The following is a 57671-nucleotide window of genomic DNA, read 5'->3' on the forward strand; positions in this document are numbered from 1 at the left end:
TCGGCCTGTTTGAGGATGGCGATGATCTGACTGTCGGTAAAGCGTGATTTTTTCATAGCGAATCTCCTGCGTTCAGATTACGAGAAAATTCTACTTATGAACACTCCGCTTTTTCGGGGGGATTACCAGAGGTTATCGGCTGTAACCATTGACCAAACAATGAGACTGAACGCCCCTCCAGCGTTGGGTCGATCGTCTGGAACCTCAGCGGCGTTTTATTAGTAAAAGATAAATCGTTGTCAGTTTTATCGGCATAGGCGCCAACCAGCCACTTTGCCCCCTTATGCTCGCCTGATAACCTCAGCTCCTGGGATAAATTGCTAAGATGAAAATCCCGTTGCATAAAAAAACGCTCGGCGGGCATAAAGTCGGTGTCTTGCCTGAGTTTGTCATAATAGTCGGTTTTGGCCGTGATTGAACGGAGCGATACGCCGGAATCAAACTGGTGTGCGACATCCAAAGAGAAGGTCTCTCCCTCTGAATGATTCCAACTCGAAGTTCCAGAACGAACCTCATAGCGCGGTGCGGTCACGCTCCCCCATAATGATCCGCCATCACGATAGTTCAGATGGCTATAACGTAATGAGATGTCGCTGTTTTCATCAGGCGTCCAGCGAATAACGGCCCGCCCATCGTAGCTTTTACGATCATCGGCCCAGTCACCGCTGTAACGATTGTGGATAAATCCATCCTGTTCGCGAAGCTGACCGGCGATACCGACATAAAGCGTATCCTCAATAAGGGGATGCGCAATATCCAACCGTAAAACATGCTTATCACGGCTGCCCAACTCGCCGTCGACTCGGGCATAGGGGGTATCATCAGGCTGACGCGTATAAATATTCAATACCCCGCCTTCCGCATTTTTACCGTACAACGCAGATTGCGGACCGCGTAGAACCTCAACCCGCTCAACGCCCACTAAACTATTTTCAAACCCCTGATTGGCGATGGTGGGTACCCCATCCACCATCATTAACATTGAAGAAGAAAATGTGGTTGCATAGGAGGTCAGACCGCGAACCACCGGAGGATTAAAACCGGACTGACCCGTGCTCTGAAAGCTAAAGCTGGGCGTTTTACGCGCCAGCGTTTCTAAATCTTCTATCCCCTGACGATGCAGAACATCGTCAAAAAAAGTAGAAAGGCTGATGGGTACCTCCTCTGCCTGCTGTTCCGTTTTATCGGCAGTAACCATAATAACGGACTCCTCACCATAACTGAGTGAACACGCCGCCCCGGAAAAACCAATACAGATCGCTTGATAAAAGAGATGTTTTTTTATTTTAAGTTTATTCATAGCATTATTCTCTGGCACTAAAAATTCATAGAGTTAACAACGTCAAGTAAATAAGTTATTTCATGAGCTAACGACTGATGTACGAAAGCAGAGCCCCCTGATTTTATTTGATAAAAATTATCAATACAGTTTTGATTACTATGAGATAAGATCTATTCCGTATGGATTATTTTTTATTTCGATAAAATAAAGCATCTGCCAGCGACGACCCATTGACAGCAGGTGATGATTATCATATTCACCGCGCCGCGGCTCATCACCAGCTTTGTACGTTTCTTGCGCGTCAAAAACAGTTATGTTATAAAACCTAAATGACATCCATTATCATTTGACTCGATATTCGTATGAAAAATCCGGCATTGCGTCTGCGCCAGGAAAATGGAAGGTAATCAGTATGCTATTAAAAAAGGAATATCAGCTTAGCCATGAACATTTCCTCCTGCGCAACGATGAAAAGTCCGGCGCCACTCGTTTTCAACCAGTTGAAAATTATGGAAAATGCTATTCAGACCACTTTGAACTTGCCCCTGATTTAACATTAGTCCATTTACACTACAGCCCAATATGCGATCTGGTCATCAAAGCATCAGATAATCCACATAAAAATCATGTTTTAGTCATTACCTTCGGGCTACATGGAAAGTCTTGTTACCAGGCAACACAATCCGTTCCGACGGTTAATTTCACTGCGGGATACACTACGATTAATGCATTTCACCACTGTACCGGCCAGCGTCGCTATAAATCCGGTGAAACAACATCACAATTACGTCTGGTTATTGGGGGGAATTTATTGCGCCAATATATTGGCAAAGAACGCGCCGACTTATTATTAGGAAATGGAAAATTAAGCCAATTATCTTATCATAAAACACCACTCACCAGTCTCTCTCATGCTTCGATACTCACGCGCCACATTAATCATGATTCAGTCAGCGAAAATAAGTTAATATTACATACTCACAGTCTCTGTTTATTGTCTGAACAACTCGAACGTTTACTGCCACAAACTAAAGAAAGTAGAAAAAAATTCTCTCCCGATGAAATTCAAAAGTTAGAACAGGCGCAGAATATTATGCAACAGCGAATGGGAGAGTCCATAACCGAGGAGTACCTGTGTGCGACTCTCGGTATGAGCAAGTGTAAGCTCAGGGAAGGTTTTCGTTATCTGTTTAATTCCACGCCCTATAAAATGCTATTAGAAATGCGCATGCGCAAAGCCTATCTATTGTTGGAGTCAGGGTATCAAGTCGCTCAAACCGCCTGGAGCGTAGGGTATAGCCACCCTAATAATTTTAGCGTGGCATTTAATAAGTTTTTCGGTTATCCGCCCAAACTTGTTTTTCATAAACAATAACCGCACGAAAAACATTGGCGAGGGAAACGATTGAACCAGTCCGCGCGTGTTCAATACGCGCCTGCAACACAGGCGCATGAAGGATAAGCGTCACGACGGATTCACCGCGTCATTCGCCTTGCGATAATGCCGGACGAACGTGGCGATAATACCCGGCAGGCACATCCCCAGCAGGATCAGGCCGCCGCCCAGCAGCACATTGCCCGACAGGGTTTCGTGCAGTAGCCAGACGGCGAACAGCGCAGAGAATACCGGTTCAAGATTGTAAATCAGGATGGCGCGGGTCGGCGTGGTGTAACGCTGATAGCGGGTCTGAACCCAGAAGGCGATCACCGTGGAGAAGATCGCCGTCACCAGCAGAGCCAGCACCAGCCCGCTGTCCCATACCGTCGGTAACACCGCTTCTCCTCTGAAATGCTGAATCAGCATGATCGCCGCCGCCATTGAGACGATCTGTAAAAACGTCAGCGTCATATTGTCGTGACGGGCGCTAAGTCTGTCGAGCGCCATAATATGTAGGGCGGTGAACAACGAGCCAATGACCACCAGCGTATCGCCCCACTGTAGCTGCCAGCCGCGAATATCCGACATCAGATACAGGCCGGCGACGCCAAACAGCGTCGCCAGCGCCGCTTCAAATGACGGCAACTTGCCCGACAGCGGCCCGGAGAGCAGCAGCACCCAGATAACGCTGAGCCCGGCAAGGAATCCGGTGTTTGACGCTGTAGTCATTTGCAGGCCGAAGATAAGAAAGACGAACCCCGCCCCAAGCAGCAGGCCCAACAGGAGACCCGCCGACAGCGTTTTCAACGACATCGCTCGCAGCCCCCCGGCGCTGAACGGCAACAACAACAGCGCGGATAACATAAAGCGCAATCCCAACACCATCAACACCGGATGTGCGTTAACCGCCTGCTTCATCACTGGAAAACCGATGCCCCACCCTGCCGCCACGCACGCCAGCAACAGCTCGGCGACCCAGCGTTTGGGCGTAATTCCGCTCATGCTATTCCTCTCAGCCTCTGTGCTGCGAAAACCAATAGATCCAGAGCGGAGTCCAGTTCCTCAATCTCAGTGGCATAGCCGAAACTTAATCGAATAGCACTCTGGATAACGGCGTCATCCAGCCCCATCGCACTCAGCACATGGCTCGGTTTTTGCTCGGCGGAGTGGCAGGCCGAAGCGCTGCTCAATGCCACCTTCATTTTTAACTTCTTCAATAAAGTGCCGGCCTTAACTCCCGGCACAGAAAAGTTCACCGTATTCGGCAGACTTTGCCGGCGGCAACCGTTAATCACGGCATCAGGAATATGCGACAGCAGACGATCGATAAAATGCTGCTTCATCTTTTGCTGGCGACTTACGCGCTGCTGATGCGATGCAATAAACAGTTCCGCGGCCTTGGCCATGCCTGCCGCCCCGGGAAGGTTGACCGTACCGCTGCGCAGCCCCGACTCCTGGCCGCCGCCGTGGATCAGCGGCGAGTTAAGCAGAACCTCCGGTCGTGAACAATAGAGTGCGCCGATGCCCTTGGGACCATAAAATTTATGCGCCGACAGGCTGACAAAATCCGGCCTGAACTGCGCCACCGAAAACGGCAGTTTCCCCACCCACTGCGCCGCATCGGTGTGAAACAGGATATTGTGCCGGCGAGCGATGGCGCCAATCTCGTCCAGCGGCTGCAAAACGCCGGTTTCATTATTGGCCGCCATAATGGAGATCAGGCGGGTATCGGGACGTATCGCGGCCTGTAGCGAGGTCAGGCACACCCTTCCCTGGCTATCGACCGGCAGATAAGTGACCTCGACGCCGTAGCGATCGAGATGCTGGCAAATATTCAGCAGGCACTTATGCTCAATGGCGCTGGTGATGATATGCACCCTGCCATGAGGCAGGTAATAATCGGCGACCGCTCTGATCACGGTATTGTTAGCTTCGGAAGCGCCGGAATTGAAAGAGAGATGTCTCGGTTCGGCATCGATCAACTGTGCGACGATAGCGCGACACTCCTCCAGATAGCAGTTGGCTCTTATGCCTTCATAATGGCTGATGGAAGCAGTATTGGCGTAATATTCATCAACGCAATAGATAACGGCCTCACGGACTTCCGGCGCCATAACCGTGGTTGCATTATTGTCCAGATAAATCATGTTCGTTAACCCCGTGTCCCTGCGGTTATATCGCTATCCCGGCAAATTTCTGCGCGGGTATGATTCAGCGCTATACTGTGTTTGACCTCGGCAATTCTCCCTTCTTCATCGCCAAAGAAAATATTCACAATCGCGGCATTAAGGCAATCCTCATCCTGAAGAATGGAAAACGCGGATTTACCCTGAATCACTTTGATGCGGTCTGACATTTCGCACCAGTCAATGATCATAAACTTGTTCACGCCAAAGAACTGCTGTTTTAATTTCATCAATACATCGTCGTAATGCTGTGCGATAATAGCCGGACATTTCGCCGTATATACACTACCTTGACGCCGAGCGAGCAGGAAAGGCGTCTCCCCGGCCGGCGCTATTTTAATTTCGCTGTATTCTCCATCCTCAGTAATCACCAATCCTTCGGCGCCCTGCTTAATTTTTTTCTTAATATTTCTAATCGCACGGTTTTTGCAGGTGCGTTCAGAGAAAATCATTAATTTATCGCGTTTGATATGCGGACTGGCGGCAATGAACGCTTCCAGTTCATCGGGTAATCCCACTGAGTCCAGTCTGTCAGGCTCGGGAGGCGGGGTTAATGTACAGCTTTCTTCAGAACAGGCCATCCCCAAATCATCAACCAGAATGCCATAAACCAGCTTGACGTTTTTCTGGTAGGCTTTGATCAGCCGAGAACCAAAATCAACCGCATCTTTAAGCGAATTTAACGCGAAGTCGTCTACGCCGAATCGACTGTTAAAATGACCTGCTTCCAGATAGATCACCTGTTTATCGTCACTGCATTGATAGCAAGAATCAACAGAGGACATCAATGAATCGAAATAAAACTGAGGAGAGTTAATTCCATGTGATAGAGACATAATACCACCTTAACCTGAAAAGAGTGACAACTGACTATATTGGTAGCAACGAAATAATAGAAAACATAAAGAAAAAATATTCACTTCTCACAAGTGAAACAACAGTGCATTAATATAAATTGAATATAGAAAATTAACTTCAATACGCCATAAAGTTGATTACTCCCATCCCTGAAAATCAGGCCAGAGTAAAACATGGATATAGTTCCTCTGCAACCCGAAAATCCCATTTTCATTCATAAAAAAACAGATTTCCGGCTCGATTAATTTATCCAATGGAAAATTTCATTTAAAATCACTCAGATATATAAACGCATAAAAAAACAGAATAATTACCTAATAAAATAATTATTAATAATTGAATGATAAGCCTAGTTAATAAATAATCCCGCTAATCGGCGACAACATTGCCATAAACGCAAGCGAGTTTTAGAACGACAGCCGCGCAGGAGAAACCCGCATCAAATCTTGATTGCCACGTCAGAACATCAGGTTTTAAATGAATTCAGCTCAAGCAATACACATGCGTCGTCAAACCTGCGCAGTATGCACTGCCTCCCATGATACGGCGCCATTACTCTGATAAGGCACTGGATACAATTATCACTCGCGTGATTAAATGATAATCAACTAATCGTGGATAATTAATTGTAAAAAACATTTACATTCTTCCGCCAATGGATGTTTGATATATAGCGTCCTTATAAAAAGTAAAGGATCATACCGTTGCCCTTTATTAAGATTTATAAAACTAAAAAAACCTTATCACGCCAATATAAATATCACTGTCGGTAAATAGGTTGACTAGCATTTGAAAATGGTTTTCTGATGTAATAGTATTTACTTGTCATCGTATATTTTCATGCATATAGTAATGTCACTTTCTCGTTTTACTATAAAATATATTGTATGCTATCTATATCTTCTTAACCATCAGGACGGAAACAAATGAGTGAAGCCCTCAAAATATTAAATAACATTCGTATACTGCGTGCGCAGGCGCGTGAAATCGATCTGGAAACACTGGAAGAGATGCTGGAAAAGTTGACCGCCATTGTTGAAGATCGCCGTGAAGAAGAATCTGCAATCCAAAAAGAACAGGCTGAACGTCAAGCCAAAATCGAAGCCTTACGCGCCAAACTGCTGGAAGATGGCATTGATCCTACCGAACTCCTTGCCGGGATACCGCCAAAAGCAGCCAAGGCTAAACGTGCGCCTCGTCCAGCCAAATACAAATATATTGATGAAAATGGCGATGAGCAAACCTGGACCGGTCAGGGCCGGACGCCTAAAGCCATCAAAACGGCGCTGGATAACGGTAAGAAATTGGACGATTTCCAGATTTAACTAATTAACGCCTGTTTTTCATGTTGCTGTATGAAATGTCTCTTATTTGTACGAGTAGTCATTAAAATACAGCAACATTTTCATAAAAATACAATCTCGCGGCTTTGCTTTTGACAAAAACTCATCTTCATTCCTGCCTGTAATATTATAGGACTGAGCATGAAACCGACTATCGCGCTCATCTGGACTGGCTCGACATTAAAAATAGATTTTAAACCGTTCGCCGTTTGGATGTAAAAATCTCAGACTTGGGCTGATACATTTGAGGCTTATCACTGTCGGCGTCGCTGGGTCTGGGCAACGCCAGTATCCCGGGCCACGGGCAATTTCAATAAACGTTTTAGGTTTCCGCTGGCGATGTTGCGGCGCGCATCGTCATCCAGACCCAGACTATCGAATACCCGGTTCAACGGCTCGCGGATCGCTCCCCGGTTGATGATTGGCCAGTCGCTGCCGGTAATAACATGATCGCTGCCTAGCAAATCGATGGCATGGGCAATGGTTTGCGGGCTAAACCCCATGGTGTCGATATAGATATGCTGGCGTAATTCTGCCGGGGTTCCCGCCAGAAAGCGCGCGGTATGATCAAAAGCGGCGCTTAGGGTCAGACCGGCAATGCCGATAGTGGCGATAACGATCTGTAAGCCCGGCAACGTCGCCAGCAAGTCGTTATGCAATAACGAGATGAGCGCGGCCGCATTGATGGTTCCCCGCGCCAATAGAATGCCTTGATGGTCATAATCGGCCAGGCGTTCGGTCAATACCGGCGGATTCACCGGATGGATAAAAACAGGTATTTTCAGCTCGGAGGCCAATTGTAAAGTAGGCCGAGCCTCCGCCGCATCCAGTAAAAGATCCCCGCTGGCGCTCTCAATGAATAATCCCGATAACCCCAGTTCCCGGATCGCCCGTTCAGCTTCGCGCGCGCCCGCTTCGCCATTAAAGGCGTCGACGCTGGCCAAGGCGTAAAGTTTACCGTGGTGGCGTAGGGTCAGTTCGGCGAGATAATCGTTAATGTCCTGAATGATTTTCGTCGGAACACGCCGTTCCTCGCCGCCCACGAACGCCAGAGGCGTATTAATCACCCTCGCCTCCAGATCGCCCTTATCCACCTGTTCCAACAAGGCGTCGATACTATGCAGATAGCGATAATTCTCTTCCCAGCGCGCCTGCTGGGACGCAGCAAAATTCGGGCGCAGGGCGGACCATTGCGCACCGACATGGTGGCAGTGAAAATCAATAATACCCGGTGTGGACATAAACGATTGCCTTATGATTTTCGCTCGTCGCCGACCAAAGCCAATGAGCCCGGCAATAGGAAGACATCTACTACAGCAGCTCGGTCGACAACGGTCAAATGACTATAATTTATTCTCTTATTAGTTATTTATCTTTGGCGTCGAATAATATGCCGACTCCAGAAGAGGTTATCCTCATCAGAACTTATCGCAATCGCGCGTTTATTGACTTAACCACGTTATTCTCACCCGTCAGGCATGAGGAACCATCAGCCTCACATTCTTGATTAAGAAATCAATAAATACTCTGGCTTTAGGCGGGGTAAGATAATTGGCCGGCGATATGATATAAGCGACATCTTGTTGTGGCGGTATCATTTCATATTCAGGCAGAACGACGACCAGTTCGCCGGACTCAATCAGTTTCTGCGCCACAAAGTTGGGCAAGATACCGATACCGCGGCCTTGCAGCAAAGCGTCCAGCATCGCATCGCCGTTATTGGTGAGCAACCGGGGCTGTATTAAAAGCGGGTATTCCTGATCGCCCCTGGCGAAGCGACAGATTGATCCAAACCCTCGGTCTTTAGGCATAAAGACAGCATGCTGTTTAAGCTCATCCAGCGTGTCCGGTCGTTCCCGGTCATATTTTTGGGCGCAGACCAGAACATAATTCACCGGAATCAGCACCCTGGCGACCCAATCTTCGGGCGGGCGATGGGTAATTCTAATCGCAAGGTCATAACGCTCCCGGAGCAGGTCAGCAAGATTGTCCGACAGATCCATATCCACCCGTATATCCGGATACTGCGCCAGAAAGTGCGGCAGCAGCGGTGAAAGAACCATTTTGCCGAGCGTAACGGGCGCCGTAATGCGAAGTAATCCCTGCGGGACTTCACTGTAAGTTTGCGCTCTTGCCAGCAATTCATTCGCCTGCTCAATAATCGCACAGGCCATCTGGTAAATTTCCCGCCCGGCTTCCGTCACCTGCAAATATCTTGTCGACCTTTGCAACAGCACAACATTCAGATCTTTCTCCAGACGATCGATCTGTCTGGCGACGGACGAAGGGCTCAACGACATTGCTCTTCCCGCCGCAGAAAAACTGCCGCCCGCCACTACCTGGGTAAAGGTCACCAGATTCGGCAGGAGTCCCTCGATGTTATTTATGCGCACGGTGCAAAACTCCTGTTCGAATATGTCTATTCACAGATGCCGAAATATCTTCAACACTACACCTGACAGCTCAATCCGGCTCCTTCTTATCACAGATAAATATCCAAGAGGGAGAAGAGGCGATGATTAAAGACAATACGAAAGCGACGATTTTCCAGGCAAGGTTAGCCTGGGATACGCAAGCCATGCTAAGGAAATATTCTCGTGAACACGACAGAAAAACAATCCGGTACAATTCAGTTGACCATCGCCATGGTTCTATCCGGCACCATCGGGTATTTCGTCATCGAGTCCGGTCAGTCCCCTATTAACGTGGTCTTCGCCCGATGTCTGGTAGGTAGTCTGTGTCTGGTTATTTATTGCCTTTATGCCAGGTTATTTACTACGACCTATCTTACTATCAGGAATATAGGGTTGATGATTATCGTGGGATTATCGGTCGTCCTTAACTGGCTCGCGCTATTCAGTTCATATCAATATGCGTCTATAGGCGTCACGACGACCCTATACCATATGGCTCCATTCATTGTTTTTTTCGCCGGCGCGTTTCTTTTCAAAGAAGGCGTGAGTAAATCCAGGCTCGTATGGCTGCTCATCGCTTTTCTGGGCGTCGTGCTGATTGGCGCCCCGGACAATCAAACTATCGCCGTCGGCAATTCATACCTTCTTGGCTGCGGGCTGGCTCTTGTTGCCGCGGCATTATATGCAATAGCCACTCTCGCCAGTAAATTTATCAATAACATACCGCCGCATATTATCGCGCTATCTCAGATGTTGATTGGCGTCGCGCTCTTATTGCCATTAACGGATTTCAGCCAATTGCCTGACACGTTATGGCGCTGGAATTGCCTTATTATACTCGGCATCGTCCATAGCGCTTTCATGTACATCCTGATTTATGCTGCGTATAGAAAATTACAGACAGCCGCCATCGCCATTCTCTCCTATATCTACCCCGTCGCCGCAGTCATTATTGATTACGTCGCTTTTGATCACGTTTTCTCAGCCTTACAAATCGCGGGAGGGGTGATAATCCTCGTCGCCGGACTCTGCGGGACGCTGAATCTGAATCCTTTCATTTTAAAGAAAGCGCAATAATTTAATCCTCCACAGATAAACAATGCCCCCAGGGATAGACCCAGTCACGATACTGAAAAAAGTCGGCCCGGCACTGAGGTTTGGTCTTCTCTTACTCGTTCATGAATTATCAGCCAGAAAATACGGAGCGATAGAGTCCCTATGGCTGACGGAAATAAACGTATAGAGAACGGTTAGCCGTTCAACCAACCATTTGAGGAAAACGCGTGACGACACGGCTTGCAGCACCACCGGAACCTAAAAAGGATGATGAATATTATGACGATGTCGACATTCCGGCCACAACGTTTGTGCTGGACAATGGCCTTACCGTTATTGTCCATGAAAATCATGACGTCCCTCTGGTTTCACTAAATCTGATTTATCAAGTGGGCTCGAAAGATGAACCCGCCGGGAAAACCGGCTTTGCGCATTTATTTGAACACCTGATGTTTGAAGGTAGCGAAAATGCGCCAGGCTCGTTTCTGGAAAACCTACTGAAAGCCGGCGCCTCAAACCTCAACGCCTTCACCGGGCAGGACCGTACCACTTACCATGAAACCGTGCCTGTCGGCTCGTTGGATTACGCGCTGTTTATCGAGTCTGATCGGATGGGGCATTTTTATTCGACTATCAATCAAGCCTCGCTGGATCAGCAGCGTCGCGTGGTGCTGAATGAAAAGCTGGAAACGGAAAGCGGTCCTTACGGCAAACTTCATGAACTGAAATTAAAAGGGTGCTTTCCCGCTTCACATCCTTATGCCCACACAGTCATTGGCGAAGTGAAAGATTTGCGGGAGGCAACGCTGGAAGATGTCCAGCGCTGGTTTCGTACCTATTACACACCGTCAAATGCCGTATTGGCTTTAGCCGGTGATATTGATGTGGAAACCGCTCGGGAAAAAGTCACGGCCTGGTTCGACCATATTCCCCCTGGCCCGCCGTTATCCCGACCAACGGTATGGGTGCCCGCTATTCCTGAAAACCGACGCGATGTCTATCAGACCAGAGTGCCGAATAGCAGCTTAATGCTAACCTGGAACATCCCGCCTTATGGCGACAGGGCTACCACCTTACTGTCGATGGCGGCGGATATGCTTGCATCGGATATTTCCTCGTTACTCATCAAGCGATTGGTATATCAGGAAAAAATTGCCAGCCAGGCAATGGCGAACATTCATTATGCATCGTTGGTGAGTCAGTTTGTGATTAGCGTGACGGCAGTACCGGGCGTCGATCTGGCCCGCATTGAACAATCTGTACATGAAACGCTGCAACATTTTCTGACGCACGGCATTGATGACGATACGCTGGAACTGGTTAAAATAACGGCGTTATCCGCCTTCGCCAACGCCTGCAAAACTTCTGCGCCTATCGCGGAATTACTCTCCAGCGCTCATGTGATGTTAGGTGAGGCGAACCGCTATCGGCAGATTATCGACACCCTCAAACAGGCCGATGTGGAAAGCGTCCGGCAAGTTGCACAGCGCTGGTTGGGATGCGCTTGCCATACGATGCACATCGTTCCATTTACCTCAGAAACGACAGCGGTACAGCCCGTCGATCGCTCAACGCCGCCCGCGATTTTACCGCCTATGCCTTTTCAACTTCCCCCAATACAATACGGGCAATTAGACAATGGGTTATCGCTGGTTCTGATAGAACGCCACAGTCACCCCACCGTCAACATTGATGTCGTCTTACCCCGTGCTGAAGAACAAACTCCGGGTGAAGCGGCGTTACTATTTGATTTGCTTAATCAGGCAGGCGCCGGCGAGCGTGACGCTTTTGAATTCGCGACCGCGACCCGTCGTTTAAGCGCATCGATTAACGTTTGGCGCCGCGTACAGACAACGACATTATCGCTGTCATGCCGTCAATCACAGTTGGCCGATTCACTTGATCTCTTCCTGGACCGCTTTCAGCGCTCCGCGATAGCGCCAAGTGACTTTGAACGCCAGCGTGACTTGCTGAGGGATACCCTCAGCGGATTAAGACACGACGTGAGTGAGATGGTGAGCCGTCTGCTGCCGGCGGTGATGTATCCTCAGGGACATCCTTACCGTAAACCCCCAGGCATTGAAGGGACGCGATCTAGTCTGGAAAGTATCACGTTCGAACAACTTCAACAGTATCAGGCTCGCGCGCTCCGCCCAGTGGGAGGAAGGTTACTCATTGTGGGCGATACCACGCTGGATCAGATCGTCCCGATCCTGAATAACTCGCTCGGCAAGATCCCCTGGCGCCGGGAAAATGAGCGAGTCGGCGCTCACCAGGTGATGACAGCGCGGCAAAACCCGCTCTTTGTCTTTGATGTTCCCGGAGCGGAACAGTCGGCTATCGCAGCGGCAACCATGATCCCCGGTCTGGAATGGCCGCATGAAGCCAGTTTCAACATGCTGAATGAGATACTTGTCAGCGGCTTCGCCTCACGAATCAACCTGAATCTGCGTGAAGACAAAAACTGGACTTATGGCGTACACGGTCAGTTGTTGAACGATTTGGGCGCACGGGTTCATACGGTACAAACCGCGGTTCAGACCGATCGCACCGCGGAGGCTATGCAGGAAATCATTGCCGAATATAGCGCGCTTATCGCTGAACGCCCTATCACCGCCAGCGAATTGCAGGAAGTGAAAACGGCGGCGTCGTTGAGTCTGCACAGCGCCATCGAAGGGCTGGACGGCCTGAACAATATGCTGTCTTACCTCGTACGTTATCAACTGCCGGACGATTACTGGCGGCGTTATCAGGAGCGTATTGGCAAAACCACCGTGGATGATGTCAATACGCTGGCAAAAACGCTTTTTCATCCAGAAACGTTGACATGGATTGTGGCCGGAGATTGGTCGGTTATTCGGGCGTCGGTTCAGGCACTGGCGTTGAACGACATACAGGTGATTGCGGGCGACGGCGATCATTTGTATGACGCAAACACCGCATGAAAGCCTGCCAGACGGCATTCACGTATTCCGTTGTATTACCCTTTCTTTCATATTTGGAGTGGCTATGTCTGATGTAATCGTTACGGTGACGGATTCCTCACTGAACAGTTTGTTGCAAGAGTCCGAGGCGCCGGTTCTTGTGGATTTATGGGCGACCTGGTGCCAGCCGTGCCTGATGTTAGCGCCGCTGCTGGAAAAGATCGCCGCTGCCACAGCCGGCAATTTGGTTATTGCAAAACTGGACGTAGATCAATATCCCGCAGTGGCTCAGCAACTGCGAGTAAGGGGCATCCCAACCCTGCTTCTGTACAGCCATGGCAAAGAAGTATCCCGAAAAATTGGTGTTGATTCGCTTTCCGATTTGAATAACTGGCTACGTGATAACGGGGTTGCGGTTGAGTCTGACGAAGAAAAAATATCATGGCAGGCTGGGCAATCGAGCGCCTTTTATGGTGACGACGAGCTGGCCGCTTTTTTTTCTGCACGTCTGCGACGAGAAGCGGCCGCTCAGCATATCGCATCTTATTGGCAAGTGCCCCTGGAAGAAGGAAAGCAGGCACTGCCTGCCGCACTGGTAAAGCAAGATAAGCCAGGCGTTTTTGAAAAACTGACCGGCATACCCGCCGCCGTGGGAGAATGGATACATTTTCTGGATTATTCGACGCCTGAATTCGCCGACGAATTGGCTGCGTCGTTAAAAGCGGGGAAAGATCTGAGTTTACTGCCGATACAATTGATCACGACCTGGTTACAGGATACGCGTACTCAATGGGACCCGTGGCTGGCAGATGAAGTCAATCAATTCCGCCAACGCTGGTTAACGCTGGTACGCCCCTACTTGAATGGCGAAGAAACGTTACGCAGGGCGTGGATAGCGTTACGTGAAGATGCTCAGAACTACCTGATCCCACGCAGCGAGGAGTATACCTTCGAGCGCTATGTGGCGACGGTGATTTACGAACTTTCTCCGCCAGGAGGTATTAATGACGCGGAGACCTGGGGCGCCCTGCTTTACGCGCTTAGCGAAGCACAAACTCGAATCGAACAGATCCTTGCCGGCTGGACGGAAGATGATTTTCAGCGACCGAAGCAACGCGACTTATGGCTTCATGAACATATGGATCCTAACCTACCGGAGAAAGACGCGCAGCAGGCTTATGAGCAATTGCTGTCCCGCTGGTCTCAGGCCCATGAAGCATTTATAGCCAAAGAGAATGATTTTTACCAACAGCAAACGGCATTGTTAAAAAAGGCATTTTCGCCGTTACGGGCGCAATGTTCCCGCTTGTTGCGCGAGGCTCCCGCGGCCGACGATACAGTTTAAGCGCGATAAAGCGTATTCGTTTGATCTGACGGACAAAAGACAGGCCGTTGACACATAACCCCCTTGTCGAACGGCGATAATGGAATACAAGAGTAAAGCGTCCGCGCCAGGGACAACACTTGTTGGGAACGCCTTTCAACGTCGCTTGCGACGGTCTCCTAAATGATAAGGCGTTCCCAGCTTATTCCGGGTAGATGCTGTTTCATTAACTGGTTTGGCGAATAAAAAACTCGATTGGAACCACCAGTTCCAAACGGTCGCCTTTCATGACATTCATAGGAGGCGGAGGCAGCGGCGAGGCGCGCTTGATTAACGCCAGCGATTCACGATCCAACAGGTCGTACCCATTGCTTTTCACAATGGTTGAGCTTAATACATTTCCACGTCCATCAATCACAAAACGAATCAATACCGTATCCTGCTGTTTTGAGCGAAGAGCATAAGCCGGGTAGCGTTTTTCCTTTTGTAATTTAGCGAGAATATCCGATTCCCAACTGCGCTTCGCCTGTTGAGATTGCAAAGTGCTGGCCGCCCCCACTTGGGCCGCACGGTTCTGATCGGCCTTTTGTTCCATATTATTGTCCCGTCGCGCAACGGAAGACTGTACCGGCAATCGGTCGAGGGGGCGCTCCTGTTTTTCCGGTTTCGACAGCCGTTTTTTAGGCTCCGGTTTTTTCTTTGGCGGCGTCTTTTTTTCCCGTACGGCGACGTTAACCGGCGCCGGAATCTCTTTTACCGGCGTCTCAGGAATTATCAGTTTTTCCGCAATAATCTCTTTGACTGGTTCCAGCGCAGGAGCCGTTGGCGTTTGGTCTATACTCACGATCCGGGTGGATGTCGGTAACGCGAGCTCCACCACAATCGGCGCCGCCGCCGGCATTTGCGGAGGAAGCGCAGGTGCGAATTTCGGGGATGATAAAAACGTCGCTGCGATACCTATATGCCCGCCAATCACCAGCAACGGGCAGACGAACCAGCGAAGTCCATCACGCCATCTTTTCGGTCGCAATGAGACTTCTGAAATCATGATTGATTATCTCCGCGCGACGCGCCCAGCCCCACCAGCGCGACCTTCGTGTAGCCCGCATCGCGCAGAAGATCCATCAACCCCATCAGCGCGGCATAGTCGACCTCTTTATCCGCACGCAGGAAAACGCGGGTTTCCTTATCGCCATGCGTAATCAACGCCAACTTAGCAGAGAACTGTTCACTTGAAACTTCAGCATCGCGAATATAAATAGCGCCATGTGTTTTAAGGCTAATGGTCAATGGCTCTTTTTCGCTGGGCGGCGATGAACTGGTGGTCGATGGCAAATCAATCGGCACGCTAACCGTAGAAAGCGGCGCCGCAACCATAAAAATGATCAGCAAAACCAGCATGACATCAATAAAAGGCGTGACGTTGATCTCATGCAAAGCATTCAGATCGTCATGCCCGCCTGACTGAGTAGGGGATGAAAAGGCCATATTTACGCTGCGCTCACTAAGGAATCTTTATGGGACGAGCCAACCTGCGCTTCGCTGTTTTGTCGATCCAGCTCCAGACTCAGCAAACACATTGTCAGCGTTGAAGCATCGGAAAGCGCCAAACGGTAACCGCTGATTTGCCGAGAAACCATGTTATAAAAAATGACCGCAGGCACGGCGACGATAAGACCCAGCGCGGTCGCAAATAGCGCTTCCGCAATACCGGGGGCTACCACGCTGAGGTTGGTTGAATGTGACTGTGCAATGGATATAAAGCTGTGCATGATGCCCCACACCGTACCAAACAGACCGACGAAAGGCGCGACGGCGCTGGTGGTGGCCAGAATGCTGGCGCCACGCGTCAGCACGCGCACCTCCGCCGCCTCCGTTCGCTGTATTCGTGCATGAACACGTTCTTTTATATGCGCTGGAGGATAGTGTTTCCCGGTATTGGCGTTTAGCTCTGTTTTAGCCAGCGTCAGCATATCAATGCACGCGGCGGAAGGATGTAGAGAGGAACTGTGCAATGAGGTTGCCTGAGCAAGCAATTGCACGCTTGCTTTCACGCGGCGTCGGTGGAGCGACACCTCCCAGGTTTTAGCCAGCCATAGTGTCCAACTCAGCAACGAACCAAAGATCAGTGTCAGAATAACGCTCTTACCGACGATATCCGCCTGTTGGTAAAGTCTGACTGGCGAAAAACCGCCATTTTGAGCCGCTGGAAAAGGAGGCGTCGGTTCTATCCGAGACGATGCCGAACCCATCGCGCGCGACACGGCGGGTACGTTGCCCGTATTATCTGCCGGCATCACGGTGGTTGATATACTTTCCGGCGTTATCTCGGCCGGGCTGGAGACGGTGACGTCGGCATAGGCATTGATGTCGCTCAAACAAAAAAATAACACGCTGAGCCGTAAAGCCCGCTTCACTCCTGACAGGTTTGGCATACGCGCCAGTCTTTCAGACGATATGATATTCACATTCACTCCTCATCCAACGACAAAAAAACTTGCCGCATGCAATAGCGGCGACTGTCTCTAATGGGGAAACGTTTATCCGGGCAGAAATTCACAAGAAAAAATGAAAAATTTTTATAAGACAAATGGAGGCCGGCCAAATAGCGCCGGAATTCTATTAATAGACGGTTGTTGATCACCGTCCCCGACCGTATTCCACGCCGCCATGCGCCAGACAAGTTGGATGTGCTTCTGGCTGGATAGATGTATTGCTATTACAGGGAGCGCCAACGAAAAACAGCGATAAAGCGCGAGTTTGAACGGCCGGTTCAGATACCATTTTCAGATGCGATTTTTACTCATCATCACCCGAGCAGAAAGGTATCGCAGGAACAAAAGTAGACAATATATCTCAAACTCGCTTTTCAAAAATTAAAATGATATCGATAAATTATAAAACTTAATATATTAAAGGTAATTAAGTTATTTTATCCTGGATTAGTCCGGTGCTTTCATCATCAGTTCACGGCAATGTAGTAATGCTCTCACAATATATTTCTCCACCAGACTCCTTGAGACTCCCATACGCGCTGCAATCTCTGCATGCGTCAACCCCTCAATACGACTCAGATATAACATTTCACGGCATTTTTCAGGCAACTCGGATAATGCCTGATCAATCACTGATAGTTGTTCTTTATGATATAGACGGTCTTCTTCAGAAGGGGAATAATTTTCAAACAGATGAATCGCGCCGTCCAGAAGCTGTGTCCTGCGTCGTTCAACGCGAAGATAATCCGTCGCGGCATTAAGGGCGACACGAATTAAATAATTACGCGCATCGTTATAGGTTGGAAATTCATTGGCGATGGACAGGACACGAAAATACATTTCCTGCGTCAAATCTTGTGCAATATGCCGGGAGCCAGTTCGATGATAAATAATTCGTTGTAGTGTGGACTGGATATCAATAAAAACATCCACAATATTGATACTGTTCGCCAACACCATAAACATCCTCTATCCTGGTAAAAACAGCAAAAAAATGATAATAAATGGCAGATTATTACGCCATCTTTGCGAAGGTAAAATAAATTAAACATGAAAGCTAATACATTTTTTGCATATCAAATGCATTGATCTTCCAGTGCAAAAAATCTTTCTTTTTTCAGGTTCATTATACCCATATAACCCATCCACCCTGGTTCGGTATTGCCATAAAATATTTAGCAAATTACGAAACACCATCAGCCTGGCTGTTTAAACTCATCACGTACTGGCGGGCGCTAATGAAGTCGAGCGCGCCTTCAGCCAGATAACCGGACCAACTTGTTTGACCTCGATAGGCAAGACGCGTTGCAGCCCATCCAGCCACTCATTGATGTTATGAACATTGACCACCGTGTTGATCTTCATATGCTTTGCCAGCGAGGCGTCGTAGAACCAATAACGTTTATCGTAGCGTTTCAACGCCTGCAACACGTCATCCAACGATGTATTATCAAACTGTAAGCGCCCGCTACGCCAGGATAAAGCCTGTTCAGCATTAAGACGAGTGATAGCTGGCTGATTATCGTCTGACGTAAAACGCACCTGTTCATTCGCCGTCAAATAGAGATTCCGATCAAGAGAACCGCCGCTCACCTGAACCCGGCCGCGTGTTACCGTTACCCATATGGCGTTATCGTCACGCCTGATAGAAAATGCCGTACCCAGCACCCGCACTTTGCCAAATCCGGCATCAATGACAAACGCTTTATCAGGGTCATGCGCGACATCAAAATACGCTTCTCCCTGCGCCAACTGCACCTGACGCAGCGTTGGACGATAGTCCACGTTCAGCGCGGTATTGGTGTCCAGTTGAACCTTGCTGCCATCCGACATGGCGACCAAACGCTGCTCTCCCGTCTGTGTACTGTAATCATAACGATGCAAGTGGCTGTATACGCCAACCGCCAGCGCCACAACCACGCTTGCCGCCACAGCCAGATTGCGCCTGCGTCGCCCAGAAGAAGGGGCGGCTGGTACGGATAGCGGCACCACGTTATCATTATCGGTTGATAAAGACGCGGGCAGCGCTTCGCCTACGGTAACCCACAGTTTACGGGCTTCATCCATTGCTTTGGCATGCTCAGGGCTCTGACTATGCCACTCTCTGAAAGCAGCCAACATGGATGGAGAAGATTCGCCTGACGTCAATCGCACCAGCCAGGTAATGGCCTCTTCTCCTAATGCGGAGGAATTTTTATTACGCGGTTCAGTAGAAATGGGCTGCTCCTTCACAGGTTCATCTCGTTATATGCCATTATGCAAAAAACATTCATCGCCTTCGACTGACGCGGGACACTCAGCGGGCGAACAGGGAAAAAAGGCGATGTCGTCTTCCTGGCGATAAGTATTGCTCGCACTTTCAATATTTGTATCCGTAGGTGTCGAAAAAATCTACGTTTCATTGCGTAAACTTCGTGTAAAACAACCGCGCGTCGAACTCTCAATCAGCATTTATTCTGTTAACTTATGCGCCTTGAACCCGGATTAAAGCTGCACTTCCGCGGCACTCATCCGCACCTGCGAGACAGGTAAAAGCTGCCACCGTCCCTCATCCAACAGTCGTAATGCATTCTTATGATAACGCAGCAAACTCTCGCGATGTCCGATGCTGATATAGCTAAACCTGGAATCTTCCAGTAAGCGATATAATTGACTTTCCGTCTCGTTATCCAATGCGCTGGTGGCTTCATCTAAAAAAATATAACGGGGTTCCAACAACATCACCCGAACAAAAGAAATACGCTGTTGCTCACCCAGCGACAAGACTTTAGACCAGTCTTTTACCGTATCCAGATTACCGTGCTTGTGCAGCAAATCACCCAACATCACCTGCTGCAACAATGCCGCCAACGCCTCATCGCTAACCGAGGGTTCGGTAAGGGGGTAACACAGTTGGCTGCGCAGGTCCCCCCGGAAGGTATAAGGGCGCTGCGGTAAAAACAAACAATCACGCTCCCCTTGAGGCAACGCAATCTCGCCCTCCCCGCGATTCCATAATCCGGCCATTGCTCTGAGCAGCGAGCTTTTGCCAACGCCGGTTCGTCCTACCACCACCAATCGGGTATCGCTAGCCAATTCAAGATTCAATGCGCGCACCAGAGCCTGCTCACCGCCAGGCGTCTGCAAAGTGACGTTTTTGAGACGAATGGTGTGACTATCGGTTAGCGTCAAACGAGATACATCGCCGTCTTGTCGCCCCCGTTCCAATGCCAGAAATTTTTCATGGATTTCCGCTAAACGAATGACCCCCGGCACCGCCTGGCTCAATTGGGGAATAAAATTCATGACCAGCGATAAACTGCTCAACAGCATGGAGGCCGACACGGTCGCCTGACCGATAGTGCCGTAATCAATCTCTCCGGAAAAATAGAGGGGAACCAAAATTACCAGCGGCATAAAGGTCCATACCAGCCCCGTACCTTCATTCACTATCTGAATATAAATGTTATAAATAATTGACCGCATCTGTTTTACGACGGCGTTGCCCATACGCGCCATGATGTGCCGTTTCTCCACCGGCTCTCCCTGATAAAACGCGATATTTTCCGCATTATTGCGCACATGCGTTAGGCCATAACGTAAATCGGCCTCCGCGACGGTAATATCGAAGTTCTGCTTGATGGTCGGCTTGTAAAGAAAGTACATCAGGATAGTTTGCAATACCGCATAACAGACCACACTAACGAACATAACCGGGGAAATACTCATTAAAATGCCAGCCTGTACGCCAATATCTAGCGTGGTCCCCAGAAGTTGACGAGGCAACATGGATAACGTCGTGCAAAATGGTTCAACTTCCGTCTGAATGCGTTGATCGGGATTATCGATCTTCTCATCCATCAGAATCTCATAATAGGTCCGCTTGGACAGGTAATTATCCATCAGGTGCGTGGTTAGCCATTGCCACCAGTGCTGATTAAGCAACGAATCAACAAACTGCTGAACCAGATTTGCGCCAAAACGCAATCCGCCAAACAACGTGAGCCACAGAAACAGGCTCCAGTAGAGTTCCTGTTTTTTGTCCACCAACGCATTCGTGACGTCTGCCGTCAATGAGGAAAGGTACGCGCCGGACAGGCTGAACAACGCGATCATTCCCAGCAGAAAAGACGCCGTCAGCCAGGATTTCCATGCCCCCGGCCTCACCCAGTAGGGAAGACCAAGTTGATACACCCGTCGGAAAAACACGCGATCGATGCGATATTTCCGCGGGTCATTTAATAAATCAGACAGCATGACCGTCATAGTTCCACTCCCGACAAACGGCATAAAGCGTAATAACTGAATGTCATAACGATAACCGAATACACTATACGGCCCGTTGAACAGGTTCTGCTTCGACTGCCCGACTGGCGTTCATCTGTTGATGGATCCGCCACTTCCCTTCCGGCAGCAATTGCAGCGTTTGTTGATGAAACGCCAAAATGGTCTCACGATGGCCGATGCTAATGAACGTCGTCCCTGAGGCAAGAAGACAGCGGTATGCGCACCTTTCCGTTTCGATATCCATCGCGCTGGTCGCCTCGTCCAGAAAGACATAACGTGGCGGACTCAGCAGGATACGGGCGAAGGCCACTAGCTGCTGTTCTCCCAGCGAAAGGACTTTGCGCCAATCCTTCACGCTATCCAGTCCATTATGTTTATCAATAAAATCCGCACGCCCCAATTGCTGAAACACGGCGTACATCCGTTCATCGCCGACCGTGTTTTCTGGCTGCGGATAGAGCAGTTGCGAACGTAAATCGGTTAATACCATATAAGGACGTTGCGGAATAAACATCAATTCTTCCCGACGCGGCATAGCGACTTCGCCTTGTCCCCGCGTCCATAGACCCGCCATAACACGCAGTAACGAACTTTTCCCCACCCCGGTACGGCCAATAATGACCGTATGCCGTCCCGGCGCTATCTCAAGCGACAACCCTTTAACCAGGCATTGCTCCCCGCCCGGCGTATACATATCCACTTGGTGAAGCGATACGGTCCGACTTTCACGGTGCCGGATATGCGCCTCTTGCTCATCCGACGCCCCCCGCGACAACCGCTGCGATTTCTCATGGATTTCGGCCAGACGTACAACCGTCGGCACCGTTTGCGTCACGGTAGGAATAAAATTGGAAATCACAGAAAGCCCGGCGACAATCATCCCCGCGGCAGCCACGGCTTGATCAATCGTGCCGTAGGCGATATTTCCTTGAAAATAGAGCGGTACGATAAAAATAATCGGCAAAATGGTAAAAACCAACGACATCACCTGATTGACCGTCGCTAACGTCAGACCGTAATAAATGATCTTCATTTTCACTCGCGCCAACGCCGTCAACCGCGCCATCAGCCTGATTCTCTCATTGCGCTCTCCACGATAAAAAGCGATCGTTTCTGCGTTATCGCGCAGATGCATTAATGCCGAGCGTAAGCGGGCATTGGCGACGGTTTTATCCCAGTTTTGTTTGATGGTGGGCTGATATAGCCATAGCGTCACCAGCGTGTTGACCGCCGCGTAGATGACGACGGCCCAGAACATGGACGCAGACACATGGGTCAAAATATTGGCCTGTATGCTGACGGTCATCAATGAACCCAATAAAAATTGCGGGATCCCCACTAGCGTCGCGCAAAAAGGGGCGACTTCCTCCTGAATACGCTGGTCTGGGTTATCAATAAATTCATCTTTCTGAATTTCGTAGTACGTCCGTTTATCAAGGTAATCGTTCACCAGATGCTCCGTCAGCCAGTTGCGCCAGTCGAGCATAAGTTTGGAACTGATATAGCCAAGAAACAGACTGGCTCCTGTCTGCATCACGCCGAGAAACGACATCCAGATCATCAAACGCCAGTAAATCTGTTTTTTTTCCACTAACGCATTCGTGGTTTCCGCCACCAGATAAGAAAGGTAACCGCCGGCAACGCTGAACGCGCTGGCGGAAAACAGCAAGGTAAGCAGCACCAGCCAGGCTTTCCAGGCGCCTTTTCGCTTCCAGCGCCAATAGGGATAAGTCAAACGGTATACCCGCTGAAAAAAAAGGCGATCGATTCGGTAAGCGCGCCCGTTGTCGTCGCGAGAATTAAGTGGTTCGGATGACATGGAGAATTCCCAAACGAAACTAAATTACTATGAGAACGAGTCACCACCGGGTTATCCGCAATCAGCAAGGTAAATTGCAGCCATAACTTAAAAATACCGCGTCTGATGATGCGCCATATCTTCTTTTCTCAAGAATAGAAAACCATTTGCTAAAAAAGCATAGCCCTGTTTAAAACGGTCTCTCCCTCTCTTCCATCGCCATGCGATTTATTTTATAACGATGCAATCAATTGATTTTAATGTGATTTACCACCTAATGATTTTAACCTTCCATGCGCCGCCGGATGCTCAATCGTATAAAAAAATGATGTCATAAGGTTGTGGTGATACAGAGGATGGAACGTTCCATATAAAGAAAATCAACATCACAAAGGGAACCACATCATGGGCATTTTTACCCATCCTCTTATTATATCAGGACGTTTTTTTTCACTTTCAGCGTTGGCGCTCGCCGTAACGACGAGCGCCACGAGTTGGGCCGCAGGGGAAAGCCCGATCTTTTTATCCGGGGAACCGCAGCAACAATCCGGCGACGACGCTCAAGAATTCTATGTTTACAACATTCCCGCCGGTAGTCTGAACGGCGCGCTGTTGCAATTCAGCCAACAAAGCGGGGGGTTACAATTCGTTGCCTCTTCAACACTGACGGAAGGAAAAATCACAAAAGGTCTTAGCGGCCGTTATAAAATACATGATGCGCTTTCCCGCCTGCTGGCAGGCAGCGGAATGAATTACTACTTCTACAGCCCGACCAGTTTTACCCTAATTCCGCAGAGCGGCGCTGCGTCGCATACCGATGAAAATGTGTTAGGCGCAGTAAGGGTGGACGGCGACGCCAGTTTGGTTGCGGGTGGAGGAAACGGCAGCACCGATGTGACGGCGACAGAAGGCTCGGGCAGTTACCGCGCCGCCACATTGTCCATCGGCACGAAAACCGCACAGTCCGTTCGCGAAACCCCCTTGTCCGTCAGCGCCCTGTCAAACGAACAGATGAAAGATCAGCGGGTGACCGACATGGCGGACGCGCTGGATAAAATCGCCGGGGTGTCTCTGGTCCAGGGCGATCACTCCGATCAGGTCAAGTTTTTTTCTCGTTCGAAAGAGATCAACCGCATACAGATCGACGGCGGTGCGCCGTTATCCGTCAACAGTACGAATAGCCGATTTTCGCCGTCATTTGATATGTCGCTGTACGACCATGTGGAACTGTTGCGTGGAGCCGACGGGCTGTTTAACGGTAACGGCGAAGCGGGCGGCGTTGTCAATCTGGTGCGCAAACGCCCCCTCGATCACAACCAAATTTTGCTGGAGTCTTCCGCGGCATCCTGGGATAAGTATCGTAATGTGGTGGATCTCACCGGCCCGCTGACGTTGAATGGCGCAGTGAGAGGCCGCGCCGTGGCAACCTGGGAAAAGCGGCGTTTTTTTTATGACGGCGCAAACAGCGACAAGAAAATCGCGTTCGCCAGCGTGGAAACCGATATCACTCCGGATACGCAATGGCGTGTGGGCGGCAGCTATACCGATATAAAATCCAATCCCTGGTTTTCCGGCTTGCCGCGCTATGCAGACGGACGGGATTTGAACCTGCCCCGGAATTTTAGCACCGTGTTGCCATGGACTCACGTCAACACCAAAACCACGGAGTTCTTTAGCCAAATCGACCACCGTTTTTCAGATAACTGGTCTGCCTCCCTCAACTTTACTCGTCTGGAGCAGCGGGACGACACCCTTGGCGGGATCTTTTCTGGACTGATCGACAACAATGGCGACGGCATGTCATTTACCAGCACCGCCTACCATAACAAGAGTCAACAAACCTTGTTCGATGGTTCGTTGAACGGTCAGTTTGACTGGTGGGGATTACCTCAGAAACTGACGCTGGGAGGGAACTATAAACGCCTGACGTCGTCATCCCTTCAGCCATTCAGCTACGAACAGAATTCAACCATCGGCAATATCTTTCGCTTTCGGCGTTCGGATTGGCCAGCGCCTACCTTCACGGATATCACCACGTCACGCTACCATGAAGAACAGGCCGGGGGCTATATGGCCTTTACCTTCACGCCATGGGAACCGCTGCATTTCATGGCTGGCGCACGCTATAACTACTACATGTGGGAAGAGACCAATGCGATCAAACCGACGAAGTATCAGGAGAGTCAGTTGCAAGGGCCCTCTTACGCTGTCTCGTATGATATTTCACCGAATCTGACAGCCTATGCCAGCTATACCGATATCAATATGTCGCAAGCGAATATGAGAACGAAAGCCGGACAACCGTTGGATCCAATTACCGGATCGAATAAAGAAATCGGTATTAAATATGGTGATGATGACAGAAGCGTAACGCTGTCGGTCTATCAGCTCAAGCAGCGCAATATGTCCACCATCACCGAATTCGATCTCGATGCCTTTTTAAGCACGGGCGCCATAACGTGCTGCTATATAAATAACAGCGCAACACAAATAAGCGAAGGCATCGATCTGGAGATTACCGGGCAACTACAGGAAGGATGGCAGGTGTCCGCCGGCTACACCTATAACCGCAGCAAGTATAAAGGGGAAGATGCGGGCGGGCCGGAAGGAAAGCCGCTGAATACCCAGATACCGAGCCAAATAATAAAACTGTGGAGCAGTTATCAATTATCCGGTAATTCCTATCTGGATCGTTTGAAAGTCGGCGGAGGATTAAAAGCGCAAACAAAATCTTATACCGAAGGATCGGCATACGGTGATGATGGCGTAACATCGGTGCCTTTTGAATTTACCCAGGGATTCTATGCCGACTTTTCCGCCTTTGCCAATTACCAGATTGATAAAAATTGGTCGGTTGCCCTGAACGTCAATAATATTTTCGATCGTCACTATTACCAAACGGTAGGCAGTTCGCTCAGTGGAAACTGGTATGCCGAACCGCGTAACGTCGCACTCACCTTATACGGCCAGTTTTAAATATCGGATACCGCGTTTCATAAGCGATAGGATTCTAGCCGATGTCAGGCGCGCAACGTTCACCTGACATCGGCAAGGTGCGTTTAAAGCAGTCGGCCAGAATGCTCTCGATTTTATCCCATAGTTCATCCCGATGTGGATAGGCCGAAAACACTGCGCCATCATAGCCTATATGATAAGTCAACCGCCCCGCCGCATTGATTCTCGCATGATATTGACTATAATTGTTTCCTGATGATTTTTTCATATCCTGAAATCTCATAAACCAGAATGCCATACCGATACCTTCCCCCAATAACCGACGATAAAGAAAACCTTTTATCTTTAATCACTTCTCATGCTTGTTATTTCACAGATTAACCAATTGGCAAAAATAAAAAACGGCGCAAGATAGCGCAAGGGATAATTAAAAGCGGCCTGATCGCCCCTTACGATTACATTAATCGTAAAATTTTTGTACAGACGGATAATTTAATCTCGTTTTACAAAAAAATATCTTGTATGCTATCCCCGTCTTCTTAACCATTAGGATGGAAACAAATGAGTGAAGCCCTCAAAGTATTAAATAACATTCGTACACTACGCGCTCAGGCGCGTGAAATCGATCTGGAAACTCTGGAAGAGATGCTGGAAAAGCTGACCGCCATTGTTGAAGATCGCCGTGAAGAAGAAGCCACAATCCAAAAAGAGCAGGCTGAACGTCAGGCAAAAATCGAAGCCTTACGCGCCAAACTACTGGAAGATGGCATCGATCCTGCCGAACTTCTTGCCGGGATATCACCAAAATCCGCCAAAGCGAAACGTGAACCTCGTCCGGCCAAATACAAATATATTGATGAAAATGGCGATGAGAAAACCTGGACCGGCCAGGGCCGGACGCCTAAAGCCATAACAGCCGCCCTTGAAAGCGGTAAGACGCTGGAAGATTTTGAAATCTAATCTTCGTAATAGCGCGAGAGAAAACCAAAATATAAGGGCCAATTATCGGCCCTTATACATAAGTTCATCATCAGGAAATAAAGTTCTTTCCCTGTTCTAATACCAGATCACAGGCCTTGGTTTTAACCTTTTCAGCCAATGGCGTATTGCCGATATTATTCAGGTTCAGCTGTTTCCCGTCGCTGGTGTTCAGAAGGCCGGCCAACCCTTGCGTATAGTCGGTCTGTTGTTGTTGCTCCTGCTGGGAAGCAAGACCAAGTTTGTCCAGTAGTTGGTTTTTGACGTTTTCTGTGTTGGTGGCTGAAACCAGCTTTTGTTTCACACAGTATTGCAGAATCCCGGCGGCGTTGTTCATATTGCCGGCGCTCAGCGTCTGATTGCCGCTATTGAGCAAGCCCGTTAACCCACCCGCGCCTTCGGATGAGGAACGATTCTGACCTAATTGACTAACCGCGCTGGAAAGCGAATCCTGCAAGCTTGCCGCATTAACATAGCCGGCCGCCATAAACATGGCCAAGCCAACGGCGCTCACTTCGCTTCTGATTGATTTCATCACACTCTTACTCTCTATTTGACCGATATACGGGAAAAAATACAGCGTAGTATCAGACTTAAAAAGCAGAAAGCTCTGCATTTGCCATTAATGCATTCACGCTCTCACCCGCAAGAACCTGCTGGCACTTCAGCGGATTAAAAATTTTTAAACAGACTCCTTGACATAAAAACAATAGCTAACACGGAACGGACGATAATATGACAAATTGTACGGCTATATTAAACTTCCGTTATTGCATTATTCGCCCACAAAGAAAGCGCGTCCAATACCGGTTTAAACGATTGTCCAAAATCCGAAAGCGCATAAACAACTTTAAGGGGTGGCTTTTCGCCAAAAACCTCCCGCGTGATGAGGCCGTCCTTTTCAAGTTTCTTTAGCTGAAGGCTTAGCGTCATTTCAGTAATGAGCGGCATATCTTTGCGTAACTCACTGAATCGCTTACTTCCATCCTTCAGATAATAGAGAATAACCCCCTTCCATTTTCCCCCGATTAGATCCATCGCCAAACTGATCGGGCAAGGGTACGCCTTATTGTTCAAGGAAACCTGACACGCTGCATTTTTGGTGATAACCCTTTTCATTTTGCCTCCACTATCGTTCTGGATAGTTATTGTCAGGCAATAAGAATACGATAAAATCGCCATACCAACTATCATTTTTATAGTATGATTTTCATCATCATTGAGGAAATACTTATGGCATTAATCATATTGGCACATCCCAATATAGAACGCTCCATAGCCAATAAAGCCATCGTGCATGAATTACGACAGGGCTGCCCTGACTTAGAAATACGTAATATTTTTCAATTAAATCCCGACTACAAGATTAATGTAAAAGAAGAACAGGCTGCTTTATTACGCCATGAGCTGATTATTCTGCAATATCCTATGTATTGGTACAATGTGCCGGCCATTTTGAAAATCTGGTTTGACCAGGTTTTTACCTATCAATTCGCCTATGGTTCGACAGGAGACAAGCTCAAAAATAAACAATTACTGCTAAGCCTTACTGTTGGTCAACCTGAGCATAACTTTAAACATCAAGGCGGCATTCCATTGATAGACAGCTTATTGATGCCGATAAAAAAATCAGCGGAATATGCGAAAATGAACTATCTCGATCCCGTTATTTTATATGATATCTCTACCGTGACCGGTCATAGCGAATCAGAAATCAGAGATAAAGCCCAAATTCATAGTCGCCAATTGAAGAGATTGATTGCTGCGCAATAGCAAGCGAATCCCCATCGTGCGCCTTTGAAAAAAAACCGCCCTCGCCGGCTCTGCGCAGGCTAAACGGCCCGCGACTGTCTCGTGAGCGGCGTTTTGCCCAGACCGGCTCGCTGAGCGGCCGCCGCATGCTCAAAGGTATGGCGATTTACCTCCCTCCCAGCGGTTCTCCCAATCTAAAACACGATTTCAACGGCATCCGAAACATCGGTTTACATACGTAAAGTTAATACGTATATTTCTCATTTTCACTTGCAAACGCAATTATAAGCCAGATAACCAAATCTCATCATTTCAGTACCGGCATCGCATCGACACTGAAATCTCCTCAAGCTTTTGATAAAGGGTAAATGATGTCTTCCACCAAACGTCTTAAGGTCAGGCAACGCCAGCCTGCCGCTGCGCCGTCATTGCTGGCCTCCTGCATTCTTCTGGCACTGCTGCCTTCCGCCGGCTTCGCCGCAACCAATAACGCCGATGACACCCTGATTGTTGAAGGGACGACGGATGATGCCGTTGATAGTCCGGAGCAGGATTACAGCGTTAAAACCACATCCGCCGGCGCCAAGATGACGTTGGTTCAGCGCGATATTCCCCAGTCGGTCAGCATCATCAGCCAGCAGCGCATAGACGATCAGCAACTCCAGACGCTGGGAGAGGTGATGGAATACACCACCGGGGTTAGCAAAAACACCTCTGACTCCGAACGCAGTCTCTATTATTCGCGTGGTTTTCAAATTGATAACTACATGATTGATGGCATTCCTACCTATTTTGAATCGCGCTGGAATCTGGGCGACGCCCTCTCGGATACCGCATTGTATGATCGGGTAGAAGTGGTGCGAGGCGCTAATGGCTTGATGACGGGAACCGGCAACCCCTCCGCAGCCATCAACATGGTGCGGAAACATGCCACCAGTCGTGAGTTTAAAGGCGATCTCACCGCGGAATACGGTCGCTGGAACAAACAGCGCTATGTGGCCGATCTGCAAAGTCCGCTCACGGAAGACGGCAATGTCCGCGCCCGTATCGTGGCCGGGTATCAGGATAACGACTCCTGGCTTGACCGCTACAACAGCAACAAAACCTTCTTCTCCGGCATTATTGATGCCGACCTGGGCGACGCCACCAGTCTCTCGGCGGGATACGAATATCAGCGTATTGATGTGAATAGCCCGACCTGGGGCGGTCTGCCGCGCTGGAATACCGATGGCAGCCTGCGACATTATGACCGGGCGCGCAGCACTGCGCCGGATTGGGCTTACAACGATAAAGAATTCAATAAAGTCTTCGTCACCCTGAAACATCAATTTGCCGATAACTGGCAAACAACCCTGAACGCCACCCACTCTGAAGCCAAATTCGACAGCAAGATGATGTATCTGGATGCGATAGTCGACCAGGATACCGGAGCATTGGTGGGGCCGTATGCCAGTTATGGCGCCGGCTATGATTATGTCGGCGGTACGGGGTGGAATAGCGGCAAGCGTAAGGTGGATGCGATAGATCTTTTCACTGACGGAAATTACGCGCTGTTCGGCCGCCAGCACACCCTGATGCTGGGAGGCAGTTACAGTCGGCAAACCAACCGTTACCTGAGCAACTGGGCGAACATTTACCCTGACGAATTGGCGAATTTCCCCGACTACAACGGTAATTTCCCGGAAACAGACTGGGGTCAACAGACCGTCGCCCAGGATGATAAAACGGTCATGAAATCGCTCTACGCAGCGACCCGCATTTCACTGGCCGATCCTCTGAACCTGATTATCGGCGCCCGGTACACTAACTGGCGTACCGATACCATGACGTACAGCATGGAGAAAAACCACACTACGCCATACGCCGGCCTGGTGTACGACATTGATGAAAACTGGTCGGCATACGCCAGCTATACCTCTATCTTCCAGCCGCAGAATTACCGCGATATCTCGGGCAAATACCTCGCGCCGATCACCGGCAACAACTATGAGGCGGGAGTGAAGTCCGACTGGATGAACAGCCGTCTGACCACCACGTTTAGCGTATTCCGCATTGAACAGGATAACGTTGCGCAGAGCACCGGCATCCCCATCCCCGGCAGCACCGATACCGCCTACCGGGGCGTCGACGGCACCGTGAGCAAAGGCGTGGAATTCGAGGTCAACGGCGCATTGACGGATAATTGGCAAATGACTTTCGGCGCCACCCGTTATGTCGCCAGGGATAGCGACGACAAAGCCGTAAACCCGCAACTGCCGCGCACAACGGTGAAATTGTTCACCAGCTATCGTCTGCCGGTGATACCGGAATTGACCGTCGGCGGCGGAGTAAGCTGGCAAAATCGCGTATATACGGATGTCACTACCGCCAATGGCACTTGGCGTGCGGAACAGGGCAGTTATGCCGTGGTTGACCTGTTCAGCCGCTACCAGGTAACCAAAAACCTGTCGGTACAGGCGAACATTCACAATCTGTTCGACAAGACCTACGATGACAGCCTTTCCAGTACCTATGTTTACGGCGAACCACGCAATTTCTCGCTAAGCGCGTCTTATAAATTCTGAGTTAACGATAACATCCCCAGGGAGGCCGCCGGCCTCCCTACTCCCCGCGCCGATCTGAAACCACGCCACGCTGCTATCGCCCCACCCTGCGGCTTTCCGCCGACTACATGCACGGACATTGCAAACCCAAAGCACCCGGTAAATTACGCAAGCGGCGGAATCAGCGCCCAAATAGACGGTCATGATTATGTCACAAACGACTGTTATAACATCACACAAATGGCTAAGGAATAGCCGTGGGATGGCGCCAACCATTTATCTGGTCGGCTGGAAAACGGCACAAGCCATAGTCTGGGAATTAGCGATAATATAAGGTTAACTCTTATGGAAAATAGGCATAAATCAGCAAACGCCTTACCAAAGGCATTTATCTTTGCAATATTATTGAGCGGGATAAACGTCAATATAGCTCAGGCCGCCGACGCGTCAGGCGATGTGGTGAAAAATACGCTGGTAGAAAATACCGTCTTGCACAGAACAGACGCCATACAGAAGGTGGAATCCGACAACGGCAATATTACCAAACCTAAAGTAGCTGAAATCAAAAAAAACAATCAGCCCAACCGCATTACATCGACATTAAAAAATAATACGCAAACCGGCAGAGCGTTTCACTGGTTCACTTCAGATCCCGTGGATAATCCGCTGGTTCTGGTATCAACAAAGGCCGACATGAGCCAGCCGCTGACGTTTCAGGCCACCGCGCGTGAGGTCAACAGCCATTATCTGCAAAGAGACGCGGAAGGCTATTTTATTTATAAGAAAACAAAAAAGATAAATAATAACAATGCAGTCATCGGTTACTTCACCGATAAAAACAAAACGGACGTAAAATGGGAGCCGGAAGACGAAGCAAAAAACCCGGATGAAAGCGTAGGCATCGATATTACCGCGGTAAAGGAAACGATTTATGACGCCGATGCCGCCGGTTTACAACCCGGTACGCTTTATTATTATCAGGTCGGGGCGAAAAATGGCGCATTAAGCGATATCGGAAAATTTAAAACCGCCGGCGGCGCCGATAAAGCGGTAACATTTATTCAGTATACCGACACGCAGAATGCCTACTGGAATGAGCACAAGAGAAATGAAGCGCAATTCGGCGCCGATACGCTCTTTCAGGCGCAAAAAGTCGCGCCGCATGCCGATTTCGTCCTGCATACGGGGGATTTCGTTGAAATTGCCGAAGCGGAAGATGAGTGGCTTGATCTCATGAACCGCTCACAAAAGGGCTTTTTACAAATGAGCCTGGCCGTGGTTCCCGGCAATCATGACGAATACGGCCTGAACAAGAAAGAGCTGTTCCCTAAAAAATTCAACGAGCATTTCAATCTGGATAGCGCCGGAAAAATCGACGGGGGATCGTATTATTCCTTCGACTACAACAATGCGCACTTTATTGTACTGAACACCAATGATTACAAAAATAAAGACAAAAAAGCATTAGGCGAGCAGCAGCTAACCTGGTTGAGAGAAGATGTACAAAAAGCCAGAAAGAACGGCGCTAAATGGATTATTCTCAGTTACCACAAGCCGCTTTTCTCCAAGTCTTATCACTCCCTGGAAGATGAAGACGTGCAAAATGTGCGCGATGACTTTATGAAGGCCATCGATGACCTGGATATCGATCTTGCCTTGCAGGGACACGATCATGTTTTCTCCAGAACCAAATCGTTGCAGTATGCGTCCAAAACGGACAGTTTTGTGAACGCCAAAATCGATCACGCTGATTTCAGCTATGATGAAAACAATCACAAAATATTGCGATCGCCTAAGGGAACCACTTTCGTCATTCCCAATACCGGCGGAACCAAAGCGTATGATTCGTTATTCAACGAATCCCTGGAGCATATCCACAAAGTGCGTCCCAAACTTAATTGGCTGACGCAACAACAGGTAGAGCATTACAACAATCTGTTTGAAATCGGCTATCAGCCGCAACGCTCCGCCAGATTCAAAAATAAACACGAGAATTATCGTGACAGCTCCGAGCAGAATTTCGCCACCTACACCATCGAGGGAAATAAGCTGACGGGAGCGGTCTACCAGGTCTCCGGCGATTTATCGAAGGGCGAAGCCAGACGGGTCTTTCTGGTGGATAAATTCAGTATCGTGAAAGAGTAAATTTACTGTGCGCGGGATCGATTTTAAGCAGCGGCGCCAGACGGACAATATCCAGGTTACGACCGTCAAAGGGCGGACGAGACGGCGGGTCCGACTGGCGTAAACTGTTCGACAAGACCTGCGATAACAGCTTTTCCAGCCCTCAGGGTCACGGCGCGCCATGCAATGTTTCGCTAGGCGCGCCCTATAAATACTGAGTTAGCCGATAACGCCTCCCTGCGCCGCCGATGCCCCCGACTCCGCACTCACCCCGCCCGCCGCCGCCCCACCCCGCGACTTAGCGCCGCGGTCGTATCTTCAATGATCGAGGGAGGCCGCTTCCTGCAAACTCAGCGAACGAGTCTCGGGCGCGAGGGCCAACGATACCAACAAGCCCAGCAGCGTCACGCCCGCGGCCGCATACATGGTGTTGCCGATGCCGATGGTTTGCAGCGAAACAGGCACCAACCAGGTTCCGACCGCCGCGCCGATGCGCGACAGTGAAGCGCCCGTGCCGACCGCAACCGAACGAATCCCGGTCGGAAAAATTTCGTTCGGATACACTAATTGCAGCACCTGAGCGCCACCGATGAACACCGCATAAGCGCCAAACAACGCCAATACCAGCCATTCCGCGCCATCGGAGAAAAAACCCAGTCCCAGGAGCGCCAGTCCTGACCACAGAAAACTGTGGATCACCAGCGAACGTCGGCCGATGACATCGATCAGACGCGTGGCGATAACGCAGCCCACCGCGAACAACATTGTGATGGCGACGGAACCGTAGGCCGCCCAATTCCCGGTCAGATTCAGCGCCTGAAGCACTTTGGGCGCAAATGCATACACGGCAAAAACCGGGATCACGGAGCACGTCCAGAATACGGCGACGAACAACATGCGCGCGCCGTAACCCGAGTGCAGCAGACTGCTCAACGATCCTTGCGCGTCCGGCGGCGATTCGGGCAGGTTGCGTAGCGAGAACGAGGGGCCATACACCTTCCTGATGACGCGCTCGGCTTCAGCCATGCGCCCTTTGCTCACCAGCCAGCGCGGCGACTCCGGCGTACCCAGCCGGATGATCGCCAGAAACGCGCCGATCGCCGCCGGACTGGCGATAACCCAACGCCATGCGTCATCCCCATAGCGCATCAGGATCAGGTTGCCGACGATGTACGCCAGCGCCGCGCCGACAAACCACAGGATCGTCATCGCCGCCAGGCGCGGGCCGCGGTGTTTTCTGGGCAAAAACTCCACGAGCAACGCCCCGGCGACGGGATACTCGAACCCCACGCCAATCCCGATTAGGAACCGGTAGATAAACAGCGACAGGCCCGATTCCGTCCAATACGCGCCCAGAGAACATAAGATAAAGATGATCGGGCCGAAGAAATACAGCTTTTGGCGACCCAGTTGCCCGGTCAGACAGCCGCCCAGAAATCCGCCGACGAAGATACCGATCAGGGCTGAAGCCGCGACCATGCCTTGCCAAAAATCGTCAAGGTTCAGTTCGGCCGAAAGCTGTACCAGCGCCACGCCGATGATGCTTAATATGTAGCCGTCCATTAGCCAGCCGCCGCCGGAACGTATGCTTAACAAGCGGTGAAATCCATTAAGGGGAACATCCTCAATGGACAAATCATTTGTTGTTGTCATTATCGATTTCCTTGCGAAAGAAATATCGAACAGGCCGCTGAACGTCCCCTGTTTTCACCAGCTTTTCCTGCCGCTCAGGCGCTGTCCCCGTCAGCGCGCCGCCTGACGCCGAACGACAGGAACGGCTCCGTGAGGATGCCCCGACGCGGCATTCCCCATGCTCCCGCACGATTTTTTCCGCGATATGCAGATGACGGAGACGGCCCGGCTTTCCCGCCTTCCGGCTGTCTGCGGCGGCAGGCTCATGACAGAAAGTCTTTGCGGGCAAGGTTGATCACAGACGGCGCGAGCTGAACATTGATCATGCCCGGCGGGCAATGTTTCCGCCCTCGCAACGGATTGGCTCGCGATGGAAGACGACTGCCGGCGCGTCCTTTTGCCATGACCTGGCGAAAACGCCATGCGAACGGCCTGAGCGGCGCCGACCCGATGCCATGCAGTCCAACCGCCAAACGGACTGCATGGCGGCCGATTTACATTTTCCCGAGATTTTTGCACTGCGCCACGCACGCCTTAATGCCTTCCGTCAGGCATTCGTCAAAACCCAGCGCTTCCATTTTGGTGATTGCGGCCAGAGTTGCGGCGCCTGGCAAAAGAAGTTTTTTTTCCAGTTCTTTCGGGGTTTCGTCCGCAGTTAACAGCATTTCCGCGCTGCCTTTCATCGTTTGCGCGAACAGCCGCAACGCCGCCTTGTACTCAAGACCCATCGCAACGGCTTCTTTCACCACCACATCCGCCATATGGTAAAAGTAAGCCGGCGCCGCGCCGGCGAAAGGCACCACGTCATCCATCGAAGTTTCCGGAATTTCCACGACAATTCCGCTGTGCGTCAGGAAACGGTGGACCTCGTTGTACTCCTCGTCGGAAACGCTCTCGGCCCGGGCAACGGAATAAGCGCCCATCCCCACCTGTGCGGGCAGCGTCGGCACACACTGAACCACCCTGGCGTTTTTCCCCAGGTTATCGTAAAACCATTGATTGCTTATGCCTGCGGGAAGGGAAATAAAGATGTTGTTATCAGAAAAAACGCTTTTAATCTGAGGAATAATGGAGCGGACAATCTGAGGAAGCACCGCAACGACGACAATCCTGCTATTTTTCACCAGTTCCTCGATAGAGGGGTAAACAACGTAGCCTTTCGCCGCATACTCTTCACGCACCGCGGGGGAGATGTCATAGACGCCGATCTCCTTCCTGTCATATCCCTTGCTGATATCCACGCCGGATAAAATCGCCCTGATGATATTACCGCCACCGATACATCCAATGCTTGTGCTCATAGTTACAAATCCTCTTTATCGTGTTGTTATCTGTTGCGTATCACTGAACTGCCGGTATTCTCGGCTTTACGGGGAGTATGCAGACTGGAAGCCTCCGTCAGGCTCATATCTTTTGTTTCCGGCGCCATGATGATGGAAACCACCAATCCGGCCAACGTTAATCCCGCACAGATATACAATGTGGCCTCCAGTCCGAAACGGGATAAGATAATCGGCGTAAAAAAAGTGGCAATCGCCGCGATAATGCGGGTAATTGACGTCATGACGCCCACTGCCGTCGCCCGGATATGCGTGGGGAAAAGCTCGTTCGGATAAACAAATTGGTGGGAGCCGCCGGCGGTGTTGCTGGCGCCGAACAGGACAAATAACGCTAAAACCAGAATAAACGGCAGATTCATATCGGCGGTAAACGCTAATATAAATAATGCAATAAAGCATATAAAAAACGATATCAGCAGCGTAGGCCGTCTGCCTGATTTATCCATGAAAAAGAAAATGAAAATTAATCCGATGAGATAAAGAGAGTTGATAATCGCCGATCCCAGATATTGCCTATTCCCGTCGGCGAAACCGAACTGTTCCATAATTGTGGGAAGGTAGGTTCCCAGGGCAAAGACCGGTATAATTTGCATGGTCCAGAAAAACGCCACGAAAAAGAGCCATTTTCCATAGCCGCTGTTGAAAAGCTCATGAAAGGATGCTTTCCCCTCCGGTTCGGGTTCGCTCTCCCGGGACAGGACGATATTATCGCCAATCTTTTTGAGTATTGCCGCAACTTCGTTGCCCCGGCCTTTGCCGATCAGCCAACGGGGGGATTCCGGCATATTACGTATGCTGATAAGCCATAGAAAACACGGGACCGCGCCGCTGACGACCATCCATTTCCAACTGTCGTCGCCAAAATTCAGCAAAAGATAGCAGACCACATTGGAGGCCGCGTAGCCGATAAACCAGAGCGCGTTGAGAATGCCGAGCATTGCGCCCCGGTTCTTTTGCGGAGAGAACTCCGCGATATACGGGCCGGAAATGGTGAATGTCGCGCCCAAACCAACGCCTAGAAGCATCCGCAGAAGAAAAACAACCAGCGGATCCGTTATGAAATATTGCAAGACGCTCACGATGCCGAGAAAGAGAAAATCCAGAATATACATTTTCTTGCGACCCAGCAGGTCGGTTGCGTAGCCCCCAAACAAGCTGCCGAACATCATCCCCAGCAGCGTTCCCATGCCAATAAGTCCGGACAGAGCCGGAGACATCGGTATCCGGGTATTCATGACCGAAAGCGATATCGCAACCGTTCCAAGCACGTAGCCCGCGACAAACGGACACCCGGCGCAGTAAGCCACCAGTTTTAAATGATATTTATTAAACGGTGCTTCATCTATTGTTATTTTATTTATTGTTATTTCATTGGCGCTCATATTTCACCTTCACTGGATATTTATATTACCTGTTCGATGTATTTCCGGAGAATCGCTCGATAGCGCGACATCTGCTCCGGGGAGGGTGACATGACATCGGCTAGCGGGTATTCCCGGCCCAGTCTTTTATATGTTTCGGTGCCTAAACGGTGGTAGGGAAGCAACTGCACCTGATGAAGATGGCGCAGCGTTGAACAAAACGCCCCAATGCTTTCCAGCTCTTGCTGCGCATCATTAATTCCCGGAATAACGGGAATTCGGATAATCAACCGAGGCGCTTTTTCCAGCTCATTGGTGTTCAATAAATTTTCAAGGATGAGTCTGTTATCGCGGCCGGCATATTTACCGTGCAACTCTGCGTTGAAAAATTTAATATCCACAAACGCGGTATTCACATAGGGGAGAATGGAATTGACAACCTTCCACGGCGCAAAGAAGGAGGTTTCAATCGCCACATCAAAGCATTCGTTCCAGATTGCTTTTAACAAGGCCAGGGTAAATTTCGGCTGAGCCAAAATTTCACCGCCGGATAATGTTACGCCCCCGCCCGAGACAAAATAGCAGCAGGAATCCTTCCTGATTATTTTCATGACTTCTTCGACGGTCATGACCTCGCCATAGGTTTTATCCTCGGCGCGCTCGACTTCAAAAGACTGACTTTCAGGAGTAGAGCACCATAGACAGCGCAGCGGGCATCCCTTTAAAAAAATAACGGTGCGAAAACCTTCGCCGTCATAAACGGAACCGTGTTCAACCCGCAACACCATGCCGCGGGTTTCGCTTTGTTTCATTTCGGCCTTCGGGTCGTACTGCTCGCACATGGTCGCTTTTACCTTTCCATCAGCAATTATTTTGTCAAAACGACTGACCGACGAGCCATCACCCGCCTGAATTACGGCAGCAAAAGAAATAAATTTTTGCTTATTCGGTCGTCATGGCTCGCCGCCGCCTCAACTCAATAAACAGGCGGTTGTCTTTTGCCCCACGTCGCAGAATCTAGGCCGCCCATTCGCAGATGGAAGTACGGCCGATGATTTCGTCCTGTACCTCTTTGCCAAGCTCCGAGAAAAACGCGGTGTAACCGGCAACGCGAATAAGCAGACCTCTGTGCCGCTCAGGATGTTGTTGCGCGTCGATAAGCACATTGCGATCCACCACGTTGAACTGCACGTGATAAACATCCAGCGCGCACAGCGTCTTGAGCAGGTTCATCATATGGGCGATGCCTTGCCGCCCCTCAAGGATGGACGGCTCAAGTTTCATATTGAGCTGGGTACCCTGGGTATAGCGGGCATGCGGGATGTGGCTGACCGATTTGAGCAAAGCGGTCGGGCCGTTCATGTCGGTGCCGCCGGTGGCGCCGATGCCATCGGTCAACGGCGTCCACGCTTTACGGCCTGAAGGCAGCGCGCCGACCCATTTGCCGATAGGCGTGTTGCCGGAAACCGGCAGCATACCGGTGGTCATTTTACCGAATTTCGTGTTGTATTTTTCAAACTGATCAACAACATAGGTAAACAGTTCGCCGACGATCCAGTCCGCGCGCTCGTCATCGTTGCCGTATTTGGGCGCCTCCAGACACTGCTTCTGGATGTGCTCATAACCGTCGAAGTTTGCGTCCAGCGCCTTGCACAGACTGTCCATGGAGACTTTTTTCTCGTCAAAGACCAGATGGCGGACAGCGGCCAGGGAGTTGATGATATCCGCCTGACCAACGGTGATCACCCCGCCGCCGCAATTGTATTTTGCGCCCCCCATGCTGTAGTCGGTGCCGGATTCGATGCAATCCGGAAAACCGAGAGACAGACAAGGCACCGGACGACAGTTCATGCTCAGATAATCCAGCAACTGATTGCCCGACACGATGACGTCGACAAAATAGCGGATGTGGGTTTTGACGGCGGCAAAGAAATCATCGAAGGTTTTAAAGTCGCGCGGATCGCCGGTGGAAATGGATACCCTTTGCCCCGTCTTGCGGCTGACGCCGTCGTTCAACGCCATATCGATAATGCCGCCCATATTGACGTCGGCCATATCGGTGTACTGCTTCATGCGGCCGGACAGGTTGGTTTCGACGCAGCCGCAGGGATTCCAGTCCCAGGCTTCGCTCAGCGGCACGCCTTTGTTGAGCATCATGCGGATACCGGCGTCGTCATGGTAAATCGCCGGCATGGTGAGCCCCAATTTGTTGGCTTCGCAGGCCTTTTGCAAAAAGGCGTCGGGGTTTTTGGCCATACTGTAGCGCACGGTCATGTTCGGCTCTTTGAGCCTGACATCCATGGTCGCCTGGATAACCATATAGGAGAGATCGTTGACGGCGTCGTTGCCGTACCGATCGATGCCGCCCGCCGTCACCTGCACCGTAATGCAGTAACCGGCGGCGAACTGGGCGGTGACCTCATCCTGGAACAAACTGAGTTCGGCGATCTTGATCCACAGGCAATCCAGCAGTTCCTGCGCTTCATCTTTGGTGATGACGCCGTTTTCGATATCAGCTTTATAGAAGGGATACAGGTACTGATCGATGCGGCCGAGGTTGTAGGATGAGGCATTCTGTTCCATGTAGATGGCGTATTCGTAGAACAGCACGCTCTGTAAGGCTTCATGGTAGGAAGTGGCGGGATGCTCGGGAACACGACGGCACACGGCGGCGATCTTTTCCAACTCGGCCTTACGCACGGGGTCAGCGCATTTTGCCGCCTTTTCTTCCGCCAAATCCGCATGCCGGTTGGCCAGCGTAATGATGCCGTCGCAAACCAGCAGTTCCGATTGCAGGAAATGCATTTTTTCCAGGTCGCCGACATGGGCGTCATCCAGCTTCGCCAAAGCGTCTTGCGCTTTTTTGCGGATGCCGGCGATGCCGACGGACAGCAGATAATCCCAGGCGGGCGTCGTTTCGCCGTATCCGCGCACCGCCTTGCGGTCGATATAGATCATGCCGTTGTCGCGCAGCGTCTCCATATCCTTCGGCGCCATGGCCCGCCAGCGGTCCAGCATGCATTTATTCTTCCAGTAATCGGAAACTTCTTCTTTAAATACCTTTTTGCCCTCTTCACTCAGGAAGAAAGGATCGAATTTACGCGTACTGATGGTATCCAGTTCACGATCCAGAATGGAACAGGAACTGTCCGCGCATAAAATGCCGCAACGCGGTTTAAATCCCGCACCGCCTACCAGCAGTTCATTGTCCAGAATATAGATATTTTTATTGCGGCACTGATGCCGGAAACCGGTGGCCTTTTGGATAATCCAGGGCTGTCCCTCAGTCTCTTTAAACGCTTCCGTTAAATATTTGGCGTTATAAACATCCATATCCACCCGCGTATTCAAATATTGCTCTCTCAAAGCATCGATACGATTCATATATTTCGCAGACATAAAAACCTCCATTTATTTCTGATCGTTTTTGACGATTATCTGTTGCGCACGCCTACTTTCAGCGTATTACGCAGGTAGTCGATGCTTTGCTTACAGGCTTCGATTTCTTTCTGCCGGGCCACTTCAATCGTGTCGTCGCCGATCTCATATTCAACTTCAAAGGTAATGCGATCCAACGGAGCCTTTTCCCGCAAAGTGCGCAAAACTTTTTTGCAGTCGATATCTCCCTGACCGATAGGCGCGCCGATGGAGTGTATGCCGTCCGGGTCGACAACCAGTTTGATATCGCAGAAATGGCAGCAGTTTGCGTAAGGCGCCATCTTCTCAACGCAAGCCTCCGGCCCTTCAAGAACATTCATTGAGTTCATGGTATCGAGACACGCCCCGACCTTTGGATGATTCAACTGTCTGACCAGCCAGATGACTTCGTCCGCGTAAGCGTCGCAATGATTTTCAATCGAAAGGCTCAATCCCAGCTCGTCCAGCAGATGAAGGCTGGCTTTGAATTCGTCGTAGCGATCGCTCAGTTGGCGCATGACATCGGGGTGAAAACAGGAACCGTACAGCGGGCGCGGGCGCTCAATATCCAGACTGAACTTGACCAGGTCGGCCCCCATGGCCTTACCGTTTATCAGCGCATCCTTAACGGTTGAGTTGACCCGAGGGTCGCATGGCGCATTAAAAGAGACGTTGTACTCCAGATAAAGGCCGTGCGCTTCGGCGGCGGCTTTTACTTCCGCCAGACGCGCGGCATCCAGCGTCTCCAGATCCACATTGGTGATATGCAGCCCGTCCAGTCCCCAATCCACAGCCAAATCCATCAACTGTAGCAAGTTGATCGTTTTCTCAAATGCATGGACATCCTGAAATCCCCAGCTCTCGCCCAGACCGCTGAGGTGAAGTGTATAGGTGTGCATGCCGAGCTTGATTTGACGTTCAGGCGTGATCATTTTTTCCTCTCTTAATTATAATTAGACGTTTTATAAAATAGGTTTAAACAATACCGCGACACATTAACTTTGCAGGTCGGATTCCGGATAATAAAAAATCGGCCTGTAAAATACAGGTAATATGTTTCAGTAACTTGTACATATAACGATATTAATAACTTTTCATTACTGGTTTATATAACGACATAAATCATTTCTCATTACCGCTTCATGTAATTAAACAAATCAATTCGCGTTACAGGTTTATATAACGTCAGACGCAAAATATTCATTGAACTCATAACGCGTTTATTTACCTGACGTTATATCTCTGACGGAGATGAAGTTTAATTTCAGCGTCTGCTTGTTACCAAGCGGTATATATATTAATAAACCAGACATCATCATAATAATGAGACACGGATAATATTTTTTACTTTATTTTAAAAATAAAGGAATAATCATATCGAAGTGAATGATATGAGTTAAAAATAGATTATTTGTTAAATTTGAAGGTAAAGAAGTAACGGCGGAAAACTACCGGTGAATAACCATATCGCCAAGCGCTGGTCATCGATGCGATACGAAACGGAGACCGTTACCAGGTGCGATCGCCTGAGAGCGAGAGACGAGTCAGGCAGCGACGCTGGCGTCAATCCCGACCGGCGGAACAAAAAGCCGGTTCCATACACACAGATGATCCATGTCCAGATGAAAGGTCACCGCCATGCGAATCCCCTCAGTAACTTCCGTTTATACGCAACATTCATCCTTTTATGCAGAAAGCGCCGGAGAGTCTTCCTCGCGGGCTGCCAGAATGGTTTATCCCGCAGTGCCAAATACCGCTGAAAGCTATAATCCTCGCGCGGTAAAAGGCCAGATGAACGACTATTTGCAGAAACTGGAAAGCAGCAGAAATAGCGCCATTCAGCCTGATGTCAAAAAAGAGGAAATGCGGCTACAGAGCTATTTGATCAGGGCGCAAAACGACAAACACCATTTGCAAATCGGTTTGATCAACATTTCTGAAAATAACGGCCATGAGTTGAAATATGCGCTAAGACATATGGAAAACGGCACCCGTTGGCGGACGATCGTGAATATCGCCAACGATGATGAACCTGACGAAACGCCCCATAGCGTGGCGCTGGAAGCGGAGAAAAGAGACGGGAAAATTTCGCTGGTGGCGGTGGATGCCCGGCTTTCAGCGTTTACCGATACGGATATCGCCGGCCACCTTACCGGTGATAATGCCGCGCTGACGGTACTGTACACCGGCGCGCAGAAAACGCTGTCCGGCTGTAAAATTTTTGCGCTGCACGATGCCAAAGCGATGGCGGATAATGAACGCGCCATTGAACGCGTGCATCAACAAAATTATCAAAGAATAGATGAAGATGATGAATATGACGCCGATGATGCGGACAGTCTGGCCAAACGGGAATTCGATCATGTCCTGCCGGCGGACTTTTACCGGCTGACGACATCACGCGGGGTTTTTAACGCCTTGCCTGCGTCAATACGCGATGCGTTAAGCGACGACTTTCGCCGCAACCTGAATACCCGCACGACGTATGAAAATGACGGCACCGCTGAAGAGGTGACTTACAACACCGCCATCGAAGATCAGCGGATAGCGTTTGCCAGAGATGCATTGGCGTGGCTGGCGCGCCGATGATGCGTCAAAACGGGACGGCGGCAAAAAGCAAATCGCTCAAGCCGGCGGCATCGCCGCGGCAACTTAGCTAAACTTCGCCGCCGGGCTGCGCCGCAAGCGCGTCGAACCGCTGCCGCGCCAGACGGATCTCCTCATGGCGTTCGTCCGCCCAGGCGATCAATACATCCAGCGGATCGAGCAGCGAGCGTCCCAACTCGGATAAGCGATACTCGACGCTCGGCGGTTTGGTGGCGAAAACGTGGCGGGTAATCAAGCCGTCCCGTTCCAGATCGCGCAATGTCTGGGTCAGCATTCGCTTAGAAATATCGGGCACCAGCCGCCGCAGATTGTTGAAACGCCGCGGCCCCGCGGCCAGCGCCACGATCAGCAGCGTGCTCCACTTGTCGCCGATGCGGTCCAGCACGTCGCGCACCGGACACTCCACTTTATGTTCGCCCCATGACTCCAGCGCCTGAAAAGCCTCGGCTATCTTCGAGCGCTGCGCCGCACTAGGTTCCTTTTTTGTTACCTGGTCTGTCAAACCTGCCTCCTTTACAGTCCCATATCAGGTCTCTAAAGTAGACCTGGACCTAATAATACACCTCAAAAAGGAAAAGCCAATGCCCTCATTGACGTCACCTACCCTGCTGGTCACCGGCGCAAGCGGCCGCCTGGGACGCCGCGTGGTTGAATACCTGCTGGACGGCGGCGCAGCGAACGTCGTCGCCGCGACCCGCAACCCCGACGGCCTCGCCGACCTGGCGGCACGCGGCGCCGAAGCGCGTAAGGCGGACTTCGACGATCCGGCCACGCTGCAATCGGCCTTTAGCGGCGTCGATCGCCTGCTTATCGTGTCGGCGCCGGATACACCGGACGATCCGTCCCGCCGCCTGCGCCAGCATCTGGCCGCGGTGGATGCCGCGCTCAAAGCCGGGGTGCGGCACATCGTCTACACCTCGATGCTGAATCCCGAGCCCGGATCGCCGATTCCTTTTGCGCCCGATCATTACGGCACCGAGCAGGCCATCGAGAAAAGCGGCATTCCGTTCACCATCCTGCGCCCCAGTTGGTATGCCGACAGCGTATTCCTGTGGCTGCCGCCGGTGCTGGCCGCCGGACAGTGGTACTCGGCCGCCGGCGACGGGCGAACCGCCCACGTCTGGCGCGACGATCTGGCGAAAACCGCCGCTGCGGCGCTGGTTTCCTCGACGCAGGAAAGCCGCCGCCTTGCGGTCACCGGGCCGCAGGCGCTGACGCCGGCGGAAATCGTCGACATCGTTAACCGCGTATTCGATACCCGCGTTGAGCTTATTGCCGTCAGCGACGCGGATTTGCGTAATGGACTGACGGCGGCCAAATTGCCTGCGGGGCTGGTCGAATTGCTGACGGCGATCGATATCAATACGCGCCAGGGAGGCGTCGATGTGGTCGGCGATGCCGTGCAACGACTGACCGGCGAGCCGCCGCGCAGCCTGTATGACTTCCTGGTCGACAACCGCGATGCCCTGCTGGCGGCCAGAGACGCGCTTGATCCCTGAGTACGGCGGGTACGGGCGCCGATTCCGCCAGCTTGCTTGTCCGGCCCAAGTCGGTTTCGCCGACGCGGCCGCGTTCCACTGATGTTTGCGTTCTTTCTTAACCTTTCAAGGGAGCTTTACATATGTCGAAATCCGATTTCAGCACGCTGTTTTCACCTTATCGCCTCGGCGATCTGACCCTTAAGAACCGGCTGGTCATGGCGCCGATGACGCGCAGCCGCGCCGTGCGGAATAACGTTCCCAACCCGCTGGCGGCGACCTACTACGCCCAGCGCGCCACCGCCGGGCTGATCGTCTCCGAAGCCACGCAGATAAGCCCGCAGGGCGTCGGCTATATCCGCACGCCGGGCATTCACTCCCCCGAACAGGTCGCCGGCTGGCGGCGCGTAACCGACGCGGTACACGATGCGGGCGGCCTGATCTTCGCCCAGCTATGGCATGTGGGCCGCGTCTCCCATCCCGATTTCCACGACGGCGAACTTCCCGTCGCGCCCTCCGCGCTGCTGGCCGAGGGCGAAGTCTTTACGCCCAACGGCAAGACGCCGATGGTGACGCCGCGGGCGCTGGAAACCGAGGAGATCCCCGCCATTGTCGAACAGTATCGCCAGGCGGCGGTCAACGCCAAAAACGCCGGTTTCGACGGCGTGGAGATCCATGGCGCGACCGGCTATCTGCTCGACCAGTTCCTGCGCGACGGTTCGAATATCCGCACCGACCGTTATGGCGGCAGCATCGAGAACCGCGCCCGCTTCCCGCTGGAAGTCGCCGCCGCCGCCGTCGAGGTGTTCGGCGCGCAGCGCGTGGGCTACAAGATTACGCCTAACCTGCCGCTGCACTCCATGTCGGACAGCAATCCGGCGGCGACCTTCGGCTATCTCGCCGGCCGGTTGAGCGCGCTGGGCATCGCCTATCTGCACGTCAGCGAAGCGATCGCCGGCCCGGCGGCGGCACCGGCCTCCGCCGAACGGATCACTCCGCTCCTGCGTAAAGCCTTTGACGGCACGCTGATCGTCAACGGCGGCTACGATGCCGCATCCGGCGAGAACGCGCTGGCGGCGGGAGAAGCCGAACTGGTGGCCTACGGCGTGCCTTTCCTGACCAACCCGGATCTGGCGGAAAGATTCCGCCGCCGCGCCCCGCTCAATACGCCCGACTATGCGACGTTCTACGCCGCGGAAAAAGACGAAAACGGCTATATTGACTATCCGACGCTGGCGAAAACGGAGGAATAACGATGGCCCAGACTATCAGCGTGGAAATCTGGTCGGATCTTATCTGTCCCTGGTGCTGGATCGGCAAACGCCGCTTCGAGCGCGCGCTGGCCGATTTCCCTCAGCGCGAGCGCGTCAAGGTGGTACAGCGCGCGTTTCGACTGATGCCCGGCCTCGCGCCGCAACGCGCGCAGAACGTGCTTATCCAGCGGCTTGGCTCCGCCGAGCGGGTTGCCGCCATGCTGGCGCACGTGGAGAATGAAGCGGCCGGCGAAAACCTGGAGTACCGCCTCGCCGCGTCGTTTGTCGGCGATACGCGCGATATCCATCGTTTGGTAAAGTTCGCCGCGGAAAAAGGGTTGCAGGATCAGGCCGTCGAGCGGTTCTATCGGGCCGGTTTCACCGAGAACGCCGCGTTGTTCGAACGTCAGACCCAGCTACGGTTGATGGCCGATATCGGCCTCGATCGGGACGCCTGCGCGGCGGTGCTTGACGCAGACGCCTATGCGTCCGCCGTCGATGAAGACCTGCGCGCCGCACAAGCCCGCGGCGGCGGCGGCGGCGGCGTGCCGTTCTTCCTGATCGATGGTCGGCAGGCAATCTCCGGCGCGCAGTCGGCCCCGACGTTTCTTGCCGCGCTGGAGCAGGCATGGCAGGTTCAACCTTCCCAGCGCGAGCAGGGATCGACGGGCGCGGTCTGCGGCCCCGACGGCTGCCGTTGAAAAGCGGAAACTAATCGCTGCCCGGCGCGCCGGCGCGCAGTCCGTCCATCACCAGATCCATCAGCCGGGTGAGACGACGTTGCCAGTCCTCGCCGGCATCGATCTGCCAGATGCCGGCGATGGCCAGAAAGAAGTCGTCCACGGTCACGCCCGGTCGGATGGCGCCGGCTGCCTGGTTGGCGTCGAGCAAACGCTGGGCCGCGGCGGCCACTGGCGCATATCCCGCTGTGCCCGGGCAGTCGCGGGCGTGCGCCACCTGACGGATGGCGTCGGCCAGACCGGCCTTGGTCATGGCATAGCGGGCCAGACGATCCATCCATGCCCGCAGGGCGCGGTCCGGCGGATTGCTCTCAAGCAGGCGGTCGGCGAAGTCGGCGACCTGCTCCATTTCATAACGGTAGACTTCCATCACCAGCGCTTCCCGGTTGGGAAAATTACGGTAGAACGTCGCTTGCCCGACCCCCGCCTTTCGAGCGATGGCGCTTAAGGGGACGTCCGCCGAACGCGTCAGTTCGGCCACCGCCACCTCCAGGATGCGTTGGCGATTCTGTAATGCGTCTGAACGCAACGGTGTATCCGTCTGCTGCGACACGTTTTTTCTCTCCGCAAAGGATATCTTGTCAAGCGGACAGCTGTCCGCTATGCTGATTCATGGGAAACGGACACCTGTCCGTTTTAACTATACAGGCAATTATAGGGAATATTCGATGAAAACGACAGGCAACACGATTCTCATCACCGGCGGCACCTCGGGCATCGGGCTTGGGCTGGCATTGCGCTTTCATCAGGCCGGCAACAAAGTTATCGTCGCCGGGCGACGTAAAAAGCTGCTCGACCAGATCGTCGCCGCGTATCCGGGCATTGCAGCGATCGAGCTTGACGTGACCGACCCCGCATCAGTCAATCGCGCACGCGAAACGGCGGCGGCCCGCTACCCTGAACTGAACGTGTTAGTCAATAATGCCGGTATCATGCTGGGGGAAGACCTGCGCAATCCGGACGATCTAAAAATCGCCGAAGAGACCGTCGCCATCAACCTGCTCGGCGCCATCCGTATGACGTATGCCTTTTTGCCGCAGTTGGTAAGTAAAGACGACGCCGCGATCCTCAACGTCACCTCCGCGCTGGCGTTCGTCCCGCTACCGGCCGTTCCCACCTATAACGCCACCAAGGCGGCGCTGCACTCGTTCAGCGAAAGTCTGCGCGTTCAGCTTGCCGACACCACGGTCAGCGTGATAGAGATCGCGCCGCCGGGCGTGCGCACCACGCTGTTCGGTCAGCAGAACAACGAACGCTCCATGCCGCTGGACGATTTCCTTACCGAAACCCTGGATCTGCTGTATCGCGATCCGGAACCGCGAGAAGTCATTGTGGAATCAGCCAGATTCCTGCGTGACGCCGAAGCCAACGGCAGCTACGACGAGGTTCTGAACCTGCTTTCCGCGGTCAAAGCGCCGGACAAGGAATGATGGCGATCGCCCGCAGCTAGAACTTCCAGGCGTAGGCGATGCCGAGAATATCCTGGCTCATCTTCACGTTGGCTTCGCCGCCGCCAAAGGCCGCCGGAATGGAGCCGTTGCCGTTGACGGTCTCCCTGAAGCCGTGGGTATAGGCCAGGCTCAACTCCCCGTCAGGCGAAGGCGCCCACGTCAGGCCGACGCTCAGGTGGTTGCGAATCACCCCCGGGGCAAGCACATTGAGGAAGGTCTGGCTCTTTTGCACCGGCTGGTCGGCATGGCTGAAGCCGCCGCGCAGCGTCAGTTGCGGACTCAGCGCATAGCTGACGGCCAATTTATACACCGTCACGTCCTGCCAGCCGAAACCGGGGCCGTTCTTCGAGCCGAAATTATCGCCCGCGAATACCGACTGCACATCGAACGCATTGGCGATGGAGCGCACGCTGCCGTATTTGATCTCCTGCACGTCGGCGGACACCGTCAGCGCCGGCGTCACCTTGTACGCCAGCCCCACGCCGTAGTTTTCCGGAATATCGAAACTGCCGCCGTCGGCAAACAGCCCGGCATAACGGTCGAACTCTTCGGCCTTGATCTTCGACGCCCAGGTCAGACCCAGCGTCAGGTCGTCGGTCAACCGGCCCTGCCAACCCAGACGCAGCCCCCAGCCGGTCGAGGTGTCGTTGCCGCGATCGTTGAAATTGCCGGAATCGCTGGAAAAACCGGAAAACGCGTTCAATCCCTTGGCGGAGAAGCGCTGATAGACGAAATTCAGACCGACGCCGAAAGACTGCCGTTCGGTAAACTTGTAGGCCAGCGACGGGGTGATAAACAGCTGGCTCAGATTGACGCCCGCGCTGCCGTTGCCGCCAAAGGCGGCGTAGGGGTTTTCTTTATAGTCGGTATTCATGCCGCCGTTGCCGTACACGGCGACGCCGACGCCCAGGCGATCGTTCAGTTGCCGGCTATAGCCGACCTCCGGCAGCAGAAAATACTTCCGCTCGCTGCCGTCGTACCGGCCGTTGGCGCCCGCCGCATTCCCTTCGATCTCAGCGCTGCGATCCGGCGCGAACAACGTTGCCCCGATATCCAGACGATCGCCGATCCACACCGTGCCGGCCGGATTATTGGCCGCCGCCAGGGCATCCTGCGGCTGGGCGATGCTGACCCCCGCCTGTCCCTGAGCCTTGATGCCGTAGCCGTGCATGAAATAGCCATTGGTCGCGCCGGCCTGAGTGCTGACGACGCCGCTCAGCACCGCCAGCGAAACCAGTCGTATTTTAGATTTCACTCTAATTTCTCCCTGACGATATCGCCGGATCAGGCGGCTCTCTGGCGTCAACTATTAAACCAAATGCATAATGTTGAATAATAATATTGAATACTATTTGTATAGCGAAAAGGAATAATCACCCCGAATAGTGCTCACCCCCGCCGACGGCGCCTGCGCCAAAAATAGCCGCCCCGCCCGCTGCCGTAATCAGCGAAAAAACCAAATAATACAAAAGGGGCAATGAATGCTATCCGCAACTACATCGCCTGTTATTTTTTTGCCGGGAGTGAACACCTTGAAAAAAATTATGGTATGGTACGTTACCGTACCGTAACAGATGTAAGGGTTCTGTTTGATTATGATGGATATTGAAACAACACGTCCTGGTTCGCCAGGCAAAACACTTCGACCCAAAGGCGCGGAACGACTCAAAAACCTCACCGATTCAGCAACCGAACTTTTTCTTGCACAGGGATATGAAGCGGCTTCCATGGACAGACTCATCCAGCAGGCCGGCGGATCGCGACGCAATATTTATGAGCATTTCGGCGGGAAAGAGGGACTGTTTACCGCGGTTATCACGGAAGAATGCAAGAAGCTGGCCGCCCCGCTGGAGTCGCTGGCGCTGTCTGATAGCGCTATCAGGCCAACCCTGGAGAAATTCGGCAAGGAACTGCTTCATATTATTAAACAGCCCCGCACGCTCGAATTACACCGCCTCATGATTGCCGAAGGTAAACGCTTTCCGCATCTGTCGCGCGCGATCTGGCTCGCCGGTCATCAGAATGCCAAGTCGATACTTGAGACATGGATTCAGCGCCAACAGGATCAAGGCAAATTAAGGGAGAGCCTGAACGCCTCTGCGCTGTCATATGCGTTCATTCATATGGTGACCGCGGAAACACAGATGCAGATGCTGACCGGCGGACAGGAAACAACCGAGGAACAGGACGATAATACGATCGCCATGAGCATTACGCTCTTTCTGGCTGCAACAAGTAAGGATATAGACAATGAGTAAGATTAGCGCAAAGCAGTGGCTTGCTTATGCATTAGTCGCGTTTTTCGTGGTCGGCGGCATCGGCAACATCATCGCGCCGCAACCTATTGCGGATGATTACGCCAGGTGGGGCTATCCCCATTGGTTTCACTATGTGACGGGCTGTTTCGAGTTGATCGCGGCTTTTCTGATTGCAAGAAAAACCAGTCGGCTGGCAGGCAGCGTAATCGCCATCGGCATCATGTCTTCAGCCGTCGCCACCGTGATTTACCACGGAGAATACACGCATGCGATCGCCCCGTGCGTCGTTCTCATCTTATTGCTTCTCTCCGTTTATCTTCACAGGAAGTGACGGATCTACGCATCATCAGCATGTACTAACTGTTTGCCACACAATTATCAGATGGAGATATCATGAGTAATAGTCAGCCGATTGCGCTCGTTAGCGGCGCGACCAGAGGTATTGGCAAAGCAATAGCGCAGGGACTGGCTCAACAGGGAGTCAAAGTCCTGTTGGGCGCACGGAACTTGCAGGCGGGACGCGAGGTTGCCGAGCGCATCGCTACGCAGCATGTATCGGTAGAAGCCGTCGAATTGGACACCACCGATCAGACGACCATCGATAATCTGGCCGCGCTGATTCGGCAGAAATATGGCCGTCTGGATATTCTTGTCAACAACGCGGGCATCAGTATGGATTTCTCCCCTGAGCCCCCCATCCGGGAGAAATTGTCGCGCACCTTCGAAACCAACGTGGTAGGCACCGCCGCATTGACGGACGCGATGATCCCGTTGCTGGAGAAGTCTGAGCGGGCGCGCATCGTCAACGTTTCTTCGATTCTGGCCTCTTTCACCAAACGCACTCAGCCCGACTGGATTTATGCCGACGTTTACATGCCGACCTATCAGGCATCCAAAGCGGCGCTGAATTCCCTGACCCTCAGCTATGCCAGACAGCTGGCCGATCGCAATATCAAGGTAAACGCGATCTGTCCGGGTTTGACCGCGACCGACGCAACCAATCATTACGGCGACAGAACGCCTGAGATGGCGGCGCAAGTGGCGATCAGGTTTGCATTGCTGGACGATAGCGGGCCGACGGGTTCCTTCGCCAATGACGAAGGCGCGCTGGAATGGTAATTAAGTCGCCGGGAAACCGGCGCTTTAGCGGTGCATACCGCACCGCTAAAGCGGAAAAAGCTTCGCTGCGATAAAGTCAACGAATACCCGAATCTTGGGCGACAAATGACGGCCCGACGGCCAAAGCACATGGAAAACCATCTCCTGCCGGTTGTAGTCGTCCAATACCGTTATCAGGCTGCCCTGCCGCAGCTGCGAGCGCACCGCGATTTCCGGCACACAGGCGATGCCCAGCCCCTGCTCCGCGAAACAGACCTGCGGGTCAAGGCTATTGGTCACCATGCTGGCGGGCAGTTCGATGGCGGGCATGCCGTCCGGGCGCGGCAAGGGCCAGACATCCAGTTTGCCGGTGCTGGGAAAGCGATAGATCAGGCAGGCATGGCTTGCCAAATCTTCCGGCGTAAGCGGGATGCCCGCCTTGTCGAAGTAGGCGGGCGCCCCCACGATCGGCTTGCGGCAAGCCCCCAGACGACGCGCGGTAAGCCGGGAATCGCTGGGCGTTCCGGTGCGGACGACGGCATCAAAACCTTCCTCGATAACGTCCACCAGGCGATCTGAATAATCGATATCAAGTTCAATATCGGGATAGCGCCGCTTGAACTCCCCCAGCCGCGACATAAAAAGCGTACCGACCGAGGGCAGACTGATGCGCAGCTTGCCCTGCGGCTTTTCTTTGGTTTGCAAAAGTTCGGCTTCGGCGGATTCCACCTCGCTCAGTATGTGCCGACAGCGTTCCAGAAACAGCGCGCCTTCCGACGTCAGGCTGACGGTGCGGGTTGAACGGTGAAACAGGCGCACCCCCAACCGTTCTTCCAGCCGCGCAATGGCTTTGCTCACCGCCGACGCGGAGATGCCCAATTGCCGGCCAACCGCGGTGAAGCTGCGGGCGTCGCCGACCCGAACGAAGAGCTGGAGTGAGCCAATACTGTCCATCTAAAGCACCTTAATGCTGACATATTTGTCATAAGTGTTATTCACTGTAGCCTATTTTTCTTCGGTGCATGAATGGGCAGCATAACGAAATAGCGTTCAGCAACAGGCTGGATAGCGTCAAACCGGAGAAATGCGATTAATGAACGAAACGACGCGCGCGGATCTGCGCAACAACAGCGAACGCCTGCCGCTGGCGGGACTGCTTGCCCTGGCGATGGCGGCCTTTCTCACGCTGCTGACCGAAATTATGCCGGCGGGAATGCTCTCCTCCATCGCGCAAGGACTGGATGTCTCTGAAAGTCTGGCGGGACAGTTCATCACCGCCTACGCGGCGGGCGCGCTGGCGGCAGCCATTCCCGTGACGAAACTGACGCAAGGCATGCGGCGGCGGCCGCTGCTGTTGACGGCGATCTTCGGGTTTGCGCTGGTCAATCTGATTACCGCGATTTCCGGCAACTATACCCTCTCTCTGGTCACGCGCTTCTTTGCCGGCGTGTTCGGCGGCATCGTCTGGTCGCTGCTGGCCGGCTATGCGGTGCGCATGTCCCCGGCGCATCTCAGCGGACGAGCCATCGCTATCTCCGGCGCCGGCGCGACAATCGCACTGGTGCTGGGCGTGCCGCTCGGGGCGCTGCTGGGGCGGGCCGTCGGCTGGCAGGGCGCTTTCGGCCTGTTGAGCGCGCTGGCGCTGCTGCTCATGCTATGGGTAATCGCTATCGTGCCGGATTTCCCCGGTCAGGCCAAAGAACAGCGCCGGTCTCTCATCAGCATCTTTTTGCTGACGGGCATTCGTTCCGTGCTGTTTGTGGTGTTTTCCTTTATCGTCGCCCACAACATCTTCTACATCTATATTGAGCCTTTCCTCGCCCTTTCGGGCCTGTCGGCGCAGGTGGATATCGTGCTGTTCGTCTTCGGACTGGGCGCGATTATCGGCCTGTGGTTCGTTGGCGCGACGGTCGATCGGCGGCTGCGATCCCTCGCGGCGACAAGCATTGTCGTCTTTGCCTGCGCGGCTTTGCTGCTTGGCGTTTGGAGTCGTCTGCCGCAGATGGTCTATCCCTCCGTGCTGATCTGGGGCCTTGCCTTCGGCGGCTTCGCCACCCTCACCCAGACGGCCCTGTCCCGCTTCGCCGGCGAGTCGGTTGATGTGGCGCAATCCATGTACGTCACGGGCTGGAATATGGCCGTCGCCGCCGGCGGCGTTGCCGGAGGCATCTTGCTGCAACGGCCCGGCCCGGCGTCCTTCGCGTGGGTTGTCATCGTCATTCTCGCGGCTGCTCTGCTGGGTACGGTGTTCGCCATGAATCGGGCGTTGGCCGGCAAGCGTTGACGTCAATATCTTATATAGAAACCGAACAATTGGCTTATTTTATCCAGTCTTGCAACGTCAGCCCCGGCACGCGGGTAGCACGGTTATTCCCGTTTTTAAATATCGATACAATTCGCATGGTTATACTCCTCGCGCCAAACCAGTCCTATGAGATAAACATATGGCTTACCTCATAGAGGCGTTCAGTATAGGAATATGCTCGACATATGCACGGAGTGGCAGGTGGCACTCATAATTTCCCGGCGAGCTAAAATGAGCGCTGTAAGTAGGGTTTCCCACCAAATTGGCGCTGCCGGCCGATACGGCGGGCGGCGTCGATCAGGGCGGCGACGGCGGGCGTTTCCTCGCGCGCAAACGCATAGAAGCGCGCCGCGGGCAACGCCGGCCATTGTTCGTCCGGCCCCAATTCCCGCAGACCTTCACGTAGCTGGCTGCGGGCGATAACGGTGACGGCAAAGCCCGACAAGGCGGCCGACAGACAGCCCGCCATGCTGCCGCTCTCGAACACGATGCGCCATGCCCGTTCCGCCTTGCCCAGCGCGGCGATGGCCGACTCCCGGTAGATGCACGGCTCGGGAAACAGCGCCAGCGGCAGCGCCGCCGCGTTCTCCGGCGTCTGGTCGGCGGCGTAGGCCCAGACCAGCGGTTCCTCCCACAGCAGTTCGCCCACTCCGTCCACGCGGCTGCACTGTTTGCCGAAGACCAGATCGATGCGGCCATGTTCCTGCTGACGCAACAGATCGGCGGTGATGCCGACCTGAAGCTCAATTTCCGCCTGCGGGTGACTAACGCGAAAGCGCTGTAACGCCAGGGGCAGCCAGGCGGCGGCAAAGTCCTCCGATGCGCCGACCCGCAAGCGTCCACGCAGCGGCGCGCCGCGCAGTTTCGCCCTCGCCTCGCGTTCCAGATCCAGGATATTGCGGCCGTAGGTACACAAGGTTTCGCCGGCTAAGGTCAGTTCCAGACGGCGGGTGGTGCGCGCCAGCAGAGTCGACCCCGTCATCAGTTCCAGGCGCTTGATATGTCCGCTGACCGCCGAAGGCGTCAGCGCCAGCCGTTCGGCCGCCGCGGCAAAACTCCCGCTGTTCACCACTTCAAGGAAGGTGCGCAGCAGCGCTATATCCAGCGGCTGGCCTTCGGCGGCGGGTAAGATTTCCATGGCGGCTCCATTCAACGTAAAAAATCACTAATTAAACGATATTATTCGTCAATCGCGATGAATAATCCAGCCAGACTCAAGGGGACAGAGCAACCCACAGGAGACGACGCTATGCCAACTCAACACATCGCCACCACCTCCCGGCTCGATATTGCCTATCTGGAACTGAACCCGCACGGCGAACGGTCGGCAGTGCTGCTGCACGGCTGGCCGGATAGCCCGGCCAGTTGGAAGACGGTGGCGCCGATACTGGCCGACGCGGGCTACCGCGTGCTGGCCCCCGCGCTGCGCGGATTCGCGCCCACGCGCTTCAGGGACGCGGCGACGCCGCGCAGCGGACAATTGTCGGCGCTCGGCCGCGACCTGCTGGAGTTCATCGACGCGTTGGGGCTGACGCGCCCGCTGCTGGTGGGTCATGACTGGGGCGCGCGGGCCGCCGCCAACGCCTGCGGTCTGCGCGACGGCGTCGCTTCGCATCTGGTGATGTTGTCCGTCGGCTACGGCACCAACGATCCGAATCAGACGATCGGTCTTCAGCAAGCGCGCAACTACTGGTATCACTGGCTGATGGCCACGCCGCGCGGCGCGCGCGTGGTGCGGGAGGAACGCGAAGCCTTTGCGCGCCAGATGTGGGATACCTGGGCGCCGGCGGGCTGGTATACGGACGCCGACTTCGACGAGGCCGCGCAGGCGTTTCAGGGCGATGACTGGGCCGAGGTCGTGCTGCATTCGTATCGTCACCGCTGGGGTTTTGTCGCCGGCGATCGGGCCTACGATCAGGACGAGGCCCGCCTGAATCCGGCGCCCGTGCTGTCGGTGCCGACCCTGGTGCTGCACGGCGCGGCCGATACCTGCAACCATCCCGATAGCTCGCGCGGCCGCGAGCATTTCTTTCAGGACAGATACCAGCGGCAGGTGCTGGAAGGCATCGGCCATTTTCCGCAACGGGAAGCGCCGCAGCAGGTCGGTCGGGCTATCCTGCAATTTTGTCAGACGGGGTAAGGCGCGCCCGGCCTCTCAGTAAGCGTGCAGCAGCGCGTGACGAAACGACAGGATATGGGCTTCCACCGCGGCCTCCGCGGCGGCGGCGTCCTGCTGCGCCAGGGCGTCTATCACGGCGCGATGCTCTTCCACCACCTCCTGCCGGTGTTCTTCCCGGGAGAGCGTGCTGGCCCAAAAGCGCTGCGAACGGGCGTGCAGCACGCTGAGGATATCGCTCAGCGTGCTGTTGCCGGCGATCTGCGCCAGCATCTGATGGAATTCATGATCCAGCGTCATCATCAATATCCGGTCGCGGGCCTGACTGGCCTCGGCAATCTGCTGATTCAGATCGCGCAGTTCGGCGATATGCGCCTGCGTCACGCGCTGGCTGGCCAGCCGTATGCACAGCCGTTCATTGGTGAGGCGCACGTCGATCAGCTCCAGCGCATCGTTAATGGACAGCGGAGACACCATCACGCCCTTACGCGGGATCACCTGGAGTAACCCCTCGTTCGCCAGACGATGGATAGCCTGGTTGACCGGCGTCCGGCCCATATCCAGGTCATTCATCACCTGCGCGGTATTCAAATACTCTCCGGGCTTGTAATTCAAGGTCACCAGCGATTGTTTAAATCGCCGGTAGGCCAGTTCGTTCTGCGACAGTCCGCTCTCCTCCACCGTCGGCAATGCCTGACGCCGCTCCTCCACGCTCTTCACCCATAGCTCCTGCAACGAAAAAATCTTTAGATACATAGTACACAAAACATGGCACGAAAATCGCTTAATACCGTAATGAAAGTCGTGTGAAATTTCACAGTAATTTTAGTTGGAGCGGGGATTTTATGAAACTGGCCTTTAACTTAGCGGAAAAAAGCGGCGCGACGGCGCTGGAGGTTGATATCGATCGTCTGGTGATCGCCGGCTGGACCGGGCGCG

Annotated in this window: 49 protein-coding genes (1 of these 49 running past the window's edge); 21 read left to right on the forward strand and 28 right to left on the reverse strand. The window is 52.6% G+C overall.

Going from position 1 to position 57671, the window contains the following annotated elements:
- Window positions 1–94: 94 nt before the first annotated feature.
- Entirely contained in the window at window positions 95–1300 is a 1206-nt protein-coding gene (locus tag ABRZ28_RS20250) for a TonB-dependent receptor (RefSeq protein ID WP_330521323.1), read from the reverse strand.
- A gap of 394 nt (window positions 1301–1694) precedes the next feature.
- Here ABRZ28_RS20250 and ABRZ28_RS20255 point away from each other — a divergent pair, with 394 nt between their 5' ends.
- The gene (locus tag ABRZ28_RS20255; RefSeq protein WP_330521324.1) at window positions 1695–2657 is read left to right on the forward strand and encodes a helix-turn-helix domain-containing protein; all 963 of its coding nucleotides are present in this window, start codon (window positions 1695–1697) and stop codon (window positions 2655–2657) included.
- A gap of 90 nt (window positions 2658–2747) precedes the next feature.
- Here ABRZ28_RS20255 and ABRZ28_RS20260 read toward each other — a convergent pair whose 3' ends face one another.
- The 3 genes from ABRZ28_RS20260 to ABRZ28_RS20270 are packed head-to-tail and all read right to left on the reverse strand — an operon-like array spanning window position 2748 to window position 5682.
- Window positions 2748–3662, reverse strand: a complete 915-nt coding sequence (locus ABRZ28_RS20260; RefSeq protein ID WP_330521325.1) for a DMT family transporter — start codon at window positions 3660–3662, stop codon at window positions 2748–2750.
- Window positions 3659–4807, reverse strand: a complete 1149-nt coding sequence (locus ABRZ28_RS20265) for a cysteine desulfurase family protein (protein WP_330521326.1) — start codon at window positions 4805–4807, stop codon at window positions 3659–3661. Before ABRZ28_RS20265 ends, ABRZ28_RS20260 begins: the two co-directional genes overlap by 4 nt.
- A 5-nt stretch (window positions 4808–4812) precedes the next feature.
- Window positions 4813–5682: a hypothetical protein gene (locus ABRZ28_RS20270; protein WP_330521327.1), complete on the reverse strand. Its 870-nt coding sequence runs from the start codon at window positions 5680–5682 to the stop codon at window positions 4813–4815.
- 948 nt (window positions 5683–6630) lie between these two features.
- Between ABRZ28_RS20270 and ABRZ28_RS20275 the strand changes: the two genes are divergently transcribed.
- Window positions 6631–7029 (forward strand): H-NS family histone-like protein, encoded by a 399-nt coding sequence (locus ABRZ28_RS20275; RefSeq protein ID WP_319603311.1) that lies wholly within the window; start codon window positions 6631–6633, stop codon window positions 7027–7029.
- Between the two features lie 272 nt (window positions 7030–7301).
- On the opposite strand, the gene ABRZ28_RS20280 is transcribed toward ABRZ28_RS20275, so the two are convergent.
- Together ABRZ28_RS20280 and ABRZ28_RS20285 are read right to left on the reverse strand one after the other, a co-directional pair.
- Entirely contained in the window at window positions 7302–8288 is a 987-nt protein-coding gene (locus ABRZ28_RS20280; RefSeq protein WP_330521328.1) for an amidohydrolase family protein, read from the reverse strand.
- Window positions 8289–8519: 231 nt separating this feature from the next.
- Window positions 8520–9440, reverse strand: a complete 921-nt coding sequence (locus tag ABRZ28_RS20285; RefSeq protein ID WP_330521329.1) for a LysR family transcriptional regulator — start codon at window positions 9438–9440, stop codon at window positions 8520–8522.
- Between the two features lie 204 nt (window positions 9441–9644).
- Here ABRZ28_RS20285 and ABRZ28_RS20290 point away from each other — a divergent pair, with 204 nt between their 5' ends.
- The 3 genes from ABRZ28_RS20290 (at window position 9645) to trxA (ending at window position 14786) form a co-directional block, all read left to right on the forward strand.
- A complete protein-coding gene (locus tag ABRZ28_RS20290; RefSeq protein ID WP_330521330.1) occupies window positions 9645–10538 on the forward strand; it encodes a DMT family transporter in 894 nt (297 codons plus the stop codon).
- Between the two features lie 206 nt (window positions 10539–10744).
- Window positions 10745–13462: a M16 family metallopeptidase gene (locus tag ABRZ28_RS20295; RefSeq protein WP_330521332.1), complete on the forward strand. Its 2718-nt coding sequence runs from the start codon at window positions 10745–10747 to the stop codon at window positions 13460–13462.
- Window positions 13463–13526: 64 nt separating this feature from the next.
- Entirely contained in the window at window positions 13527–14786 is a 1260-nt protein-coding gene (gene trxA / locus ABRZ28_RS20300) for a thioredoxin (RefSeq protein WP_330521333.1), read from the forward strand.
- A 205-nt stretch (window positions 14787–14991) separates the two neighbouring features.
- Here the strand turns inward: trxA and ABRZ28_RS20305 are convergent, their stop codons facing one another.
- The 7 genes from ABRZ28_RS20305 to ABRZ28_RS20335 all read right to left on the reverse strand — a co-directional run bounded on the left by ABRZ28_RS20305 (window position 14992) and on the right by ABRZ28_RS20335 (window position 23345).
- The gene (locus ABRZ28_RS20305; RefSeq protein ID WP_330521334.1) at window positions 14992–15813 is read right to left on the reverse strand and encodes an energy transducer TonB; all 822 of its coding nucleotides are present in this window, start codon (window positions 15811–15813) and stop codon (window positions 14992–14994) included.
- Complete coding sequence (gene exbD, locus ABRZ28_RS20310) at window positions 15810–16253, reverse strand: TonB system transport protein ExbD (protein ID WP_330521335.1); 444 nt, start codon at window positions 16251–16253, stop codon at window positions 15810–15812. The genes ABRZ28_RS20305 and exbD overlap by 4 nt, the downstream gene beginning before the upstream one ends.
- A gap of 2 nt (window positions 16254–16255) precedes the next feature.
- The gene (exbB, locus tag ABRZ28_RS20315) at window positions 16256–17233 is read right to left on the reverse strand and encodes a tonB-system energizer ExbB (RefSeq protein ID WP_330521336.1); all 978 of its coding nucleotides are present in this window, start codon (window positions 17231–17233) and stop codon (window positions 16256–16258) included.
- A 474-nt stretch (window positions 17234–17707) separates the two neighbouring features.
- Complete coding sequence (locus tag ABRZ28_RS20320) at window positions 17708–18226, reverse strand: RNA polymerase sigma factor (protein WP_330521337.1); 519 nt, start codon at window positions 18224–18226, stop codon at window positions 17708–17710.
- A 252-nt stretch (window positions 18227–18478) separates the two neighbouring features.
- On the reverse strand, window positions 18479–19492 hold the full coding sequence (locus ABRZ28_RS20325; protein ID WP_330521338.1) for a FecR family protein: 1014 nt from the start codon (window positions 19490–19492) through the stop codon (window positions 18479–18481).
- Window positions 19493–19744: 252 nt separating this feature from the next.
- A complete protein-coding gene (locus ABRZ28_RS20330; protein WP_330521339.1) occupies window positions 19745–21505 on the reverse strand; it encodes an ABC transporter ATP-binding protein/permease in 1761 nt (586 codons plus the stop codon).
- A gap of 64 nt (window positions 21506–21569) precedes the next feature.
- Window positions 21570–23345 (reverse strand): ABC transporter ATP-binding protein/permease, encoded by a 1776-nt coding sequence (locus ABRZ28_RS20335; protein WP_330521340.1) that lies wholly within the window; start codon window positions 23343–23345, stop codon window positions 21570–21572.
- 384 nt (window positions 23346–23729) lie between these two features.
- Here ABRZ28_RS20335 and ABRZ28_RS20340 point away from each other — a divergent pair, with 384 nt between their 5' ends.
- Window positions 23730–26300: a TonB-dependent siderophore receptor gene (locus ABRZ28_RS20340; RefSeq protein WP_330521341.1), complete on the forward strand. Its 2571-nt coding sequence runs from the start codon at window positions 23730–23732 to the stop codon at window positions 26298–26300.
- A gap of 34 nt (window positions 26301–26334) precedes the next feature.
- Here ABRZ28_RS20340 and ABRZ28_RS20345 read toward each other — a convergent pair whose 3' ends face one another.
- Entirely contained in the window at window positions 26335–26577 is a 243-nt protein-coding gene (locus ABRZ28_RS20345) for a hypothetical protein (RefSeq protein ID WP_330521342.1), read from the reverse strand.
- Window positions 26578–26840: 263 nt separating this feature from the next.
- On the opposite strand from ABRZ28_RS20345, the gene ABRZ28_RS20350 reads away from it, so the two are divergent.
- Window positions 26841–27239, forward strand: a complete 399-nt coding sequence (locus ABRZ28_RS20350) for an H-NS family histone-like protein (protein ID WP_319603315.1) — start codon at window positions 26841–26843, stop codon at window positions 27237–27239.
- A 70-nt stretch (window positions 27240–27309) separates the two neighbouring features.
- Here ABRZ28_RS20350 and ABRZ28_RS20355 read toward each other — a convergent pair whose 3' ends face one another.
- Complete coding sequence (locus ABRZ28_RS20355) at window positions 27310–27792, reverse strand: YjjA family protein (protein ID WP_413556092.1); 483 nt, start codon at window positions 27790–27792, stop codon at window positions 27310–27312.
- Window positions 27793–28013: 221 nt separating this feature from the next.
- Window positions 28014–28376 (reverse strand): winged helix-turn-helix transcriptional regulator, encoded by a 363-nt coding sequence (locus ABRZ28_RS20360; protein WP_330521343.1) that lies wholly within the window; start codon window positions 28374–28376, stop codon window positions 28014–28016.
- A 114-nt stretch (window positions 28377–28490) separates the two neighbouring features.
- Between ABRZ28_RS20360 and ABRZ28_RS20365 the strand changes: the two genes are divergently transcribed.
- The 3 genes from ABRZ28_RS20365 to ABRZ28_RS20375 all read left to right on the forward strand — a co-directional run bounded on the left by ABRZ28_RS20365 (window position 28491) and on the right by ABRZ28_RS20375 (window position 33697).
- Window positions 28491–29030: an NAD(P)H-dependent oxidoreductase gene (locus tag ABRZ28_RS20365; protein WP_330521344.1), complete on the forward strand. Its 540-nt coding sequence runs from the start codon at window positions 28491–28493 to the stop codon at window positions 29028–29030.
- A 350-nt stretch (window positions 29031–29380) separates the two neighbouring features.
- On the forward strand, window positions 29381–31573 hold the full coding sequence (gene fhuE / locus ABRZ28_RS20370; protein ID WP_330521345.1) for a ferric-rhodotorulic acid/ferric-coprogen receptor FhuE: 2193 nt from the start codon (window positions 29381–29383) through the stop codon (window positions 31571–31573).
- 324 nt (window positions 31574–31897) lie between these two features.
- The gene (locus ABRZ28_RS20375) at window positions 31898–33697 is read left to right on the forward strand and encodes a purple acid phosphatase family protein (RefSeq protein WP_319603318.1); all 1800 of its coding nucleotides are present in this window, start codon (window positions 31898–31900) and stop codon (window positions 33695–33697) included.
- Between the two features lie 297 nt (window positions 33698–33994).
- Here the strand turns inward: ABRZ28_RS20375 and ABRZ28_RS20380 are convergent, their stop codons facing one another.
- From ABRZ28_RS20380 to ABRZ28_RS20405, 6 genes are all read right to left on the reverse strand, one after another.
- The gene (locus ABRZ28_RS20380; RefSeq protein WP_330521346.1) at window positions 33995–35329 is read right to left on the reverse strand and encodes an MFS transporter; all 1335 of its coding nucleotides are present in this window, start codon (window positions 35327–35329) and stop codon (window positions 33995–33997) included.
- A gap of 473 nt (window positions 35330–35802) precedes the next feature.
- Complete coding sequence (locus ABRZ28_RS20385; RefSeq protein ID WP_330521347.1) at window positions 35803–36609, reverse strand: pyrroline-5-carboxylate reductase family protein; 807 nt, start codon at window positions 36607–36609, stop codon at window positions 35803–35805.
- A gap of 26 nt (window positions 36610–36635) precedes the next feature.
- The gene (locus ABRZ28_RS20390) at window positions 36636–38030 is read right to left on the reverse strand and encodes an MFS transporter (protein WP_330521348.1); all 1395 of its coding nucleotides are present in this window, start codon (window positions 38028–38030) and stop codon (window positions 36636–36638) included.
- A gap of 20 nt (window positions 38031–38050) precedes the next feature.
- Window positions 38051–38851 (reverse strand): glycyl-radical enzyme activating protein, encoded by an 801-nt coding sequence (locus tag ABRZ28_RS20395; protein ID WP_330521349.1) that lies wholly within the window; start codon window positions 38849–38851, stop codon window positions 38051–38053.
- Between the two features lie 175 nt (window positions 38852–39026).
- The gene (locus ABRZ28_RS20400) at window positions 39027–41408 is read right to left on the reverse strand and encodes a glycyl radical protein (RefSeq protein WP_330521350.1); all 2382 of its coding nucleotides are present in this window, start codon (window positions 41406–41408) and stop codon (window positions 39027–39029) included.
- A gap of 35 nt (window positions 41409–41443) precedes the next feature.
- The gene (locus ABRZ28_RS20405) at window positions 41444–42358 is read right to left on the reverse strand and encodes a sugar phosphate isomerase/epimerase family protein (protein WP_330521351.1); all 915 of its coding nucleotides are present in this window, start codon (window positions 42356–42358) and stop codon (window positions 41444–41446) included.
- 811 nt (window positions 42359–43169) lie between these two features.
- On the opposite strand from ABRZ28_RS20405, the gene ABRZ28_RS20410 reads away from it, so the two are divergent.
- Window positions 43170–44015 carry a YopJ family acetyltransferase gene (locus ABRZ28_RS20410; protein ID WP_319603325.1) on the forward strand — a complete coding sequence of 282 codons (846 nt, stop codon included), beginning with the start codon at window positions 43170–43172 and terminating at the stop codon, window positions 44013–44015.
- A 67-nt stretch (window positions 44016–44082) separates the two neighbouring features.
- On the opposite strand, the gene ABRZ28_RS20415 is transcribed toward ABRZ28_RS20410, so the two are convergent.
- On the reverse strand, window positions 44083–44535 hold the full coding sequence (locus tag ABRZ28_RS20415; RefSeq protein ID WP_319603326.1) for a winged helix-turn-helix transcriptional regulator: 453 nt from the start codon (window positions 44533–44535) through the stop codon (window positions 44083–44085).
- Window positions 44536–44614: 79 nt separating this feature from the next.
- Here ABRZ28_RS20415 and ABRZ28_RS20420 point away from each other — a divergent pair, with 79 nt between their 5' ends.
- The 3 genes from ABRZ28_RS20420 (at window position 44615) to ABRZ28_RS20430 (ending at window position 47465) form a co-directional block, all read left to right on the forward strand.
- Window positions 44615–45532: an SDR family oxidoreductase gene (locus ABRZ28_RS20420; RefSeq protein WP_330521355.1), complete on the forward strand. Its 918-nt coding sequence runs from the start codon at window positions 44615–44617 to the stop codon at window positions 45530–45532.
- A 122-nt stretch (window positions 45533–45654) separates the two neighbouring features.
- Window positions 45655–46764 carry an alkene reductase gene (locus ABRZ28_RS20425; protein WP_330521356.1) on the forward strand — a complete coding sequence of 370 codons (1110 nt, stop codon included), beginning with the start codon at window positions 45655–45657 and terminating at the stop codon, window positions 46762–46764.
- Window positions 46765–46766: 2 nt separating this feature from the next.
- Window positions 46767–47465, forward strand: coding sequence for a DsbA family oxidoreductase (locus ABRZ28_RS20430; RefSeq protein ID WP_330521357.1), 699 nt, complete (start codon window positions 46767–46769; stop codon window positions 47463–47465).
- A gap of 10 nt (window positions 47466–47475) precedes the next feature.
- Here the strand turns inward: ABRZ28_RS20430 and ABRZ28_RS20435 are convergent, their stop codons facing one another.
- Window positions 47476–48057 (reverse strand): TetR/AcrR family transcriptional regulator, encoded by a 582-nt coding sequence (locus tag ABRZ28_RS20435; RefSeq protein WP_330521358.1) that lies wholly within the window; start codon window positions 48055–48057, stop codon window positions 47476–47478.
- Window positions 48058–48172: 115 nt separating this feature from the next.
- On the opposite strand from ABRZ28_RS20435, the gene ABRZ28_RS20440 reads away from it, so the two are divergent.
- Window positions 48173–48934, forward strand: coding sequence for an SDR family oxidoreductase (locus ABRZ28_RS20440; protein WP_330521359.1), 762 nt, complete (start codon window positions 48173–48175; stop codon window positions 48932–48934).
- Between the two features lie 16 nt (window positions 48935–48950).
- On the opposite strand, the gene ABRZ28_RS20445 is transcribed toward ABRZ28_RS20440, so the two are convergent.
- Window positions 48951–50210 (reverse strand): OmpP1/FadL family transporter, encoded by a 1260-nt coding sequence (locus ABRZ28_RS20445; protein WP_330521360.1) that lies wholly within the window; start codon window positions 50208–50210, stop codon window positions 48951–48953.
- Between the two features lie 340 nt (window positions 50211–50550).
- Here ABRZ28_RS20445 and ABRZ28_RS20450 point away from each other — a divergent pair, with 340 nt between their 5' ends.
- The 3 genes from ABRZ28_RS20450 (at window position 50551) to ABRZ28_RS20460 (ending at window position 52332) form a co-directional block, all read left to right on the forward strand.
- Window positions 50551–51213, forward strand: coding sequence for a TetR/AcrR family transcriptional regulator (locus tag ABRZ28_RS20450; protein ID WP_330521361.1), 663 nt, complete (start codon window positions 50551–50553; stop codon window positions 51211–51213).
- Entirely contained in the window at window positions 51206–51544 is a 339-nt protein-coding gene (locus ABRZ28_RS20455; RefSeq protein WP_319603334.1) for a DoxX family protein, read from the forward strand. Before ABRZ28_RS20450 ends, ABRZ28_RS20455 begins: the two co-directional genes overlap by 8 nt.
- Window positions 51545–51606: 62 nt before the next feature.
- Window positions 51607–52332 (forward strand): SDR family oxidoreductase, encoded by a 726-nt coding sequence (locus ABRZ28_RS20460; protein ID WP_330521362.1) that lies wholly within the window; start codon window positions 51607–51609, stop codon window positions 52330–52332.
- Between the two features lie 45 nt (window positions 52333–52377).
- On the opposite strand, the gene ABRZ28_RS20465 is transcribed toward ABRZ28_RS20460, so the two are convergent.
- The gene (locus ABRZ28_RS20465) at window positions 52378–53265 is read right to left on the reverse strand and encodes a LysR family transcriptional regulator (protein WP_330521363.1); all 888 of its coding nucleotides are present in this window, start codon (window positions 53263–53265) and stop codon (window positions 52378–52380) included.
- 139 nt (window positions 53266–53404) lie between these two features.
- On the opposite strand from ABRZ28_RS20465, the gene ABRZ28_RS20470 reads away from it, so the two are divergent.
- Window positions 53405–54595 (forward strand): MFS transporter, encoded by a 1191-nt coding sequence (locus tag ABRZ28_RS20470; RefSeq protein WP_330521364.1) that lies wholly within the window; start codon window positions 53405–53407, stop codon window positions 54593–54595.
- Between the two features lie 247 nt (window positions 54596–54842).
- Here the strand turns inward: ABRZ28_RS20470 and ABRZ28_RS20475 are convergent, their stop codons facing one another.
- Window positions 54843–55754 carry a LysR family transcriptional regulator gene (locus tag ABRZ28_RS20475; RefSeq protein WP_319603338.1) on the reverse strand — a complete coding sequence of 304 codons (912 nt, stop codon included), beginning with the start codon at window positions 55752–55754 and terminating at the stop codon, window positions 54843–54845.
- 111 nt (window positions 55755–55865) lie between these two features.
- Between ABRZ28_RS20475 and ABRZ28_RS20480 the strand changes: the two genes are divergently transcribed.
- Window positions 55866–56756, forward strand: coding sequence for an alpha/beta fold hydrolase (locus ABRZ28_RS20480; RefSeq protein ID WP_330521365.1), 891 nt, complete (start codon window positions 55866–55868; stop codon window positions 56754–56756).
- A gap of 15 nt (window positions 56757–56771) precedes the next feature.
- Here the strand turns inward: ABRZ28_RS20480 and ABRZ28_RS20485 are convergent, their stop codons facing one another.
- Window positions 56772–57488 carry a GntR family transcriptional regulator gene (locus ABRZ28_RS20485; RefSeq protein WP_442878734.1) on the reverse strand — a complete coding sequence of 239 codons (717 nt, stop codon included), beginning with the start codon at window positions 57486–57488 and terminating at the stop codon, window positions 56772–56774.
- 89 nt (window positions 57489–57577) lie between these two features.
- On the opposite strand from ABRZ28_RS20485, the gene ABRZ28_RS20490 reads away from it, so the two are divergent.
- Window positions 57578–57671, forward strand: the 5' portion of a protein-coding gene (locus tag ABRZ28_RS20490; RefSeq protein ID WP_330521366.1) for a DUF2848 domain-containing protein. It continues 602 nt past the right edge of the window; only the first 94 of its 696 coding nucleotides appear in the window; it begins with the start codon at window positions 57578–57580; the stop codon falls past the right edge of the window.

The organism is Brenneria sp. g21c3, from assembly GCF_040240345.1.
In the GTDB taxonomy this organism is placed as follows: domain Bacteria; phylum Pseudomonadota; class Gammaproteobacteria; order Enterobacterales; family Enterobacteriaceae; genus Brenneria.

Excerpts from the sequence above, each read along its gene's own strand:
- ABRZ28_RS20320 (WP_330521337.1), bottom strand. The coding sequence starts at position 18,226 with ATGTTTATGGTGTTGGCGAACAGTATCAATATTGTGGATGTTTTTATT.
- ABRZ28_RS20255 (WP_330521324.1), top strand. The coding sequence starts at position 1,695 with ATGCTATTAAAAAAGGAATATCAGCTTAGCCATGAACATTTCCTCCTG.
- ABRZ28_RS20360 (WP_330521343.1), bottom strand. The coding sequence starts at position 28,376 with ATGAAAAGGGTTATCACCAAAAATGCAGCGTGTCAGGTTTCCTTGAAC.
- ABRZ28_RS20465 (WP_330521363.1), bottom strand. The coding sequence starts at position 53,265 with ATGGACAGTATTGGCTCACTCCAGCTCTTCGTTCGGGTCGGCGACGCC.
- ABRZ28_RS20305 (WP_330521334.1), bottom strand. The coding sequence starts at position 15,813 with ATGATTTCAGAAGTCTCATTGCGACCGAAAAGATGGCGTGATGGACTT.
- ABRZ28_RS20460 (WP_330521362.1), top strand. The coding sequence starts at position 51,607 with ATGAGTAATAGTCAGCCGATTGCGCTCGTTAGCGGCGCGACCAGAGGT.
- ABRZ28_RS20455 (WP_319603334.1), top strand. The coding sequence starts at position 51,206 with ATGAGTAAGATTAGCGCAAAGCAGTGGCTTGCTTATGCATTAGTCGCG.
- ABRZ28_RS20405 (WP_330521351.1), bottom strand. The coding sequence starts at position 42,358 with ATGATCACGCCTGAACGTCAAATCAAGCTCGGCATGCACACCTATACA.
- trxA (WP_330521333.1), top strand. The coding sequence starts at position 13,527 with ATGTCTGATGTAATCGTTACGGTGACGGATTCCTCACTGAACAGTTTG.
- ABRZ28_RS20330 (WP_330521339.1), bottom strand. The coding sequence starts at position 21,505 with ATGACGGTCATGCTGTCTGATTTATTAAATGACCCGCGGAAATATCGC.
- ABRZ28_RS20390 (WP_330521348.1), bottom strand. The coding sequence starts at position 38,030 with ATGAGCGCCAATGAAATAACAATAAATAAAATAACAATAGATGAAGCA.
- ABRZ28_RS20275 (WP_319603311.1), top strand. The coding sequence starts at position 6,631 with ATGAGTGAAGCCCTCAAAATATTAAATAACATTCGTATACTGCGTGCG.
- ABRZ28_RS20365 (WP_330521344.1), top strand. The coding sequence starts at position 28,491 with ATGGCATTAATCATATTGGCACATCCCAATATAGAACGCTCCATAGCC.
- ABRZ28_RS20420 (WP_330521355.1), top strand. The coding sequence starts at position 44,615 with ATGCCCTCATTGACGTCACCTACCCTGCTGGTCACCGGCGCAAGCGGC.
- ABRZ28_RS20345 (WP_330521342.1), bottom strand. The coding sequence starts at position 26,577 with ATGGCATTCTGGTTTATGAGATTTCAGGATATGAAAAAATCATCAGGA.
- ABRZ28_RS20280 (WP_330521328.1), bottom strand. The coding sequence starts at position 8,288 with ATGTCCACACCGGGTATTATTGATTTTCACTGCCACCATGTCGGTGCG.
- ABRZ28_RS20335 (WP_330521340.1), bottom strand. The coding sequence starts at position 23,345 with ATGTCATCCGAACCACTTAATTCTCGCGACGACAACGGGCGCGCTTAC.
- ABRZ28_RS20440 (WP_330521359.1), top strand. The coding sequence starts at position 48,173 with ATGAAAACGACAGGCAACACGATTCTCATCACCGGCGGCACCTCGGGC.
- ABRZ28_RS20480 (WP_330521365.1), top strand. The coding sequence starts at position 55,866 with ATGCCAACTCAACACATCGCCACCACCTCCCGGCTCGATATTGCCTAT.
- ABRZ28_RS20250 (WP_330521323.1), bottom strand. The coding sequence starts at position 1,300 with ATGAATAAACTTAAAATAAAAAAACATCTCTTTTATCAAGCGATCTGT.
- ABRZ28_RS20395 (WP_330521349.1), bottom strand. The coding sequence starts at position 38,851 with ATGTGCGAGCAGTACGACCCGAAGGCCGAAATGAAACAAAGCGAAACC.
- ABRZ28_RS20270 (WP_330521327.1), bottom strand. The coding sequence starts at position 5,682 with ATGTCTCTATCACATGGAATTAACTCTCCTCAGTTTTATTTCGATTCA.
- ABRZ28_RS20260 (WP_330521325.1), bottom strand. The coding sequence starts at position 3,662 with ATGAGCGGAATTACGCCCAAACGCTGGGTCGCCGAGCTGTTGCTGGCG.
- ABRZ28_RS20375 (WP_319603318.1), top strand. The coding sequence starts at position 31,898 with ATGGAAAATAGGCATAAATCAGCAAACGCCTTACCAAAGGCATTTATC.
- ABRZ28_RS20340 (WP_330521341.1), top strand. The coding sequence starts at position 23,730 with ATGGGCATTTTTACCCATCCTCTTATTATATCAGGACGTTTTTTTTCA.
- ABRZ28_RS20485 (WP_442878734.1), bottom strand. The coding sequence starts at position 57,488 with ATGTATCTAAAGATTTTTTCGTTGCAGGAGCTATGGGTGAAGAGCGTG.
- fhuE (WP_330521345.1), top strand. The coding sequence starts at position 29,381 with ATGTCTTCCACCAAACGTCTTAAGGTCAGGCAACGCCAGCCTGCCGCT.
- ABRZ28_RS20470 (WP_330521364.1), top strand. The coding sequence starts at position 53,405 with ATGAACGAAACGACGCGCGCGGATCTGCGCAACAACAGCGAACGCCTG.
- ABRZ28_RS20425 (WP_330521356.1), top strand. The coding sequence starts at position 45,655 with ATGTCGAAATCCGATTTCAGCACGCTGTTTTCACCTTATCGCCTCGGC.
- ABRZ28_RS20265 (WP_330521326.1), bottom strand. The coding sequence starts at position 4,807 with ATGATTTATCTGGACAATAATGCAACCACGGTTATGGCGCCGGAAGTC.
- ABRZ28_RS20475 (WP_319603338.1), bottom strand. The coding sequence starts at position 55,754 with ATGGAAATCTTACCCGCCGCCGAAGGCCAGCCGCTGGATATAGCGCTG.
- ABRZ28_RS20385 (WP_330521347.1), bottom strand. The coding sequence starts at position 36,609 with ATGAGCACAAGCATTGGATGTATCGGTGGCGGTAATATCATCAGGGCG.
- ABRZ28_RS20400 (WP_330521350.1), bottom strand. The coding sequence starts at position 41,408 with ATGTCTGCGAAATATATGAATCGTATCGATGCTTTGAGAGAGCAATAT.
- ABRZ28_RS20380 (WP_330521346.1), bottom strand. The coding sequence starts at position 35,329 with ATGACAACAACAAATGATTTGTCCATTGAGGATGTTCCCCTTAATGGA.
- ABRZ28_RS20450 (WP_330521361.1), top strand. The coding sequence starts at position 50,551 with ATGATGGATATTGAAACAACACGTCCTGGTTCGCCAGGCAAAACACTT.
- ABRZ28_RS20355 (WP_413556092.1), bottom strand. The coding sequence starts at position 27,792 with ATGAAATCAATCAGAAGCGAAGTGAGCGCCGTTGGCTTGGCCATGTTT.
- exbD (WP_330521335.1), bottom strand. The coding sequence starts at position 16,253 with ATGGCCTTTTCATCCCCTACTCAGTCAGGCGGGCATGACGATCTGAAT.
- ABRZ28_RS20430 (WP_330521357.1), top strand. The coding sequence starts at position 46,767 with ATGGCCCAGACTATCAGCGTGGAAATCTGGTCGGATCTTATCTGTCCC.
- ABRZ28_RS20350 (WP_319603315.1), top strand. The coding sequence starts at position 26,841 with ATGAGTGAAGCCCTCAAAGTATTAAATAACATTCGTACACTACGCGCT.